This is a genomic window from Caballeronia sp. LZ065 (assembly GCF_031450975.1).
Taxonomy (GTDB): Bacteria; Pseudomonadota; Gammaproteobacteria; order Burkholderiales; family Burkholderiaceae; genus Caballeronia.
On sequence record NZ_JARUXV010000003.1, the window covers coordinates 484,565 to 542,235 of the forward strand.

At 63.9% G+C, this 57,671-nt stretch carries 52 protein-coding genes (2 of these 52 running past the window's edge); 25 read left to right on the forward strand and 27 right to left on the reverse strand.

Annotated features, from left to right (window positions below):
* The 3 genes from QCE63_RS22420 to QCE63_RS22430 all read left to right on the forward strand — a co-directional run.
* On the forward strand, positions 1-2,162 hold the 3' portion of the coding sequence (locus QCE63_RS22420) for an FAD-linked oxidase C-terminal domain-containing protein (RefSeq protein ID WP_309836089.1). It extends 892 nt beyond the left edge of the window; only the last 2,162 of its 3,054 coding nucleotides appear in the window; its start codon lies off the left edge, out of view; it ends in the stop codon at positions 2,160-2,162.
* A gap of 254 nt (positions 2,163-2,416) precedes the next feature.
* A complete protein-coding gene (locus QCE63_RS22425; RefSeq protein WP_309836090.1) occupies positions 2,417-3,706 on the forward strand; it encodes an MFS transporter in 1,290 nt (429 codons plus the stop codon).
* A gap of 198 nt (positions 3,707-3,904) precedes the next feature.
* Positions 3,905-5,053, forward strand: a complete 1,149-nt coding sequence (locus QCE63_RS22430) for a DSD1 family PLP-dependent enzyme (RefSeq protein WP_309837300.1) — start codon at positions 3,905-3,907, stop codon at positions 5,051-5,053.
* Between the two features lie 7 nt (positions 5,054-5,060).
* Here the strand turns inward: QCE63_RS22430 and QCE63_RS22435 are convergent, their stop codons facing one another.
* From QCE63_RS22435 to QCE63_RS22470, 8 genes are all read right to left on the reverse strand, one after another.
* Positions 5,061-6,098 (reverse strand): FUSC family protein, encoded by a 1,038-nt coding sequence (locus QCE63_RS22435; protein WP_309836092.1) that lies wholly within the window; start codon positions 6,096-6,098, stop codon positions 5,061-5,063.
* Between the two features lie 133 nt (positions 6,099-6,231).
* The gene (locus tag QCE63_RS22440; RefSeq protein ID WP_309836094.1) at positions 6,232-7,413 is read right to left on the reverse strand and encodes a c-type cytochrome; all 1,182 of its coding nucleotides are present in this window, start codon (positions 7,411-7,413) and stop codon (positions 6,232-6,234) included.
* 66 nt (positions 7,414-7,479) lie between these two features.
* Positions 7,480-9,201, reverse strand: coding sequence for a methanol/ethanol family PQQ-dependent dehydrogenase (locus tag QCE63_RS22445; protein ID WP_309836096.1), 1,722 nt, complete (start codon positions 9,199-9,201; stop codon positions 7,480-7,482).
* Between the two features lie 238 nt (positions 9,202-9,439).
* Positions 9,440-9,709, reverse strand: a complete 270-nt coding sequence (gene pqqD, locus QCE63_RS22450) for a pyrroloquinoline quinone biosynthesis peptide chaperone PqqD (RefSeq protein ID WP_309836097.1) — start codon at positions 9,707-9,709, stop codon at positions 9,440-9,442.
* A gap of 68 nt (positions 9,710-9,777) precedes the next feature.
* Positions 9,778-9,852 (reverse strand): pyrroloquinoline quinone precursor peptide PqqA, encoded by a 75-nt coding sequence (pqqA, locus tag QCE63_RS22455; protein ID WP_008347847.1) that lies wholly within the window; start codon positions 9,850-9,852, stop codon positions 9,778-9,780.
* 184 nt (positions 9,853-10,036) lie between these two features.
* Entirely contained in the window at positions 10,037-11,980 is a 1,944-nt protein-coding gene (locus QCE63_RS22460) for a sigma-54-dependent Fis family transcriptional regulator (RefSeq protein ID WP_309836098.1), read from the reverse strand.
* Between the two features lie 176 nt (positions 11,981-12,156).
* Positions 12,157-12,801: a LysE family transporter gene (locus QCE63_RS22465; protein WP_309836099.1), complete on the reverse strand. Its 645-nt coding sequence runs from the start codon at positions 12,799-12,801 to the stop codon at positions 12,157-12,159.
* Positions 12,802-12,927: 126 nt separating this feature from the next.
* Positions 12,928-13,776 carry a hypothetical protein gene (locus QCE63_RS22470; protein ID WP_309836101.1) on the reverse strand — a complete coding sequence of 283 codons (849 nt, stop codon included), beginning with the start codon at positions 13,774-13,776 and terminating at the stop codon, positions 12,928-12,930.
* Between the two features lie 258 nt (positions 13,777-14,034).
* Between QCE63_RS22470 and QCE63_RS22475 the strand changes: the two genes are divergently transcribed.
* The 11 genes from QCE63_RS22475 (at position 14,035) to QCE63_RS22525 (ending at position 26,036) form a co-directional block, all read left to right on the forward strand.
* Positions 14,035-15,246, forward strand: coding sequence for an efflux RND transporter periplasmic adaptor subunit (locus QCE63_RS22475; RefSeq protein ID WP_309836102.1), 1,212 nt, complete (start codon positions 14,035-14,037; stop codon positions 15,244-15,246).
* A 1-nt stretch (position 15,247) separates the two neighbouring features.
* Complete coding sequence (locus QCE63_RS22480) at positions 15,248-15,940, forward strand: ABC transporter ATP-binding protein (protein ID WP_309836103.1); 693 nt, start codon at positions 15,248-15,250, stop codon at positions 15,938-15,940.
* Between the two features lie 6 nt (positions 15,941-15,946).
* Positions 15,947-17,101, forward strand: coding sequence for an ABC transporter permease (locus QCE63_RS22485; RefSeq protein ID WP_309836104.1), 1,155 nt, complete (start codon positions 15,947-15,949; stop codon positions 17,099-17,101).
* Between the two features lie 9 nt (positions 17,102-17,110).
* Positions 17,111-18,277: an ABC transporter permease gene (locus QCE63_RS22490; RefSeq protein ID WP_309836105.1), complete on the forward strand. Its 1,167-nt coding sequence runs from the start codon at positions 17,111-17,113 to the stop codon at positions 18,275-18,277.
* A 141-nt stretch (positions 18,278-18,418) separates the two neighbouring features.
* Positions 18,419-18,811: a tautomerase family protein gene (locus QCE63_RS22495; RefSeq protein WP_309836106.1), complete on the forward strand. Its 393-nt coding sequence runs from the start codon at positions 18,419-18,421 to the stop codon at positions 18,809-18,811.
* Positions 18,812-18,964: 153 nt separating this feature from the next.
* Entirely contained in the window at positions 18,965-20,434 is a 1,470-nt protein-coding gene (locus QCE63_RS22500) for an alkaline phosphatase family protein (protein ID WP_309836107.1), read from the forward strand.
* Positions 20,435-20,583: 149 nt separating this feature from the next.
* A complete protein-coding gene (locus QCE63_RS22505) occupies positions 20,584-21,669 on the forward strand; it encodes a linear amide C-N hydrolase (RefSeq protein ID WP_309836108.1) in 1,086 nt (361 codons plus the stop codon).
* An 88-nt stretch (positions 21,670-21,757) separates the two neighbouring features.
* Positions 21,758-22,477, forward strand: coding sequence for a DUF3348 domain-containing protein (locus QCE63_RS22510; RefSeq protein WP_309836109.1), 720 nt, complete (start codon positions 21,758-21,760; stop codon positions 22,475-22,477).
* Between the two features lie 10 nt (positions 22,478-22,487).
* A complete protein-coding gene (locus QCE63_RS22515; RefSeq protein WP_309836110.1) occupies positions 22,488-24,824 on the forward strand; it encodes a DUF802 domain-containing protein in 2,337 nt (778 codons plus the stop codon).
* Positions 24,821-25,468 carry an OmpA family protein gene (locus tag QCE63_RS22520; protein WP_309836112.1) on the forward strand — a complete coding sequence of 216 codons (648 nt, stop codon included), beginning with the start codon at positions 24,821-24,823 and terminating at the stop codon, positions 25,466-25,468. Before QCE63_RS22515 ends, QCE63_RS22520 begins: the two co-directional genes overlap by 4 nt.
* The gene (locus tag QCE63_RS22525) at positions 25,461-26,036 is read left to right on the forward strand and encodes a DUF2894 domain-containing protein (RefSeq protein ID WP_309836113.1); all 576 of its coding nucleotides are present in this window, start codon (positions 25,461-25,463) and stop codon (positions 26,034-26,036) included. The genes QCE63_RS22520 and QCE63_RS22525 overlap by 8 nt, the downstream gene beginning before the upstream one ends.
* Before the next feature lie 15 nt (positions 26,037-26,051).
* On the opposite strand, the gene QCE63_RS22530 is transcribed toward QCE63_RS22525, so the two are convergent.
* From QCE63_RS22530 to QCE63_RS22570, 9 genes are all read right to left on the reverse strand, one after another.
* Positions 26,052-27,035 carry a transketolase family protein gene (locus QCE63_RS22530; protein ID WP_309836114.1) on the reverse strand — a complete coding sequence of 328 codons (984 nt, stop codon included), beginning with the start codon at positions 27,033-27,035 and terminating at the stop codon, positions 26,052-26,054.
* Positions 27,032-27,892 (reverse strand): transketolase, encoded by an 861-nt coding sequence (locus QCE63_RS22535; RefSeq protein ID WP_309836115.1) that lies wholly within the window; start codon positions 27,890-27,892, stop codon positions 27,032-27,034. The genes QCE63_RS22530 and QCE63_RS22535 overlap by 4 nt, the downstream gene beginning before the upstream one ends.
* Before the next feature lie 26 nt (positions 27,893-27,918).
* A complete protein-coding gene (locus QCE63_RS22540; RefSeq protein ID WP_309836117.1) occupies positions 27,919-29,247 on the reverse strand; it encodes an MFS transporter in 1,329 nt (442 codons plus the stop codon).
* Positions 29,248-29,317: 70 nt separating this feature from the next.
* Entirely contained in the window at positions 29,318-30,067 is a 750-nt protein-coding gene (locus tag QCE63_RS22545; RefSeq protein ID WP_309836119.1) for an SDR family NAD(P)-dependent oxidoreductase, read from the reverse strand.
* A 93-nt stretch (positions 30,068-30,160) separates the two neighbouring features.
* Positions 30,161-31,054 (reverse strand): LysR substrate-binding domain-containing protein, encoded by an 894-nt coding sequence (locus tag QCE63_RS22550; RefSeq protein WP_309815934.1) that lies wholly within the window; start codon positions 31,052-31,054, stop codon positions 30,161-30,163.
* Between the two features lie 4 nt (positions 31,055-31,058).
* Positions 31,059-31,649, reverse strand: a complete 591-nt coding sequence (locus QCE63_RS22555) for a peroxidase-related enzyme (protein ID WP_309836120.1) — start codon at positions 31,647-31,649, stop codon at positions 31,059-31,061.
* A 39-nt stretch (positions 31,650-31,688) separates the two neighbouring features.
* Positions 31,689-34,313, reverse strand: a complete 2,625-nt coding sequence (locus QCE63_RS22560) for a PAS domain-containing protein (protein WP_309836121.1) — start codon at positions 34,311-34,313, stop codon at positions 31,689-31,691.
* A gap of 240 nt (positions 34,314-34,553) precedes the next feature.
* Positions 34,554-34,730 (reverse strand): hypothetical protein, encoded by a 177-nt coding sequence (locus tag QCE63_RS22565; protein WP_309836122.1) that lies wholly within the window; start codon positions 34,728-34,730, stop codon positions 34,554-34,556.
* A gap of 74 nt (positions 34,731-34,804) precedes the next feature.
* Positions 34,805-36,181: a gluconate:H+ symporter gene (locus QCE63_RS22570; protein ID WP_309836123.1), complete on the reverse strand. Its 1,377-nt coding sequence runs from the start codon at positions 36,179-36,181 to the stop codon at positions 34,805-34,807.
* A 413-nt stretch (positions 36,182-36,594) separates the two neighbouring features.
* Here QCE63_RS22570 and QCE63_RS22575 point away from each other — a divergent pair, with 413 nt between their 5' ends.
* From QCE63_RS22575 to treA, 6 genes are all read left to right on the forward strand, one after another.
* Entirely contained in the window at positions 36,595-37,476 is an 882-nt protein-coding gene (locus tag QCE63_RS22575; protein ID WP_309836124.1) for an RNA polymerase sigma-70 factor, read from the forward strand.
* 142 nt (positions 37,477-37,618) lie between these two features.
* Positions 37,619-38,098 (forward strand): carboxymuconolactone decarboxylase family protein, encoded by a 480-nt coding sequence (locus QCE63_RS22580; RefSeq protein ID WP_309836125.1) that lies wholly within the window; start codon positions 37,619-37,621, stop codon positions 38,096-38,098.
* 56 nt (positions 38,099-38,154) lie between these two features.
* Positions 38,155-38,544 (forward strand): cupin domain-containing protein, encoded by a 390-nt coding sequence (locus QCE63_RS22585; protein WP_404990186.1) that lies wholly within the window; start codon positions 38,155-38,157, stop codon positions 38,542-38,544.
* Positions 38,545-38,642: 98 nt separating this feature from the next.
* Entirely contained in the window at positions 38,643-39,647 is a 1,005-nt protein-coding gene (locus QCE63_RS22590; RefSeq protein WP_309836127.1) for a LysR substrate-binding domain-containing protein, read from the forward strand.
* A 109-nt stretch (positions 39,648-39,756) separates the two neighbouring features.
* Positions 39,757-40,266 (forward strand): Ohr family peroxiredoxin, encoded by a 510-nt coding sequence (locus QCE63_RS22595; protein WP_309836128.1) that lies wholly within the window; start codon positions 39,757-39,759, stop codon positions 40,264-40,266.
* A 204-nt stretch (positions 40,267-40,470) separates the two neighbouring features.
* A complete protein-coding gene (treA, locus tag QCE63_RS22600; RefSeq protein WP_404990166.1) occupies positions 40,471-42,051 on the forward strand; it encodes an alpha,alpha-trehalase TreA in 1,581 nt (526 codons plus the stop codon).
* 17 nt (positions 42,052-42,068) lie between these two features.
* Here treA and QCE63_RS22605 read toward each other — a convergent pair whose 3' ends face one another.
* On the reverse strand, positions 42,069-42,305 hold the full coding sequence (locus tag QCE63_RS22605) for a 4-oxalocrotonate tautomerase family protein (protein WP_309836132.1): 237 nt from the start codon (positions 42,303-42,305) through the stop codon (positions 42,069-42,071).
* A gap of 38 nt (positions 42,306-42,343) precedes the next feature.
* Entirely contained in the window at positions 42,344-43,054 is a 711-nt protein-coding gene (locus QCE63_RS22610) for an SDR family oxidoreductase (protein ID WP_309836133.1), read from the reverse strand.
* Positions 43,055-43,246: 192 nt separating this feature from the next.
* Between QCE63_RS22610 and QCE63_RS22615 the strand changes: the two genes are divergently transcribed.
* Complete coding sequence (locus QCE63_RS22615) at positions 43,247-43,969, forward strand: haloacid dehalogenase type II (RefSeq protein ID WP_309837301.1); 723 nt, start codon at positions 43,247-43,249, stop codon at positions 43,967-43,969.
* Positions 43,970-44,010: 41 nt separating this feature from the next.
* On the opposite strand, the gene QCE63_RS22620 is transcribed toward QCE63_RS22615, so the two are convergent.
* The 4 genes from QCE63_RS22620 to QCE63_RS22635 form a co-directional block, all read right to left on the reverse strand.
* Complete coding sequence (locus QCE63_RS22620) at positions 44,011-44,304, reverse strand: DUF1330 domain-containing protein (protein WP_309815970.1); 294 nt, start codon at positions 44,302-44,304, stop codon at positions 44,011-44,013.
* A gap of 107 nt (positions 44,305-44,411) precedes the next feature.
* Positions 44,412-45,293, reverse strand: a complete 882-nt coding sequence (locus QCE63_RS22625) for an oxaloacetate decarboxylase (RefSeq protein WP_309836134.1) — start codon at positions 45,291-45,293, stop codon at positions 44,412-44,414.
* A 108-nt stretch (positions 45,294-45,401) separates the two neighbouring features.
* Complete coding sequence (locus QCE63_RS22630) at positions 45,402-46,265, reverse strand: amidohydrolase family protein (protein WP_309836135.1); 864 nt, start codon at positions 46,263-46,265, stop codon at positions 45,402-45,404.
* Positions 46,266-46,271: 6 nt separating this feature from the next.
* Positions 46,272-47,555, reverse strand: coding sequence for an MFS transporter (locus QCE63_RS22635; protein WP_309836136.1), 1,284 nt, complete (start codon positions 47,553-47,555; stop codon positions 46,272-46,274).
* Positions 47,556-47,691: 136 nt separating this feature from the next.
* Here QCE63_RS22635 and QCE63_RS22640 point away from each other — a divergent pair, with 136 nt between their 5' ends.
* Both QCE63_RS22640 and QCE63_RS22645 read left to right on the forward strand, forming a co-directional pair.
* Positions 47,692-48,573, forward strand: a complete 882-nt coding sequence (locus QCE63_RS22640) for a LysR family transcriptional regulator (protein WP_309836137.1) — start codon at positions 47,692-47,694, stop codon at positions 48,571-48,573.
* A gap of 23 nt (positions 48,574-48,596) precedes the next feature.
* The gene (locus QCE63_RS22645) at positions 48,597-49,775 is read left to right on the forward strand and encodes an alpha/beta fold hydrolase (RefSeq protein ID WP_309836138.1); all 1,179 of its coding nucleotides are present in this window, start codon (positions 48,597-48,599) and stop codon (positions 49,773-49,775) included.
* A 19-nt stretch (positions 49,776-49,794) separates the two neighbouring features.
* Here QCE63_RS22645 and QCE63_RS22650 read toward each other — a convergent pair whose 3' ends face one another.
* Positions 49,795-50,700, reverse strand: coding sequence for a phytanoyl-CoA dioxygenase family protein (locus QCE63_RS22650; RefSeq protein ID WP_309836139.1), 906 nt, complete (start codon positions 50,698-50,700; stop codon positions 49,795-49,797).
* 686 nt (positions 50,701-51,386) lie between these two features.
* On the opposite strand from QCE63_RS22650, the gene QCE63_RS22655 reads away from it, so the two are divergent.
* Positions 51,387-52,607: an acyltransferase gene (locus tag QCE63_RS22655; protein WP_309836140.1), complete on the forward strand. Its 1,221-nt coding sequence runs from the start codon at positions 51,387-51,389 to the stop codon at positions 52,605-52,607.
* Here QCE63_RS22655 and QCE63_RS22660 read toward each other — a convergent pair.
* Together QCE63_RS22660 and QCE63_RS22665 are read right to left on the reverse strand one after the other, a co-directional pair.
* A complete protein-coding gene (locus QCE63_RS22660) occupies positions 52,568-53,932 on the reverse strand; it encodes an MATE family efflux transporter (protein ID WP_309836142.1) in 1,365 nt (454 codons plus the stop codon). The two genes, QCE63_RS22655 and QCE63_RS22660, sit on opposite strands and share 40 nt — an antisense overlap.
* 347 nt (positions 53,933-54,279) lie before the next feature.
* Positions 54,280-55,653: a sigma 54-interacting transcriptional regulator gene (locus QCE63_RS22665; RefSeq protein ID WP_309836143.1), complete on the reverse strand. Its 1,374-nt coding sequence runs from the start codon at positions 55,651-55,653 to the stop codon at positions 54,280-54,282.
* A 443-nt stretch (positions 55,654-56,096) separates the two neighbouring features.
* On the opposite strand from QCE63_RS22665, the gene QCE63_RS22670 reads away from it, so the two are divergent.
* Entirely contained in the window at positions 56,097-56,963 is an 867-nt protein-coding gene (locus QCE63_RS22670) for a response regulator (protein WP_404990167.1), read from the forward strand.
* Here QCE63_RS22670 and QCE63_RS22675 read toward each other — a convergent pair.
* Positions 56,921-57,671, reverse strand: partial view of a diguanylate cyclase domain-containing protein gene (locus QCE63_RS22675; protein ID WP_309836145.1) — the 3' portion only. It continues 287 nt past the right edge of the window; the window shows 751 of its 1,038 coding nt (coding positions 288-1,038); its start codon lies off the right edge, out of view — the gene reads right to left on this strand; its stop codon occupies positions 56,921-56,923. The genes QCE63_RS22670 and QCE63_RS22675 overlap by 43 nt on opposite strands.

Here is a 57,671-nt window from a genome sequence, read left to right on the forward strand (position 1 = left end):
TGGTGAACTTCCCGACCTTCTGGGCGGCGATGGACATGACGCAGCACATCGTCAAGCTCGGCCCGGTTGCAGTGGAACTGGTGGACCGCACGATGATCGACCTTGCGATGTCCAATCCCGCGTTCCGGCCGGTGATCGGCAAGGCACTGACAGGCAATCCCGAGGCGATATTGCTCGTCGAATTCGCGGGTGCCGACCACGCTGAACAAGTGACGAAGCTGGCCCGGCTGGTCGAACTGATGAACGATCTCGGCCTGCCGGGTTCCGTCGTCGAGATGCCCGATGCGGGTCCGCAAAAGGCGCTGTGGGAAGTGCGCAAGGCCGGGCTGAACATCATGATGAGCATGAAGGGCGACGGCAAGCCAGTGTCCTTCATCGAGGACTGCGCGGTTCCGCTCGACCATCTCGCGGACTATACGGCGCGTCTGACGGAAGTGTTCCGCAAGCACGGCACGGAGGGTACGTGGTATGCGCATGCGAGCGTCGGCACGCTGCATGTAAGGCCGATCCTCGACATGCGCCGTGACGGGGCTGGCAAGATGCGCGCGATCGCGGAAGAAGCCGCAGCGATGGTGCGCGAATACAAAGGTGCGTATTCGGGCGAGCACGGTGACGGGCTGTGTCGCGGCGAATGGGTGGCCTGGCAATACGGTCCGCGTATCAACGAGGCGTTTCGCGATATCAAGCAATGGTTCGATCCGGAGAACCGGCTGAGCCCGGACCGGATCGTGGCGCCGCCGAAGATGGACGATGTCGCGAACTTCCGCTTTCCGCCTTCGTATCGCGAGCGCGCGGTCGAACCGCTGCTTGACTGGTCGGCGTGGAATGTCACGCGCGATCCGTTGACGGGCCACGAAGGGGCACCGGGCTCCGGCGGCGATCGTTCCGGCGGTCTCGCGAAAGCGCTTGAAATGTGCAACAACAACGGCCATTGCCGCAAGTTCGACGCAGGCACGATGTGTCCGAGCTATCGCATCACGAAGGACGAGCAGCATGTCACGCGCGGTCGCGCCAATACGCTGCGTCTGGCGCTATCGGGGCAACTTGGCGAGGACGGCCTGGCCAGCCAGGATGTCAAGGATGTGCTCGACCTGTGCGTGTCGTGCAAGGGCTGCAAGCGCGACTGTCCGACGGGCGTCGACATGGCGCGTATCAAGATCGAGGCACGCGCAGCGTGGACGAAGCGTCATGGCTTGCGATTGCGTGAAAGACTGATCGCGTTCCTGCCGCGTTATGCGCCGCTTGCGAGCCGCATGCCGGCGCTCGCCAACGGGCTTGAAACCAGCATGCCGGGCGCGGCGCGCTGGCTCAAGGCGAAGCTCGGTCTTGCGCCGCAACGCGGCCTGCCGCGCTTCAAGAAGCCGTTTCTCACCACCGCAGCCGGACAACAAGTTGCACCCGCAACCAAAGAGGTTATGCTGTTCGTCGATACGTTCAACAACTATATCGAGCCTGAAAACGCCCGCGCTGCGCAGCAGGTGCTCGAAGCGGCGGGCTACGCCGTGCATCTCAACGTGAAGGCGGGTGAGCGGCCGCTGTGTTGCGGGCGCACGTTTCTGTCGGCGGGACTCGTCGACGAGGCGAAGGCCGAGGCGCGCCGCACGCTCGACACCCTGCTGCCGTTCGTCGAGCGCGGCGTGGCCATCGTCGGACTCGAGCCGTCGTGCCTGCTTTCGTTACGCGATGAATTCCTCGGCTATGGCTATGGCGAAGCGGCGCGCAAGCTCTCGGAGGCCTCGTTCCTGTTCGAGGAGTTCCTGGTGCGCGAAAAGGCGCAGGGCCGATTGCATCTTGAATTCAATACGCTGAATGCAAAGAAGGCGCTGCTGCACGGACATTGCCATCAGAAGGCTTTCGACGCCGTGCGTCCGGTCGAGCAAGTGCTGGGCTGGATTCCGGGCCTCAGTGTGAAGACGATCGAATCGTCGTGCTGCGGCATGGCCGGAAGCTTTGGCTATGAGGCGGAACATCATGCGGCGTCGCAAGCCATGGCTGAGTTGTCGCTCTTGCCGGCGGTGCGCGAAGCAGGCGATGCACTGATCGTGGCGGACGGGACCAGCTGCCGGCATCAGATCGCGGAGGGTGCACAACGAGACGCGCTGCACGTGGCGCGCGTCCTTGCCATGGCACTGGGTACACCAGCACTCGATTCACAAGACTGACGACGGCTTCATCCATCGACGCACACAAGCGGGCCGTAACGAGCCGCGAAGGAGACGAGACATGACATCACCGCGCAAGCCCCGCATTCGCAAGCTGCGTCGCCGCATGCAATAGCGCTGTACGCAAAAGCCGTCTTCAGCCGGCTGCCAGCAATCTCATCCGACGTACCCAAAGGAAGTCCCGCTTGACGTGATGACCGGAGCCCGGCCTGCACAGGGCGCCGTGTTCACGCACGCGGCTACACAAGGAGACGATGATGTTCCGTCGAGCCACGACGCGCGTTCTGCTGCTGCTATGCGCGATGTATTTCATCACCTATATCGACCGCGTGAATGTCAGCACGGCGGCGAGCCAGTTCGGGGCTGAACTGGGTCTTTCGCATACCCAGGTCGGCTTTGTGTTCTCGGCCTTCGCGTACCCGTATCTGGTGTTCCAGATCATCGGCGGGTGGGTGGGGGACCGCTTTGGGCCACGCCGTACCCTGACGCTGTGCGCGATTATCTGGGCCGGCGCGACCGTCCTGACCGGCCTCGCGGGCGGCTTCGTGTCGCTCATCGTGGCGCGGGTGCTGCTGGGCCTGGGCGAAGGCGCGACCTTCCCGACGGCGACGCGCGCGATGTCCAACTGGATGCCGGCCGATCAGCGCGGCTTCGCGCAAGGCACTACGCATGCCGCATCACGCATCGGCAATGCGGTTGCGCCGCCGCTCATCGTGTGGCTGATGGTCGCGACGAGCTGGCGCGGTGCGTTCCTGATCACCGGTGTCATCAGTTTCGCGTGGGCCATCGCCTGGGTGTTCTATTTCCGCGACAACCCGCGCGACCATCCACGCATCACGGAAACCGAATGCGCCACGCTCGCCGCGTATTCCGGCGTGAAGGAGCGCGCGCCCGTGCCATGGCGTACGCTGCTGGGCCGCATGGCGCCGGTGACGGCCGTGTACTTCTGTTACGGCTGGGTGCTCTGGCTTTTCCTTGGCTGGATTCCGCAGTACTTCCTGCACAGCTATCACATGCAGCTCGGCAAGTCCGCGCTCTTCGCGTCGGGTGTGTTCTTCGCGGGCGTCCTCGGCGACTGGCTCGGCGGTTCGGTCACCGACCGCATCCTGCGCAAGAGCGGCAACGTGCGCCTCGCCCGCAACGTGATGGTCGGCGTGTGCATGTTCCTCACGTTGCTGTCGCTTGCGCCGATCATGTTCGTGTCCAACATATCGATCACGCTCGCCGCCGTCTGTTTGTCCGCGGGGTTTTTCTTCAACGAGATGACGATTGGTCCGATGTGGTCCGTGCCGATGGATATTGCCCCCAAGCATGCCGGCACCGCGGCCGGCATCATGAATTCAGGATCGGCGCTGGCGGCGATCATCAGTCCAGTGGTGGGCGGCTGGCTGATCGACCGTACCGGCAACTGGAACCTGCCGTTCACGGTTTCGATGATCCTGATGGCGGCGGGCATCATCCTGTCGTTCATGATGCGGCCCGACCGGGTACTGGATGTGGAAGCGGAAGCACAAGACCCGGCGCACGCGCGCAAGTTCGTCTAGCTCGGTGAATGCCGCGGTTCAATGCGTTTTGCATGCATACAACCGCGGCGACTTGAGCGTTCTTGCCGCGTTCAGACCGAGGCCGCGCAACCCATAAGCACCTGCAACCACAATCCCGGAATTTTGCGTAATGCATTCATCATGCCGCATGCAGCGATATGATCGGAACCTGACTTGACAGAGACTCGTGCCATCGCCATGACGCTTTCGCCCCCACCCGCCGCACGCACTGGCGATCCGCTCACCGCGGTTGCCACGCCGTCGCTCTTGCTCGACCTCGAAGCCTTCGAAGCCAACCTCGCCGCGATGGCGGCATTCGCGGCTCACCATGACGTCGCGCTACGGCCGCATGCGAAGGCGCACAAGTCGAGCGAGATCGCGAAACGGCAGATCGAAGCCGGCGCCGTGGGCGTGTGTTGTCAGAAGCTCTCGGAGGCGTACCCGTTCGCGGCAGCGGGTATTCGCAGTATCCATGTCAGCAACGAGTTCGCCGGCGCCGACAAGCTGGCGATGGCCGTCGAACTCGCGTCGCACGTCCAGCTCTCCGTGTGCGTGGATGCCTTGCCGCAGGTGCAGGCCCTGGGGCATGCGGCAGCCGAGGCCGGCGTCACGATCGACGTGCTGCCCGAAGTCGATGCAGGACAGCAGCGCTGCGGCGTCACCGGCGAGGACGCCTTGCTCGAACTCGTCGACGCCATCGCGGCGCAGCGTGCCTTGCGCTTCGCCGGCATTCAGGCCTATCACGGCGGCATACAGCATGTGGCCGACTGGAATGCCCGGAGGACCGCCGCCGGCCGCGCGGCCGATAGCGCCGCAGGCTACGTTCGTGCGCTGGACGCGCGCGGCGTGCGCTGCGGGGTCGTGACGGGCGGAGGCACCGGTACGGTCGAATTCGATGCCGCGAGCGGCGTGTTCACCGAATTGCAGCCCGGCTCATACCTTTTCATGGATGGCGATTACGGCGGCATTGGCTGGGAAGGGGCACTGCAATGGCGACATAGTCTGTTCGTGCTTTCGACCGTAATGAGCGCGACGCGTCCAGGTATGGCCGTCTGCGATGTCGGATTGAAAGGGCTTGCGGTGGACTCGGGCCTGCCGCGCAGCGTGCACTGGCTCGACGGCCGCAGTGCGCCCGTGTTGAGCTACATCGCCGCGAACGATGAACACGGCATGCTGCATGCAAAAGACCATCCCAACGACGATTTCGGACCGCTCGTCGGCGAACGTCTGCTTTTGCCACCGGGTCATTGCGATCCGAGCGTCAATCTCTACGACGAGTACGTTTGCTATCGCGGCGGGCGCGTCGTCGACCTCTGGCCCATCGACGCTCGCGGCCTCTCACGCTAGGCGCGCGTCACTTCGGCGGATAGAGCGTGGTGATCAGCGCATCGAGATCGGAGACGATAAGGCCGATGACGAATTGCGCCGCTTCCTGGGCTCCATGCGTCGGCGCCTGCGCGGCGAGCGCCGTCTTCAGCGTGCTGACCGACGCCCGCGCCTGTTCCAGCTTGCCGCCATCCTGCTGCGGCGAAGCCAGCACGCTCGCCAGCAACTCAAACAAGGTTTGCAACGTGCGGCCCATCTCTCCAAGACGCGCCGCGCAGGATTGCCGGTCCAGACCCGCCACCGCTTTCGCGAGAAACGTCGCGTCGCTGTGCAGACGCTGCAGAAAGGGCGCGGCCTTGTCGATGCCATCGGAGCGGCTGTTGTGTACGAGCACGATGATGTGCTCGCGTTCGGCCTCTTTCAACGCGTCGTCGAGCGTCTTCTGTGCGGCCACGCTTTGCGCTTCAAGGTGCGTCTCGCGTGCTGCGTCCTGCTCGCCGGTCAGGTAGAGGCCGATGAGCTGGCCGAGACTTCTCAGCGTGTCGGCGACGCTGTGATGCGCGGCCCGCAACGCGCGATTCGGCCAGAGCGCGGTCACTACAAACGCGGAGAAGGCGCCAATCAGGATTTCCAGCACGCGATGCAGCGGGCGTTCGAACGGTGAACCCGGCCCTGCCGGAATCAGCACGACGATCACCAGCGTCACGCAGGCCAGCCGGAAGGCGGGACGCTTCGCGCTGACGGCGGCAAGCGGAATCAGGGCTACGCTGAAGACCGCGAGCGGCGGTGCGCCATACTGCATCGCGACGATGCCGAGCACGCCTGCCAGCGCTCCGATGCACGCGCCGATGATCTGATCCCGCGCGGTGTCCACGGCTTGCGTGAGGCTCGGCTGCGTGACGACGACGAGTGTCGTGATGAGCGCCCAGTAGCCTTCGGGAAGCGCGGCGAGACGCGCTGCGATGTAGCTGATGGCGCAGCTCATCAGGGTGCGCAGCAAACGGCGCGCTTCGGGTGCGCCGAAGAACGCATGCAGGCGGCGTCGGGTGCGGGTGATCGCGATCATGCGTGGCAGGGTGTCGACGAACAGGTCGGTGCTGCATTATGCCAAGGCGCCACGCATGATGCGCTTATGCTTTTGCTTTATGTCACGGCATGCCCTATTACGAAACGCCCGCCGTCGCCGTTGCGCCGACCGCTCAATGCGCCGGCCCCGCATTCAACGGCAGCTTCGAGGAACGCGCGCTGTCGGCCGTCATCTTCGCCCCGCTGGCTTTGTAGCCGTTCGATTGCAGCAAGTAGGCCATGATGTCCGCATAATCCTGGTCCTTCAGTTTGCCCGGACGATCGGCGGGCATGTTGGTCGCCATGTACGTGAAGATGCCGCCCACCGTCAAATGCGAGTTCGCTGCAGGAGCGAATGCCGGCCCCTGCAATGCAGGCGCCGTGATGCCCTGCAATTGCGCGCCATGGCACTTCGCGCAGGAACTCGCATAGAGTGTCTTGCCGTGCGCGGTCTGCGCCGGCTCGAAGGAAGGCAGCTCGATGCCGCCTTCGTTCGCCACCTTGATGAAGCGGCCGGCCCGCGATGCGTTGGCGTCGGCGAGCATGATTCCCGGGCGCAGGGTCGTCGCGACTTCGGCAGGCATCGCCCAGTGCCGCGTGAGCGCCTGCAATGCGCCGTCGTTGCTCATCGCGGTGAGCGCTGCATCGATCCGCGTGCGCAGTGCTTCGCTTCTCGGACCGAACGCGAAGGTCAGTTTCCAGTCCGAATACGGCGACTGCGTGAGCGCGACCTTGAAGCTGCGTTCCGGATGCGCAAGCCGATAAGCCACGACTGCGGGATACCAGACGATCGCCCGTCGCGCACGGCCCGCCGCGACGGCTTCGACAGTCGATGCCGAAGTGTTCTCGAGATCGAGCGTCACGCCGGCCTGCTGGACCGCGATCAATTGCGCGGGACTCGCATAGGTCGCGGCAGTTGTGCGCATGGCCGTGTCGCCGAGTTCAGCGCCGGGCGCCTCGATGCTCACATAGCCGGCTCGCAGATAGCCGCGCGAGAAGCGCATCTTGCCGCCGGAGTCGTCGGCAACGGCCGAGCGTGGAAAGCCCGCGATCACATCGCAGCCGCGCGCGAGGGTCCTGTCGAGTTCCTTGAGCGATACGCCGTCATCATCGCCGTCGCCGATGCCTTTCTCAAGGACCGTCGCTGCGATGCCCGCGCGCGTGAATACCGCTTGTGCGATGGTGCGGTCGAGTGCCGCTGAAGGGCTGCCGGGGAACGTGCAGATCTTGACGGCCGCATCCGAGGGCGACGGCGCGAGTGCAACGCATGCCGTCAGCATGCTCACGGCGCGAAGGCGGTTGAGTGAGGGATTCATATCTATGCGTCCGGTGGTTCGGTGGGGCCCGCGAGCGCGGGATCGGATGCGCTCGCGCGGGGTCGATCAGGTGCGATTGAGTGCGAACACGTAGAGCGTGCCGCCGCGCGGCACCTTGTCCGCGGCCTTGGCCATCGGGCCGCCCCAGATCGGGTTGGCGCCGCCATATCCGGCGAGCACCGCGATGTATTCCTTGCCGTCGATCTCATACACCGAAGGCTGCGCGATGATGCCGCTTGCAAGCTTCGGGCTTTGCCACAAGACCTTGCCGGTCTTCTCGTCGAAGGCATAGAGGTGGCCGTCGAGCGAGCCGCTGAAGGCGAGGCCGCCTGCGGTCGTCGCGACGCCGCCGTTCCATGGCAGCTTGGTCCAGTGACTCCAGACCTTCTTGCCGGTGTCCACGTCGATGGCCTGCAATTCGCCATAACCACGGCTATTGGGTTCAGGTTTGATCTCGAAGCCCTCGCCGAGATAGGGAAGGCCCTCCATGTAGTTCACGGACTTGCCCGACAAGGACATGCACGCATGCAGCGCGGGGACGATCGCGAGATGCGTCTGCGGATCGTAGGACACTGACCACCAGTTTTTGCCGCCCAGGAAGCTCGGACAGGTTTCGATGGTCGTGCCCGCCTTCGGATACTTCGACGCATCCTGCACCGGCTTGCCTTCGCTTGAATAGCCCGTCACGGACGTGGCCGTGACGAAGGGACGCGCGTAGATCAGCTTGCCGCTGGAGCGGTCGATGGCATGGAAAAAGCCGTTGCGGTCCGCGTGAATGATCGCGTCGTATTCCTTGCCTTCGTACTTGATGCTGGCGAGCACGGGCGTGTTCACGCCGTCATAGTCCCAGGTGTCGTGCGTCGTGTATTGATAGTGCCATTTGAGATCGCCGGACTTCGGATCGAGTGCAAGCAGCGAGTCGGAGTAGAGGTTATCGCCAGGGCGAAGATCCGCGAGCCACGGACCGGGATTGCCCACGCCCCAGTAGAGCGTCTTGCTTGCGGGGTCGTAGGTGCCCGTGAGCCATGCGGGCGCGCCGCCGTGTTCCTGCGTGCCGTCCGGCCATGTATTGCCGCCCGGTTCCTTCGCACCGGGAACAGTGAAACGCTTCCACAGGACCTTGCCATCGCCGGGATCGAGGGCGGCGATGAAGCCCCGCGCGCCGTACTCGCCGCCCGAGCTGCCGACGATGAGCGCACCGTCGAGCGCCAGCGGCGCAAGCGAGAATGCATAACCGGTGCCCGGATCGAACATCGATTTCTTCCACACGAGTGCGCCGCTCTGCGCGTCGAGCGCGGCGACCTCGCCGTTCAGCATCGCGACGTAGACGTTCTTGCCATAGAGCGCAACGCCTCGGTTCACCACGTCGCAACAGGCCGTCTTGAACGATTCGGCACCGAGCCCCGGCTCGTACTTCCACAGCTGCTTGCCGGTCGCGGCATCGAAGGCATAGACGTTATCCTTCGGCGTGGTCACGAACAGATAGCGGCCATTGACGATGGGTGTCGCTTCGAAGCCTTGCTGAAGATCCGCGGGAAACTTGTAGCTCCATGCCTGCTTCAGTCCCTTCACATTGCCGGTGTCGATCTGCTTGAGCGGCGAATGGCCGTGACCGTTATAGGTGCGGTAATAAGTGAGCCAGCCGGGATCGTCCTGCGCATTCGTCAAGCGGTCATACGTGACGTCCGGATACTGCGCGGCGGACGTGGCAGCAACTGCGATTGCAGCGCTCGCGGTCAAGCTTGCGAGCGCTGCAATGCGCATGGCGGGGACGGGTCGTGTCTTCATCGTTGTCTCCTGGGGATCTGGGTGCGATGTGTCGTTGGAATCTGTATAGGCATGCCAACCGGTTGCAGGATCATCAAGGCAAGTCATATGCCATTCGTGATCGATGCGTATGTCTGCCTTGCTGCGTATGCATGTCGCGCGTCGCCGAGGCGCGCTGTGCACATTCCGATGTGTTGCAAGCTGAAGCAGTACAACGGTGGCTTGTTGACCGATGTGACACCGCGGCGTCGAAGCTGGATCAATCGAGCCAGCCGAGCCTGCGTGCTTCATCGATGAAGCGATAGATGTCCGGCGCGAGACCATACACGCTGAAATGCGCTTCGAGTTCGGTGATGATGTCGTCGAGTTCGCGCGTGCCGTCGCAGCGCGCGAGGATCTCGCCCGCGCTGCGATTCAGCTCCATGCCGCCAGGAAGATGCATCAGTTCGCATGTGCGCCGGTCAGCGCGCCAACGCAACTCGAGCGGCGCGCGCAGGCGTGGACGCTTGCTTGCGTTCTTGTCGTTCATGGGAAAGTGCGGGAGGGAGCACAACCCGGATCTGACTGAGTCAAACCCGGGCCGGGTTCAGCGATGCTTCAGCGCGTCGCGATGTACATCGTGATCTCGAAGCCGAAGCGCAAGTCAGTGAAAGCAGGCGTGGTCCATTGCATGGTCATCTCCTTGAATGTTTCGATTGACGATCGCGAGCGGGTTCGCAATCAGGCGTCGAAAATGCAAACTCCATGCCTTCAGTGAATCGAGCGCTTGAGAAGGCGCTCTTTCTTTCAATTGAATTTCAGTGCAAAGAGCCGGTGCTTCATGGATGTTCCGAAGTGAAACACCGGGCGCAACAGTTCACTGCTCCATCGTTGAACACTGCGGCATTTTTCGGTAGATCGTGTTGCGCGACACGCCGAGCGTGCGGGCCGTCGCGGACACGTTGCCGCGATGCCGCCTGAGCGTCGCCGCGATCACCGATGCCGTGACCTCCTGCAATCCGCCTGCACCGAGCGGAAGTGAAGTGCATGCTTCGGACGTGTCGGCTGGCCCTCCGTGCGGCTCGTCGAAGAAGTCCTCCGGCAGGTGTTCCAGCCGGATACAACCGTCTTCATCCACCATGGCCGCCGCGGTGCGCAACAGATTGCCGAGCTGTCGGCAGTTGCCCGGCCAGGCGTATCGCTCGAAGAGAGTCATGACTTCGCGATCGATGGACAAATGCGGGCCATGAGGATCTTCGGCACTCAGTGCGTCGAGCAGCGTGGCGATCACGGCAGCGAGATCAGTGCGTTCGCGCAAGGGCGGCAGTTTGACGACGAGGCCATTGAGTCGATAGTAAAGGTCCTCGCGGAAGCGGTTTTGCGCGATCATGTCGCGCAAGTTTCGATGGGTCGCGCAGATGATCGCGACATCGACAGGGATCGGCTTGCTCGATCCCAGCGGATCCACGACGCGTTCCTGCAGCACGCGCAGCAGCCGCACTTGCAGCGGGTAGGGCATGTCGCCGATTTCGTCGAGGAACAGCGTGCCGCCGTTCGCCTGCATCAGCTTGCCGGCCGCGCCCTTGCGCCTGGCGCCGGTGAAGGCGCCTTCCTCATAGCCGAAGAGCTCGGATTCGATCAGGTTCTCCGGGATCGATGCGCAGTTGACCGCGATGAACGGTCCGTCATGACGAGGCGAATCGCCGTGAATGGCCTGTGCCAGTAGTTCCTTGCCCGTGCCGGTTTCGCCGGTGATGAGAATCGGTATGCCCTTGCCGATGACCTTGCGCACCTTTGCAATCACCGCGGACATTTTCGCGTCGCCGGTATCGAGCGCGGCGAGGTTTGCTGGAGATTCACGCCGCGAGGGCAGGCGCGTCGCCGGCTTCGCCGATGCGAAGGCCCGTGACGCGTCAGCGAGCGGCGCGCGATTCAGCCGCACGCGCGCACACACGACCGTGCCGTTGTTGAGGTCGAGCGTGAGGTGCGGGGCACGGCTCGCATGCGAGCGGTCGATCAGCTGCGCGCTGGTCAAGCCGAATAGCGATGAGAGCGTGTGCGCCCGCAAGGCCGCGAGCGACAAGCCGAACTGGAATTGGGCGCTGCGGTTCGCGGAGAGGAAGCGGCCGTCGCCGGTGAAGGCCATGATGCCTTCCATCAGGGTGCCGAGGAACTCGTGGCGACCGTGGAAAGAGATCTGCAGCATGCCTTGGAACGTGCTGGAAAACAGATGGTTCTCGATCATCTGGACCGACATGCGGGCGAGCGCCATCGTGTGACGATGATAGCTGCGATGGTCGCCGGTAACGTCGAGAACGCCGATCAGGTCGCCATAGGGATCGAGAATCGGCACACTGGAACACGTCAGGAAACGGTTGGCGACGAGATAGTGCTGATCGCCGTGAACGACCGTTGGCATCCGATCGGCGATGGCTGTGCCGATGGCGTTCGTGCCCTGCCGCTCTTCGGCCCAGTTCGCGCCCGCCCGGAGCGCGACCTTCTCGGCGCGGGCAAGGAAGTCGTCGTCGCCGGTGGAGTGAAGGATGAGTCCTTGAGCGTCGGTCAGCACGATCATGCTTTGCGTGTTGACGATCTGTTCGCGCAAGGTTTCCATGACCGGGGTCGCATGCGCGCACAGCACGCGGTTCTGTTCCAGTTTGAGCAGAAGCTCGCCTTCGGTGAGGACATCGTAGTCCGGACGCGTCGAAGCGTTGAGGCCGAAGATCTCCGACCGTTCGTGCGCCTTGCGGATCGACGGAATCAGCCAGCCGCTCTCTCGTTCGATCTGGGAAGCCGCACTCTCGCAGATGGGGTTCTGCATTGTCTCCTCCTTGTACACATGCCGGTCGAAGCGCCGGATGGAGCGCGGATACGAGCAAGGTCCGCGCCATACTCAAAGGAGCAAGGAGAGTCAGCAAAACGAAAGGAAAGCTGGCGCCTGCCTCTGGTCTTTCGCATTCAAGATGCCGGATGGCATTTTGTGTTCCGCATGCGATATCACAAGCCGGCTTTGCCCGCAGTGAATATGAGGCGCAGGCCGAGCGCCGCGATGACGCCGGCCGCCGCGCGATCGATCCACTTCTTCGCCCGCAGATAGAGGTCGCGCGGCCGCTTGCTGGAGAAGCCCAGGGCGACGATGGTGTACCAGCCGGTCTCGATGGCGAACACCATCGGCGGCAGGACGAAGTAGCACCACAGCGGCGGGTGTTGCGGCAGCAGCGCCGCGAAAATGCTGCCGTACCAGATCGCGGTCTTCGGGTTGCTCAGCTGCGTTGAGAGCCCGAGCCAGAACGATCTTCTGGCGCTCTGCTTGCGGGGTGGGGCATCGGTTGGAAGCGGCACCTGCATGGGGCGGGCGGCGCCGCGCCAGATGTTCCAGGCGATGTAGACGAGGTACAGGCCGCCGGCCGCCTTCAGCGCCACGTACAACCATTCGACGGCGACCAGCAGCGTGTACAGCCCGGCGAGCGCGATGCCGCCGAAAAAGAGGCCGCCGACACCCATGCCGAGCGCCGTCGCCAGTCCGTCGGCGCGCGAAACACCGATCGAGTTGCGCGCCACGACCACGAAGCTCGGCCCGGGAATCATCGCGCCCAGCAGCAGCGAGAACAGAATGGCGAATACGGCGTTCGAAGCTGACATCGTATCGACTCCTTGTATGAGGCATGCAAAACGCACGATGCAAAACGCACGATTGCATGCGGCATGCATGATACGCCCGGGCAACCTGCCCACCTCAGGCACGAAGCGTCGCGTACGGCGTCCAGACTATTTGACGAGCCGCAGGCGCCGCGTCACGATCGACCCGTCCTTCCGGTCCACGAGCCATGCCGCCGCGACGCTGCCGTTCAACGTCGAGGTTCTGCGCGTGACATCGGTGGGTTCTTCCTCGGAGGGGGCGCTGTGCTCGACGTCGTCGGTCAGGTAGGGCGGCTCCAGCGCGCATACCAGGACGATCGCGAAATCGCCCTCGCTGTGTTCATGCGCGAAATTCGGCAGCAGCGCCCGGCCGGTCACCGTGGTGCGGGCGCCGCCGTCCGGTTGCAACTGAATGACGTCGAAGGTCTGCACGAAGCCTTTCGCCCTGGCTTCGGCCGCGACGACGAGCTTGCGGCCACTTTGCCCCTTCACTGTCTGCTTCAACAAAATGGCATTCGGATTGCCGGGCGCCGCGAGCGAGACGTTGACCGTCAGAATTTTCTTCTTCGACTGGTAGCGGACGCCGTATGACACAGGAATGACGAACACGAACGTGCGGTCTGCCTGCGTGGCGCTGGCGCTCTGCGCCTGACTGGCGCCGTGCGCGCCCGATGCGCCGCGCTCCCATCTGCGGAACGGTTGGGCCAGGAACGTCCGCACCCGGCTCGTGATCGAAGGCGCCTGTCCCGGCGCGGGACGGCCGGCGAGCGCGTCCCGTACGTGCTCGGGATCGTCGCCGGCGAAACCGGGCGGCAACGATTCCACCGCAAGAATGTTCTCGCCCGTGACGCCGCTCGCGGCGCCGATCGTCCGTTCCGCATGGGTGCCTTGCGTTTCCGCGGCGCGTGTGGAGGCACAGCAGCACAACAATGCCCAGACGGCACAGGCGGCAACGCTTCGTTGTTTCGACAAAAGCACGTACTTCTCCTGGCGCAGAACGCCGAATCCACGATATAGGCCGTATCTTAAATGGAAGCATCTGCTTCGGCAGCCTGGCTCGCCGCGTACTCAGGCACCGGAATACGCGAACGACCCGCCGGCATTTTGCACGCGGAATGATGCATTCAAAATTCCATTCCCTGCGCCGCCCTGGAGGCACTGGACCGCGGCGCTATACTGAGGATCCATTCACCGCACACCGGTCCGCGATCCCAAGCAGCGGCGCACGTTCGAAAATTGGCTGAACACGACCTCGAAAAATTAAAGATCGACCGGGGACCCTCCGCTGCCGCCGTGCCGCGGCGCCGGCGCCACTGGCTCCGCTGGGCAATCGCCGCGCTCATCGTGCTTGCGTTGATCGCCGTCGCATTGAAGCTCACCGGGCCGCAGGCCGTGGAGACGGCGACCGTCACGTCCGCCTATCCATCGCAAAGCTATACGCTGCTGAACGCAACCGGCTATGTCGTGCCGCAGCGCAAGGCTGCGGTGGCGTCGAAGGGACAGGGCCGCGTCGAATGGCTCGGTGTCCTCGAAGGCTCGGTGGTCAAGCAAGGCGAGGTGATCGCCCGTCTGGAAAGCGACGACGTCGCTGCATCGCTCGCACAGGCCCAGGCGCAGGTGAAGGTTGCACAGGCGAACCTGCAACTCCAGCGCGCCGAGCTCAAGAACGCCGAAGTCGATCTCAAGCGCTACCGCATTCTCGTGCCGCAAGGCGCCATTCCCGCGACGCAGTTCGATGCCGCGCTCGCCCGTTTCGACAAGGCGCAGGCGTCCATCAACAGCGACGAAGCCGCGATCCTCTCCGCGCGCGCCAATGCGCAGGCGGCGCAAGTGGCCGTCGATCAGACCGTGATCCGTGCGCCGTTCGATGGCGTCGTGCTCGAAAAGCACGCGAACGTGGGCGACAACATCACGCCGTTCTCGTCGGCGTCAGACAGCAAGGGCGCGGTCGTCACCATCGCCGACATGAAAACGCTCGAGGTCGAGGCCGACGTCGCCGAGTCGAACATCGCCCGTATCGCCGTCGACCAGCCGTGCGAGATCCAGCTCGACGCGCTGCCGGACGTGCGCTTTGCGGGCCGCGTGTCGCGCATGGTGCCCACGGTCGACCGCTCCAAGGCCACCGTGCTCGTCAAGGTGCGCTTCGTCGATCGCGACGCGCGCGTGCTGCCGGATATGTCCGCGAAGGTCGCGTTCCTGTCGAAACCGGTGCCGCCCGATCAGAAGCAGGCGGTCATCGCGGTGCAGCCGTCGGCGGTCGTGACGCGCGGCGGCAGGCAGGTCGTGTACGTCATCCGCCAGGACACCGCGCACGAAGTCCCGGTGACGGCTGGCGCGCGCATCGGCGACCTGCTCGCCGTGCAGGGCGTCAAGCCTGGCGATGTGGTCGCGCTGTCGCCTGGCGAGACGCTCAAGGACGGCGCCCGGGTCACCGTGGCGAAGAAGTAGCGTGAGCACGCCGCCGCTCGTCCAGATCAGCCATGTCGCGAAGTCGTACCGGCGCGGCGTCCAGACCGTGCCGGTGCTGACCGACATCACGCTGTCGATTGGAGAAGGCGATTTTGTCGCGCTGATGGGGCCGTCCGGGTCCGGCAAGAGCACGCTGCTGAACCTGATAGCGGGCATCGACCGGCCCGACAGCGGCGAGTTGCTCGTCGGCGGACTCGATATCACGCGCCTGCCCGAAGCCGCGCTCGCGGACTGGCGCGCGGCGAACGTCGGTTTCATCTTCCAGTTCTACAACCTGATGCCGGTGCTGTCCGCCTTCGAGAACGTCGAGCTGCCGCTGATGCTGACGCGCCTCACGCGTCATGAACGGCGTGAGCGCGTCGCGATGGTGCTCGACATGGTCAACATGGCCGACCGCATGAGCCACTATCCGTCCGAGCTGTCGGGCGGGCAGCAGCAACGCGTGGCGATTGCGCGGGCGCTGATCACGGACCCGAAGCTGATCGTCGCCGACGAACCCACCGGCGACCTCGACCGCAACTCCGCCAGCGATGTCCTCGCGATGCTGCAACGCCTGAACAGCCAGCTCGGCAAGACCATCATCATGGTCACGCACGACGCGCACGCCGCCGGCGCGGCCAAGGCACTCGTGCATCTGGAGAAGGGAGAGCTGACCGATGGCGCACGGCCCTGAATCGCCATGTATCTCGCCAAGCTGATCCTGCGCAACGCGCTGCGCCACCGCTTGCGCACCGCGCTGACGGTGCTCGGGCTCACCATCGCCGTGCTCGCGTACGGCCTGCTGCATACGGTCGTCGATGCATGGTATGCGGGCGCATCGGCGGCGTCGAATGCACGGCTCGTCACGCGCAATGCCATCTCCCTCGTGTTCCCGTTGCCGCTCGCCTACGAGAACCGCATCCGCGGCGTGGACGGCGTCACGCTGGTCGCGCGCTCGAACTGGTTCGGCGGCGTTTATCGCGACCCGAAGAACTTCTTCGCGCAGTTCGCCGTGTCGGACAACTATCTCGATCTCTATCCGGAGTTCATCGTCGGCGAAGAGGCGCGCGCCGCGTTCCAGCGCGATCGCAAGGGCGTGCTGATCGGCAGGCAGCTTGCCGATCAATTCGGCTTCAAGGTCGGCGACGTGATTCCGCTCAAGGGTACGATCTATCCGGGTACCTGGGACTTTTTCGTGCGCGGCATCATGGAAGGACGCGATGAAGCCACCATCACGCGTCAGCTGCTGATGCACTGGGACTATCTCAACGAGACCATCCGCAAGACGACGAAACGCAATGTCGATCAGGTCGGCGTGTATGTGGTCGGTGTCAAGGATCCGGACCAGGCCGCGGCCGTTTCGCGCAATATCGACAGCGTCTTCAAGAACTCCCTCGCCGAGACGCTCACCGAAACCGAACAGGCCTTCCAGTTGGGCTTCGTCGCGATGTCGAACCAGATCATCGCGGCCATTCGCGTGGTGTCGTACGTGGTCATCCTCATCATCATGGCCGTCATGGCCAATGCCATGGCGATGAGCGCGCGCGAGCGCATCACCGAGTACGCGACGTTGAAGGCGCTCGGCTTCGGCGCGGGCTTTCTTTCGGTGCTGGTATTCGGCGAATCGATTGCGATCTGCGCGATCGGCGGCGGCATCGGCATTCTCGCCACGCCGCCGCTCGCGGAAGTCTTCAAGCACGCGACCGGCGGCGTGTTCCCGGTCTTCCGCGTCTCGCACGAGACCATGTTGTTGCAGGCCGCGTGCGCGTTCGTGGTCGCACTGGCTGCGGCGATCGTGCCGGCGGTGCAGGCAAGCCGCGTGCGTATCGTCGAAGGCCTGCGGGCCATCGGCTGAGGGCGGGCGATGGCCATTCCCGTCTCCTATGTCGCGCGCAATCTGTGGGCGCGCCGCCTCACGACGGCGCTCACCGCAGGCGGCCTCGCGCTCGTCGTATTCGTGTTCTCGACGGTGCTGATGCTGGATGCCGGCCTCAAGCAAACCCTCGTCTCGACAGGCGAGGCCGACAACGTCGTCGTGATCCGCAAGGGCGCGGAGACCGAGATCCAGAGCGCGATCGACCGCGGGCAGGCGAACGTGATGGAGATGCATCCGTCCGTCGCGATAAACGGTGATGGCCAGCCGCTTTCATCGAAGGAAACGGTGGTGCTGATCTCGCTCACCAAGCTCGGCAGCAGCACGCCCGCCAATGTCGTGATTCGCGGCGTCTCGCCGAGGGGCCTGCAACTGCGGCCGCAAGTAAAACTCACGGCTGGCCGCATGTTTCGCAATGGCTCGTCGGAGATCATCGTGGGCAGCAGCATCGCGAAGGGCTTCGACGGCACGCGCATCGGCGATCATCTGCGTTTCGCGCAACGCGACTGGACCGTGGTCGGCCATTTCGATGCAGGCGGCAGCGGCTTCGATTCGGAGATCTGGGGCGACGTCGATCAACTGATGCAGTCGTTCCGCCGCACGAGCTTTTCGTCGATGGTCGTGCGGATCGCGCGCAGCGACGCGTTCGAGCGCTTCAAGGCGGATATCGACGTCGATCCGCGCCTTGCGCACGAAGCCAAGCGCGAACGAGTGTTCTACGGCGACCAGTCGAAAGCGCTCTCGACCTTCATCAATATCCTGGGCTTCACGCTGTCCATCATCTTCTCGATCGCGGCGATGATCGGCGCCATGATCACGATGTACGCGTCGGTGGCGAATCGCGTCGCTGAGATTGGCACGTTGCGCGCGCTCGGTTTCAAGCGTCTCGACGTGCTGGGCGCGTTCATGCTGGAGGCTTTGCTGCTCGGCCTGACCGGCGGCATCGCGGGGCTGTGCTGCGCGGCGCTGATGCAGTTCGCCTCGTTCTCCACGACCAACTTTCAAACCTTCGCGGACCTGTCGTTCCGCTTCATCCTGACGCCTTCAGTAATCGTGCGGACGCTCCTGTTCTCGCTTGCGATGGGCTTCGTCGGCGGCTTTCTTCCGGCGCTGCGCGCGTCGCGCATGAATATCGTCGATGCGCTGCGCACGCGTTGACCGCGCTTTCTCGACCATTCGATTTTTCTGCATCGTCGCTTCCAAACTTTGCCATGTTCGGGGACGACATGGCGGCGTAGAGTGGGCTCATCGGGCGATGCCCGCATCGCTCTCCCTACTCACCGCGAAGGAGAAATCATCATGCCGCTCGTACAGATTTCGCTTCTGAAAGGCAAGCCGCGCGAGCACATTCGCGCCATCGCCGACGGCGTTCATAAGGCGCTCGTCGAAACGTTCAAAGTGCCCCCCGATGATCGCTTCCAGTTGATCCAGCAATTCAACCGCGACGACTTCATCTACGACGATGGTTATCTCGGCGTGGACCGCAGCGACGATGTCGTCTTCATCCATATCACCGCGAGCGACTGGCGCGATACGCCGACCAAGCAGGCGTTCTACCGGGCGCTGGTCGCGAAGCTGGTCGCGTCTCCCGGCCTGCGTCCCGAGGACGTGATGATCGTGCTCGGGCCGAATCGCCGCGACGACTGGTCGTTCGGTCGCGGCATTGCGCAGTATGTCGAAAACGCCGCATGAAGCTTGGGCACTCCATGTGAATGTGGAAGCCGGGAATGCGCCTTGCTACTTTCCGGCACCCACAAGCTGTTCGCCTTCGATGTGACGAAGCGCAACCGCGCCCCGGCACGAACATGAAGGCGTGCGAGAAAAGCACTCACACGGAGCGCCATCATGACCGACAAGCCGTCCAAGCCCGTCCCAAGCGAACCCGATGCAGTACGCCGCCGCCTGCTCGCGGCGCTCGCGAGTTCGGCCATGCTGTCCGCCTGCGGTGGCAGCGGCAGCGACGACAACTCCGGCACGGTCACGCCGACGAGTCCCATCGGCACGATTCCGGCGGATCGCGCCAATCTTCCGCGTCCCGCCTTGCCGTCTCCCGCGACCTCGGGCATCGATCACATCGTGCTGGTCACGATGGAAAACCGCTCCTTCGATCACATGATGGGCTGGGTTCCCGGCGTCGAAGGCACGCAGGCCGGCAGGCAGTTCACCGATGCCTTCGGCACCGCGCAAACGAGCTTCTCGCTTGCGGCCAATGCGGCGTTCGGCTTCCAGGGCTGCCAGTATGCGGACCCTGATCATCAATACGACGCGGGCCGCACGCATCTCGCGAATGGCGCGATGAACGGCTTCCTGCTGACGCCCGACACGAACAAGACGCGCGGCGACCTGCTGCCGATCGGATACTTCACCGGCGCCGATCTCGACTTCTATCGCCAGGCCGTGGCGCAATACACGGTCTGCGACTATTACATGAGCGGGATTCTCGCGGACACCTTTCCGAACCGCGTCTATCTGCACAGCGGCGAGACCGACCGGCTCAGCGATACGCTCGATACGTCATCGCTCTCGACCATCTGGGACCGGCTCGATGCAAAGAACGTCTCGTCGAAGTATTACTTCCACGACGTGCCCTTTACCGCGCTCTACGGCACGCGCTATGTGGGACGTTCGAAGCTGTTCTCCGACTTTCTCTCGGATACGGCTGGAGGCAACCTGCCGTCGTTCTGCATGGTCGATCCGAGCTTCGCCGGCGAGGCGAATGGCACCTCGAACGACGATCATCCTCACGCCGACGTCCGCAACGGCCAGGCCTTGCTCGGCCAGATCTACGAGGCCTTGCGCGCGGGCCCCAACTGGAGTTCGACGCTGATGATCGTCGTGTACGACGAGTGGGGCGGCTTCCTCGAGCACGTGGCGCCGCCGGTCAAGTCGCTTTCAGCAGCAGAGCAGAAGCTCGGCAACGATGGCCGACTCGGCTTTCGCGTGCCTTGCATGCTGCTCGGTCCACGCGTGCGCGCGGGCAGCGTGTCGCGTTATCCGTTCGACCCGAGTTCGATCCATCAGCTGCTCGCATGGCGCTTCGGGCTCGATCCGCTGGGCGTGCGGGCAAGCGATCCGACCACTTTCAACATGGCCTGCGCGCTCGACCTGAGCGATGCGCCGCGCACCGATGCCCCGGCGTTCGTCGTGCCGCCGGGTCCGTTCGGCCTCGAATGCTCGAATACGCCGTCGAGCGGATCGGGACTCGGCACGGTGGACAAGCGCGCGGGCGAGGGCGCTTCGCAAACGCTCACGCCCGGCGGCCGCTTTGCCGATCTGCGTACCAAGGCCACGACTTTGGGATTCCCTTCGCGTTGATGCAACAGCCAGTCTGAAGCCCGGGTTCGACGCGCGGCGCATATGCGTGCATCATGTGCGTTCGCGTCGCGGGCGCCGTTTCGCAGGGTCCGCGGCCTGATGAAGCATGAGACAGCTGTTCCTATCATCGACACAAGGACTCCATGGCCATGACTGGTCTGTTGCAGAAGCTCACGTGGTTCATCGCGCTTGCCTGCCTCTCCACCTCGCTCGCGCTGTCATGCACACGCGTGCTCTATACCGGCGACAAGGGGCTCGTGGTCACGGGACGCTCGATGGACTGGTCCGAGGACATGCGCTCGAACCTGTGGGTGATGCCGGCGGGCATCGAGCGCGACGGCAACGCGGGGCCGCGCTCCATCAAATGGAAGTCCAAGTACGGCAGCGTGGTGGTATCGGGCTATGAGATCGGCAGCGTGGACGGCATGAACGAGCGTGGGCTCGTCGCCAATGCGCTGTACCTGGCCGAGACCGACTACGGCAAGCCCGACCCGAAGCGCGACCCGATGTCGATCAGCCTGTGGGCGCAATACGCGCTCGACAACTTCGCGACGGTGGCGCAGGCGGTCTACGTGCTGAGCCGCGATCCCTTCCAGATCATCGCGCCGCCCTTGCCCAACGGCAAGCCGCTGACGATTCATCTGTCGCTCTCGGATGCGCGCGGCGACTCGGCCATCCTCGAATACATCAACGGCAAGCTCGTGATCCATCAGGGCAAGAAGTACAAGGTGATGACCAATTCGCCCATCTACGACGAGCAGCTTGCCATCGATACCTACTGGAAGAGCGTTGGCGGACTCGGCTTTCTGCCGGGCACGAATCGCGCGGCGGACCGCTATGTGCGCGCCTCCTTCCTGCTCGACGCCATTCCGAAGCAGGCCGATCCGAACTACCTCGCGGGCGTCCCGCAGCAGTCGTATGCGTATCAGGCAGTGGCGAGCGTGATGAGCGTGGTGCGCTCGGTCAGCGTGCCGCTCGGCATCAGCACGCCGGATCAACCGAACCTGTCATCGACCATCTGGCGCACGGTGGCGGATCAGCAGAACCTGGTCTATTACTTTGATTCGGCGACGCGCCCCGACACCTTCTGGGTGTCGCTCAAGAAGCTCAACCTGAGTCCCGGCGCGCCGGTGATGAAGCTGACCATCGACGGCGGGCAGGTGTTCTCCGGCGAAACGGCGGGCAGTTTCGTGGCGACGCCGGCCTTTGCCTTCATGCCGGCGAAAGCGCCCTGACAGGCGCGCGATGGCCGCATGACGGGCAAACGGGACGAGCCGGCCGCGCGGGCAGGTAAAATACCGTCCTTTTGCCTCTGGTGATCTCGTGCAAGGCCTTAAGCGCACGGCATTCAGCGGCCCGGCGCTCGTGCGCCTGCTGGCGCAATGTGCCGATCTCGATGTCCACGAACCCGCGCAATCGCTGTCGGACCGCCTGAGCCAATGGCTCGGCTGGACCGACGCAATCGCGCTGTCCACCGCGCTCGGCGCCGATCCGCAGCCTGTCGCCAGTCCGCGATCCGCTTCCGGCGAAGATGCAGCGGCGAGCGCGCAGACCCGCGCGCGGCTCGTGAGCGCCATCACGCGCGATGAAAGCGGCGAGCCGGGCCTGCATGGCCGGCGGCGTGCGGCGGTGCAGACCGCGCCCGACGCGATGCAGATCGACTTCGCGATCTTCCGCCAGCACACCTTGTCGTTGCAGCAGACGATGGAGTCCGACATCGGCGAGTTGCGCAGCCGTCTGCGTGCATCCGTGGCGGCGCGTGCGGGCGACATGACGCGTCTCGCGGTCGTCGATGCTGTCATGGAACAGACCTTCGCCGCGCGCGAACGCACGCTCCTGGCGCAGGTGCCCGTGATTCTCGGCCGCCATTTCGAGCGGCTCAAGCGCGGCCAGATGCAGGCCGATGCCGACGCCGGTGCAGCGCCCGGCGCATGGCTCGCGACGTTCCGCACGGACATGCGCAACGTCCTGCTCGCCGAACTCGAAGTTCGTTTTCAACCGGTCGAAGGCCTGCTTGCAGCGCTTCGCACTCAGTCTCAGTAACTGGCACGCTATGCCCCGAAATATCGTCAAAGTCGCAGTCTTCCTGGTGGGTCTTGCCGCGGTGTGCGGCATCGGCATCGGCTATATCGTGTCGAATCCGCTCGCGTTCGCCGTGACGGTGCTGATCGGCGCCTGCTATGTCGTCGGCGCGCTGGAGCTGCGCCGCTTCCAGGAAGCTACCGAGGCCTTCGTGCAGGCGCTGGACGCGCTGCTCAACGCGCCGAAGAGTCTTGCCGTCTGGATCGATACCGTGCCGCCAGGCCTGCGCAATGCCGTGCGCGCGCGCGTGGAGGGCGAACGCGCCGGGCTGCCCGGGCCCGCGCTCACGCCGTATCTCGTCGGCCTGCTGGTGCTGCTGGGCATGCTTGGCACACTGCTCGGCATGGTGGTGACCCTGCATGGCACCGGCGCCGCACTGGAAAGCGCGACGGACCTGTCCGCGATCCGCGCCTCGCTTGCCGCGCCGGTCACGGGTCTCGGCTTCGCGTTCGGTACGTCCATTGCCGGTGTCGCGACCTCGGCGATGCTGGGTCTGTTGTCGGCGCTGTGCCGGCGCGAACGGCTGCACGCCGCGCACGCGCTCGACACGAAAATCGCCGCGACGCTGCGTGCGTTCACGCAGACCCATCAGCGCGAGGAAGCATTCAAGCTGATGCAGAAGCAGGCCGGCCTGATGCCCGCGCTCGCCGACCATCTGCACGCGATGATGCGCTCCATCGAGCAGCACAGCCTCGCCACGCACGAACGCCAGATCGCGAGCCAGGGCGAGTTTCATGCAAAGACGGAAACGGCGTACCGCAGGCTGGCGACATCGGTGGAACTGTCGTTGAAGCAAAGCGTCGCCGATAGCGCCCGCGCTGCCAGCGCCGCACTCCAGCCGGTCATGCAGGCGACGATGGACGGCATCGCGCGCGAAACGGCCGCGCTGCATGGCACGGTCGAACAGGCGGTGACGCGTCAGCTCGACAGCCTGAACACCGGCTTCGAGGCATCGGCGACGAAGGTCGCGGAGATCTGGAATCAATCGCTCGATGCGCAGCGTCATGCGAACGAAGCGCTCACGGAGAAGTTCGAAGCACGTTCGACCCTGCTGATGGACGGCATCGCCGTGCAGATGAGCGGCGTCAAGGAAGGGCTGGACAGCCTCGTGATCAGGCAGCGTGAAGCCAGCGACGCACAGACCGAGCGCATGGCCGCTTCGCTGGACCATTTCGCCGATGCGTTCGAGCAGCGCTCGACGCGTCTGGTCGCGGATGTATCGGCGGAAATGGCCGGCGTGAAGCAGGGTCTCGATACGCATGTCGGGCACATGTCGGCTTCGATGGAACGCTTTGCAACGGCATTCGAACAACGCTCGACGAGTCTCGTCGAAGGCATCGCGGCGCGCATGGAACACGCTAACTCTGGCATGTCGGACGCGTGGCAGAAGGCGCTCGCGCAGCAGACGAGCAGCGGCGAACAGCTCGCCGCGCAGCACGAACAGGCGCTTGCCAGCGCCGCTGCGACCTTCGAAGGACACGCGGCGTCGTTGCTGGGATCGATGAACCAGGCGCATGCGGCGTTGCGTACCGAGATCGGCACGCATCACGATGCGCGTCTCAGCGCATGGACCGACGCGCTCGGCGCGCTCGCCACGACCTTGCGCGAGGAATGGCAGAGCACCAGCGCGTTCGCCGCCGGCCGTCAGCAGGACATCTGCGACACGCTCGCGCGCACCGCAAGCGAGATCTCGGAACAGAGCAAGCTGCACGCGAACGAAACCATCGCGCAGATCGGGCAACTGGTGCAAGCGGCTTCCGAAGCGCCGAAGGCCGCAGCCGAGGTCATTGCCGAACTGCGCCAGAAGCTCTCCGACTCCATGGTCCGCGACACCGCGATGCTCGACGAGCGCGCGCGTCTGCTGGCCACGCTCGAAACGCTGCTCGATGCGGTGAATCATGCATCGACCGAACAACGCACGGCGGTCGATGCCCTCGTGACCGGCTCGGCCGATCTGCTCGAACGCGTGGGCGCGCAGTTCACCGGCAAGGTGGATGCGGAGGCCGCGAAGCTGAGCGATGCGGCCGCGCATGTGACGAGCGGCGTCGTCGAAGTGGCGAGTCTTGCCGATGCATTCGGCGCGGCCGTGCAGGCCTTTGGTGAATCGAACGAGACGCTGGTCGCGCAGCTGCAACGCATCGAGGGGGCGCTGGACAAGTCGCTCACACGTAGCGACGAGCAACTCGCGTACTACGTTGCGCAGGCGCGCGAGGTCATCGATCTGTCGATGATGTCGCAGAAGCAGATCGTCGAGAACCTGCAACATCTGGCGGGCGAACGCGGCGCACATGGAGCGAAGGCCGCATGAACGAGGAGATCGACGGCGGCGTCGAGACCGCGGCGCCCGTCTGGGCGGCATTCGCCGATCTGATGTCGGTGCTGCTGGGCGCGTTCGTGCTGATACTCGTCGCCGTGCTCGGCGTGCAGTTGCAGCTGTCGACGCGGCTCGAACAGGCCATCAAGCAGCAGCAGAAAGAGACCGAGCGCCGCAAGACGCTCGAACAGGCGCTCGCGGGGCCGCTCGCTTCGGGACGCGTGACGCTGGTGAACGGCAAGATCGGCATCAGCGGCAACGTGCTGTTCGCGCTGAATTCGGATCAGTTGCAGCCGCAGGGACGCGACGTGCTGAAGAGTCTGGCCGGTCCGTTGACCGCCTATCTCGGTTCGCACGAACAGATCCTGATGGTCAGCGGTTTCGCCGACGACCAGCAGGTCCACGAGGGCAACCGTCGCTTTGCGGACAACTGGGAGCTGTCGGCCAAGCGCGCGCTGACCGTGATGCGCGCGCTGATCGATGCAGGCGTGCCGTCTTCATCGGTGTTCGCGGCGGCCTTCGGCTCGCAGCAGCCGGTGAGTTCGAATGCCGACGACGCGGGCCGCGCGAAGAACCGGCGCGTGGAGATTTCGGCGGTGCCGCGTCCTGTCAATGCAGCGGTGCCCGCGCATGACTGACAGCGTGATGCGTGCGCGCGAGATGCTCGACGCATGGCGCGAGCGCGGCGACGCACGCGTGGACGGCATGTCAGGTCGCATCATCGAAGCGTTGACGCAGCGCGCCGCGTGTCATGAAGGCGCGGCGCGGCGTGTGCTCGATGAGCGTCTCGCCGCGCTGCTCGATGCGCAAGAGGCTGCGGACGAACCCGCCGCCGTCACGCAGGACACGGCAAACACGCCATTCGCCGCATTGCTCGACGAGTTGAAGCAGCGCTCGCAAGCCCGTCGCGCGCCCGCCGAGTATCTCGATGCATTGCGCGCCGTGTGGACGTCGGTGAGCGCGGAGAAGCGCCTGCGGGAATCGCTTGCACAGGTGCCGAAGAATGCGGGGCCGCTCAATTCGAGCAGCCTCGTGCATCGTTCACTGGCGCTGATGGGTGAAGTGTCGCCGGATTATTTGCAGCACTTTCTCGGCTATGTCGATGCGCTCTCGTGGATGGACGCATTGACGCTCGTGAGTGCCCCGGTAAAGGAAACGCCGCGCGCGGCCTCGCAAAAGAAGACCGCGCGCGGCAAGGCGCGCTGAAGCGCCCGGGCTGCTTTATGCGAGCCAGCCCTTGATCGAACGTGCTATTGCGTTGGTCGAGATGCCGTAGCGTTCGTGCAGCGTCGGCAATGCGCCGGCATCGAGAAAGGCATCGGGCAAGCCGATCTGCCGATACGCACACGACACGCCCTCGGTCAGCAGCGTGGTGGCCACTGCTTCGCCCAGGCCGCCGATCACCGTATGATTCTCCGCCACCACCACGAGCCGTCCGGAACGCCGCGCCTCGCGGATGATCGTCGCCGTGTCGAGCGGCTTGATGGTCGGCACGTGCAGCACCGCGACATCCACGCTGTCCTTCTGTAGCGCCTGCGCCGTTTCGAGCGCGCGCATCGTCATGATGCCCGACGAGATGATGAGCACGTCACGGCCATCGCGCAGCAGCTTCGCGCGGCCCAGTTCGAAGCTGTAGTCATATTCGTCGAGCACGGCCGGCACGTTGCCGCGCAGCAGGCGCGCATACACCGGCCCCTTGTGCGCGGCGATGGCCGGGACCATCTGTTCGATGTCGAGCGCATCGCACGGGTCGATCACGGTCATGTTGGGCATCGCGCGCATCAAGGCCAGGTCCTCGGCGGCCTGATGGCTCGGGCCATAACCCGTGGTGAGTCCGGGCAGCGCGCAGACGATCTTCACATCGAGATTGTCTTCCGCAATGGTTTGATGAATGAAGTCATAGGCGCGCCGCGTGCCGAACACGGCGTAGGTTGTCACGAAAGGCTGCGCGCCCTCGTGCGCAAAACCTGCGGCCGCGCCCATCAGCAACTGCTCGGCCATGCCCATCTGGTAATAACGCTCCGGAAACTCCTTGGCGAAGATATGCAGGTCCGTGTACTTGCCGAGATCGGCCGTCATGCCGATGACGTTCGCCTTCGTGCGAGCCAGCTCGCACAGCGCATGACCGAAGGGCGCGGAACGCGTGACCTGGCCTTCGCTTGCAATCGAGGCGATCATCGCGGATGTCTTCAAACGGGTGCTCATGCCTGTCTCCCTGCTTCAGGTGCTTCAGGTGCTTCAAGTGTTTCCAGTGCCAGCTTCCATTCGTGCGCATCGACGCGGATGAAATGATTCTTCTCGCGTTGTTCGAGGAAGGGCACGCCGCAGCCCATCTTCGTATCGCAGACGATGATGCGCGGCTTCGCTTCCTTCAGGTTGCGGGCGTTGTCGAAGGCCTGCTTGACGGCGTCGATGTCGTTGCCGTTCACGCGCTGCACATACCAGCCGAAGGCGTCGAGCTTCTCGACCAGCGGCTCGAAGGACATGATCTGCGTCGAGGGGCCATCGGCTTGCTGATTGTTGACATCCACCATGGCGATCAGGTTGTCGAGCTTCCAGTGCGCCGCGGACATCAGGCCTTCCCAGATCGCGCCTTCGTCGAGCTCGCCGTCCGAGAACAGCGTGTAGACGAAGGACGTCGAGCCCTTGCGCTTGAGGCCAAGACAACGGCCCACCGCGATCGTCAGCCCCTGGCCGAGCGAGCCGCCCGACATCTCCATGCCGGGCGTGTAGCTCGCCATGCCGGACATCGGCAGGCGGCTGTCGTCGCTGCCATAGGTTTCGAGTTCCTCGGGCGGCAGGATGCCCGCTTCGAACAGCGCGGCATACAGCGCGATCGCATAGTGACCGTTCGAAAGCAGGAAGCGGTCGCGGCCTTCCCACTCGGGATCATCGGCACGGTAATGCATCGCGCCGAAATACGCGACCGCCAGCACGTCGGCGATATCCAGCGCCTGGCCGATGTAGCCCTGGCCCTGCACCTCGCCCATCAGGAGCGCATTGCGGCGAATGCGCCACGCGCGTTCGGCGAGGGTCGTCTCCTCGATGACGGGACTGCTCATGGTTGTGTCTCCTTTGAAGAATGCGTTCAGCGATTGACGGTACGGGCCGGCACGAAGAACACCAGCACCGCGCCCACCACGACGGCCGCCGAGATGAAAATCAGGCCGGCGGTGGACTTGCCTGTGAAGTCATTGAGCCAGCCGACGATGGCGGGCGAAAAGAAGCCGGCGAGATTGGCGAAGCAGTTCACCGCCGCGATGCCCGCCGCCGCCGACATGCCACCCAGCACGGCAGTGGGCAGCGACCAGAATTGCGATGACGACGCGAGAATGCCGGCCGCCGCGACGCTCACGCAGACGATCGAGGCGCCCACGCTGCCGAGCATTGGCAGCGTCGCGAAGCCGGCGGCGGAGATGAGCATCGGGATCGCGAGATGCAGGCGGCGTTCGCGGCGGCGGTCCGCACTCGCGCCGATCAACGGCAGCGCGATGATGGCGCAGAGATACGGAATGGCGGTGAGGATCCCGACCCACAGCGGGTCCGCGACCCCGGTCCTGCGCACGATGGTCGGCAGCCAGAAGGTGAGCCCGTACTGGCCGAGCACGACGCAGAAGTAGATGGACGCCATGAGCCACAGCCGGCGGTCCGCGACGAATGCGCGGATCGACACGTGCTTCACTGTCTGTGCGTTGTCCTTGTCGACATTGCGCTTGAGCAAGGCCTTCTCGTCGTCCGTGAGCCACTTCGCGCCGGCGATGCCGTCATCGAGATAGAACAGGATCGCGACGCCGAGGCACAGCGAGGGCAGCGCTTCGAGCATGAAGAGCCACTTCCATCCAGCAAGCCCATGCGCGCCCTGGAATGCATGCATGATGTAACCGGACAGCGGACCGCCGACGACGCCCGCGAGCGGAATCGCCATGAAGAAGAGCGAGAGCGCCTTGGCGCGTCGTGCGGCCGGGAACCAGTACGTGAGATAGAGGATCACGCCGGGTGCGAAGCCCGCCTCGGCCACGCCGAGCAGGAAGCGCAGCGCGTAGAACTGGGTGGGCGTCTGAACGAACACGAAGCTTGCCGAGATCACTGCCCAGGTGAGCATGATGCGCGCAAGCCACTTGCGCGCGCCTACCCGGTGCAGGATCAGGTTGCTGGGTACTTCGAAGAGGAAGTAGCCGAGGAAAAAGATGCCCGCGCCGACGCCGTAGATGGTCTCCGAGAAGCGCAGGTCGTTCAGCATCTGCAGCTTCGCGAAGCCGACGTTGACGCGGTCGAGATATGCGCCGAGATAGCACAGCATCAGGAACGGAATGAGGCGGCGTCCGACCTTCGCGTAGGTCTTCGTTTCGACGCTGGCGGCATCGTCGGCGGAGGCGAAGTCTGCCGCGGCCGCCGATGTGGCGAGTCTGGATTTCATGAATGTCTCCTGCCATGGTGCGCCCCGGTTGTTCCGGGTGCGCCGGTGGTGCGTCTGTAGTCGCGATCGGTCAGTGAATCAGCATGCCGCCGTTCACGTCGAGCGTGACGCCGGTGAGATACGACGAGAGATCGCTCGCGAGGAACAGGCAGGCGTTGGCGATGTCGGCAGCGTCGCCGAGACGGCCAAGCGGAATGCCCTTGATGATGTCGGTGCGCATCTCGGGCGTAAGCTTGTCGCCGGTGATGTCGGTCTGGATGAGGCCGGGCGTGATCGAGTTCACGCGGATGCGGTCGGCCCCGAACTCGCGCGCCATGGCTTTCGCGAGGCCCAGCACGCCGGCTTTCGCCGCGCTGTAGTGCGGTCCGCCGAAGATGCCGCCGCCGCGCTGCGCCGATACCGACGACATGCACACGATGCTGCCGCGCTGCTGCTTCTTCATCTGCGGAATGACCGCTTGCGACATGTACAGCGTGCCGCGCAGGTTCACGCCGATGACGGCGTCGAAGTTGTCCGCGCCGATCTCCAGCGTCTTGATTGGCTGCGTGATGCCCGCATTGTTGATGAGCGCGTCGATGCGGCCATAGCGCTCCGTCGTGGCGGTCGCGGCGGCGACGCAGGCGGCCTTGTCGGTGACGTCGCAAGCAAGACCGAGATGGCCTTCGCCGAGATCCGCTGCGGCGGCTTGCGCGTCGGCTTCCTTCAGATCGAGCACGACGATGCGTGCGCCCTGCGCGGCCAGCGCGCGCGCCGTAGCCTTGCCGATGCCGCGCGCGGAGGCCGCGCCCGTGACGATCACTACCTGGTTCTCAAGCAACATCGTTGTCTCCGTTGATGGTCTGGTGTAGGCGCAGTGTCTTCGCCTTCCGCCTGACGATCAACGCAGTTTGGCTCAACTATCGCTGAGAAATTTTCAGGTATCGGCGTGCAGCGCCATTTGTTGATCCATCCACGCGAGGAACTTGGCGACGCGCGGCAGGCCCGCGTTCTGGCTCGGGTAAACCAGATGATGCGCGCCCACTTCGACCGCATATTCACGGCCGAACACCGGCGCCAGCGTGCCGCGTGCGAGATGGCGCGAGGCCAGCATCGTGCTCTCCAGTGCGATGCCGTGGCCCAGCGCCGCCGCCTCGAGCGACATGTACGAGCGGTCGAACGAGAAGTCGAATGCCTTGCGCCTGACCGCCACGCCGAACTTGCCGAACCACTGCTGCCATTGCACCAGCGGCGACTCGGAGAGGATCAGGCGGCGTTCCAGCAGATCGTCGGGCGAGGCGACGGGGAAGCGTTCGAGGTACTCGGGCGACGCCAGCGGCGCGATGGTCTCGTGCCGCAGGGTTCGGATCTCGACATCGCTCCAGTGCGCATAGCCGTGACGCACGGCGACGTCGTAGTAACCCGAGGTGAACGACACGTCCTCATACGAGCACGCGAGGTTCATCTGGATGTCGCCGTTCGCCTCCTGGAAGGCGGCGAGACGCGGCAGCAGCCACATCAGACCGAAGCTCGGGCTCGAATGGATCCGCAGGATTTCGACGGAGGTTTCACTCGATGCGCGTTCGGTGGCGCGGTTCAGTTCGGCGAGCGCGCCGGTCACGTCCGACAGATACTGCGTGCCGGTCGGCGTCAGCACGAGTCCGCGTCCGAGGCGCGTGAACAACGGCCGCCCGACGATGCTCTCCAGGTTCGCCAGTTGATGACTCACGGCGGAGGGCGTGAGGCCGAGTTCGTCGGCGGCGCGGTTGACGCTCTTGGTCCGCGCAACGCTTTCGAAGGCGATGATGGCTTTCAGCGGAGGCAGGCGCATCGGCTTACTGCTTCGGCTCGCGCGGCACGCGTCCCATGAGGAAGAACTCGTCGTTGGGCCGCATCGAGATCACGTTCGCCATGCGGTTCGACAGGCCGAAGAACGCGGTAATGGCCGCGATGTCCCAGACGTCTTCATCGTTGAAACCGTGCGCGCGCAGCGTGACGAAGTCGCTGTCGTCCACGCTGCCCGACGCACGGCAGACCTTCAGCGCGAAATCGAGCATGGCGTGCTGGCGCGGCGTGATATCCGCCTTGCGATGATTCACGGCCACTTGATCCGCCACCAGCACGTTCTTTTCGTAGATGCGCAGGATCGCGCCATGCGCGACGACGCAATACAGGCAGTCGTTCACGGCGCTCGTGGCGACGACGATCATCTCGCGCTCGCCCTTGCTCAGGCCGCCTTCCTTGAGCATCAGCGCATCGTGATAGGCGAAGAATGCACGGAATTCGGCGGGGCGATGCGCCAGCGTGAGAAACACGTTCGGCACGAAGCCGGCCTTCTCCTGGACTTCGAGAATGCGGGCGCGGATGTCGTCGGGCCAGTCTTGCGGTTGGGGAACGGGATAGCGGCTGATTGGCAGGGTCGTCATGGCGTCGTCGTGAATGAAGGCGTTGATCGAACGCCCATTCTAGTTCGACGGCGCGCCTCGTGTGGCAGTCAAAGAGCCCAGCAGCTTGAGCAGGCTCTCCACGTTCACGGGCTTGACGAAGTGATAGTCGAAGCCCGCCGACTGCGCGCGCAACCGGTCTTCCGCTTGACCGTAGCCGGTGATCGCGATCAGCAGCGGCATGGTCTCGCCCTTGCGGCGCAAGCGGCGCGCGAGTTCATAGCCGTCGATATCGGGCAGGCCGATATCGAGCAGCGCGACGTCCGGTTCCAGCAGCGGCGCCGCTTCGAGCGCTTCCGCCGATGAATATGCCACCTGCGCGACATGGCCTTCGGACTCGCACAGCATGGCGAGTGAATCGGCGGCGTCGCGGTTGTCATCCACCACGAGGATGCGCAAGGTCTTGCGCGCAGCGCGCGCGCCCTGGTCGGCGAGCGCGAGCGCCGAGTGCCGTTCATGATGATGCAGGCGCGGCAGACGGATCGTCACCGTCGTGCCACGTCCCGGCCCCGGACTCTGCACGCTGATGGTTCCCTTGTGCATCTCGACCAGCTTCTTCACCAGCGAGAGCCCGATGCCGAGTCCGCCGTTCGAACGGTCGAGCGTGCGCTCGCCTTGCGAGAACAACTCGAAGACCTTCGGCAAGAGATCCGCCGAGATGCCCGTGCCGGTGTCGGCGATGACGATCGCCACGGACTCGTCGTCGGCCCGCACGCTCACCGTGATGCGGCCGTTCTCGGGCGTGTACTTGCTGGCATTGTTCAGCACATTAACGAGGATCTGCGACAGACGCGTGACGTCGCCGCACACCCAGGTGGTGGCATCGGAGACGTCGACGTGAATGGATTGCGCGCGGGCCTCGACCATGCCCGCGATCGCCTCGACCGAGTGATACACCGCCGTGCCGACGAGGATCGGTTCGAGTTGCAGCGCAATGCGTCCCTGCGTGATGCGGGACACTTCGAGCAGATCGTCCACGATGCGCGTCATGTGCTCGACCTGCCTGCGCATCAGATCGATCAGGTCGCGCAGAGGCGGCTCGCTGTCCTTGTCCTTCTGCAGCAGCGCGATGGCGGTGCGCAACGGCGCGAGCGGATTGCGCAGTTCGTGGGCGAGCATGGCGAGGAATTCGTCCTTGCGCCGGCCCGACTCGCGCAGCATCAATTCCATGTGCTTGCGCTCGGTAATGTCGATCACGCTGCCGATGATGCGCAACGGCTTGCCGTCCTTGCTGCGCTGGAGCAGCGCGCTGCCTTGCATCCATTGTTCGCCATGCAGGTTTCGCACGCGGAATTCAAAATGCCCGCCGGGGTTCTCGCCGGCGGCGAGACTGCGCATATAGCGGTCGAGCGACGCGCTGTCCTCGGGATGCACGCGCGCGAGCGCCGCGTCATAGGTGAGCGTCTCGTGGATCTGGCGCTCGCCGCCGGTTTCGAGGAAGAGCGTCCAAGTGGCGAGTTCGAGCGAGGCGATATGGATGTTCGCGGCCTGCATCGCCACCGTGAGGCGCAGGCTGCGCGCTTCGATGGCGGCCTGCGCCTCGTAGCGCGGCGTGACGTCGGTGGTCGTGCCGAACCATTCCTGCAGCTTGCCTTGATCGTCGTGGAGCGGCGCGGCGTGTGCCTGCACCATGCGATACACGCCATCGCGCCGGTACATGCGGAAGGTGAAGGTGCGCGCGGCGCCTTGCTCCAGCGCGTCGAGCCAGTCGCGCTGGGTGCGTTCGCGGTCGTCGGGATGAATGAATTCCAGCCAGCCCCAGCCCGACAGCGCTTCGGGCGACACGCCGGTGAAGCGCTCCCATTCGCCGCCTGACGGACGGATCTCGCCGTGTGCATCGGCGGACCAGACGAGCGCCCCCGTCGACTCCACCAGCGCCCGATAGCGCCGCTCAGAGAGGCTCAGGCGGTCTTCGTCGGCGCGCTGCGTGCTGATGTCGAAGCTCACCCCATAGACGCGCGTGAGCACGCCTTCGCGGTCGAACTCGGGGTGTCCGCGCATGCGCAGCCAGCGGCGTGTGCCAGGATCGGGTTCGAGCACGAAGTCGAATTCGAACGGACCGCCGTCGCGCAATGCGTCGGTGAGATTACGCTGGAAGGGTTCGCGATATTCCGGGGCAACCCGGTCCCATACTTCCGAGAGCAACACGGCCTCGGTGCCGGGCGGGAACGAATAGAGCGCCGCGAGCTGCGCGGTCATGCGCACCACGCGCGTCTTCATGTCCCATTCCCACGCGCCCATGCGCGCGCCCGCAAAGGCCGCCTGCAGGCGTCGCTCGCTGGCTTCGTACATGGCCCATGCATGGCGGCACTCGTGAATGTCGATGGCCACGCCCACCGTCTCGCCAATCAGCCCGGCCTCGTCGCGCCGCGCCTGCAGATGCAGCGTATGCCAGCGGAATGCGCCGTCCGCGCGCAGCAGGCGCACATCGACGTTGCGCAGCAGCGTGCCGTCGCGCATGAGCCGCAGCGCATCGAGCACCGGAGGGATATCGTCGGGATGGATGAAGGCGTTCCAGTGACGGCCCGTCAGCTCCGCAAGCGCCACGCCGAGATAACGGCACGCCCAGGGATTTGCGTATTGGATCGTGCCGTCGCGGGCTGCGCGCCAGACGAACGACGGCAAGAAATGAGCAGGATCGTGCATGGGCGTCCTTGCTTCTGCTGACTCGTTGTCGGCGATACGCGTCGCCGTACGCGGCATCGAACGCGGCGATAACCTGGGGCTTACCATACAACAAAAGCGTCGTCCAGACCCTCACGGCAGGCGCTCTTGCCGCATATCGGGCAAGCCGGAAAAAATCAGAAGTAATTTCTACGCGACATGCGGCAAGCGCAGTTGCCGAAATCCGTTCCCGCCCATTGCGAAAGAGCGGCGTTTGGCGTATCAGCCCGCTTCGCCCACTTCCTTCGGATCGGGCAGCTTGCCGGACTGGTTTCCGCTCGGCTTGTCGGGCTCGTTCTTCAAGTCACGCTTTTGTTCGTCGGAAAGCCGCCGGTCTGCGACATTCGGGTCATCGGGCGTCTGCTTCGGCGGGGTCGGACGGTCGTTCTCGTCGGTCATGATGTGCGCTCCCTGTTCCTCATGTGGTCGAATTCATGTTCACGGGGGCGCATGTCGCGTGCCAGCAGCGGGTCTTAGGTCAGGACATTCCACAACACGAGCGTGAGCACCAGCCCGACCACCGAGACGATGGTCTGCAACACCGACCACACTGCCACCGTGCGCTTGAGCGTGAGGCCGAAGTATTCGCGCACCATCCAGAAACCCGCGTCATTGACGTGGCAGAAGAACACCGAGCCCGCGCCGATGGCGAGCGCCATCAGCGAGTTGTGGGTCGCCGTGAGTCCGCTGACGACCGGCGCGACGATCCCCGCAGTGGTCGTCGTGGCGACGGTTGCCGAGCCGGTCGCCTGACGCAGCGCAACGGCGATCAGCCACGCGAGCAGGATCAGCGGCAGATGGGTGCCGACGGCAATCTTGCCGATGGTCACGCTGATGCCCGCATTGACCAGCATCTGCTTGAGCCCGCCGCCCGCGCCGATGGTCAGCAGCAGCGCGGCGATGGGCGGCAGGCTCTTGCGCAGGATGCCGCCGACGCGTTCCCGCGCCATGCCGCGCGACCAGCCCAGCATCACGATGGCGAACAGCACGGTCAGCGCGAGCGCGACGAGCGGCTCGCCGACGAAGTCGAGCATGTCGTACAGCAGCGTGTCCTTTGTGAGCGCGAGCTTGGCGACGGTGCGGCCGAGCATCATCACGACGGGCAGCAGAATGGTCACCAGCGAGATCGCGAAGCCCGGCGTCGCCGCGCCTTCCTCGCGGGCGGTGAAGAGCTGGCCAATTTCCTCGGGCGCCTCGATGTGCAGCCGCTTCGACAGCCAGATGCCGTAGACCGGTCCGGCGAGGACGACGGCGGGCAGCGCGACGATCAGGCCCAGGCCGAGCGTCAGTCCGAGGTCGGCATGCAGCGCGCTCACGGCGATCAGCGGACCGGGGTGCGGCGGCAGCAGCGCGTGCAGGGTGGTCATGCCGGCGAGCGCGGGAATCGCGATCCGCAGGATGGGTTGCCCGGAGCGGCGCGCCATGACGAAGATGATCGGCACCATCATCACGAGGCCGACTTCGAAGAACAGCGGCAGCCCGACGATGATCGCGACGAGTGCCATCATCCACGGCAGGCGGCGCGGCGTGGAATGGTCGAGCAGGGTGGTGACGAGCCTGTCGGCAGCGCCGGATTCCGCCATCAGCGCGCCGAGCATGGCGCCGAGCGCGATGATGATGCCGACATCGCCGAGCAGCGCGCCCGCGCCCTTGCTGAACGCCTGCGCGATGGCCTCGAGCGGTTGATGCGCGGCGAAGCCCGCCGCGAACGTGCCCACCAGGATGGAGAGGAACGGCGCGAGCTTCAGGACGCTGATGGAAACGATGATGATCGCGAGGCCGAGCGCGCAGGCAATCAGGAGCTGGGTGTCGTGGGCGGACCAGGGGGCGAGAGTTGTCGTTGGGTTCACTGTGGTCTTGAGGTGGTTCTGGAGAAGACGCTTGAGGTGACGCAGGCAGAGAGTACGTCGACGCCATTACGGTTTGCTTTCGCGGCCCAGGCGCTGCCGGCTTGATGCGGGGCCGTGTCGTAATAGCGTTTTTCGCGGCGTCGGTCAAAAAAACGGACCAATGCGGCCGGCTTGCTGATCCGTTGATGCAAAAGCCCATGCGTGGCCGTCCGGCATTTTGCACTTTGCGTTTTGCATGCGGGATGGCATTTTGCACTTTGTATTCGAGATGCCGTCCGTCGACGAGACGAACCCTGCCTCGAGATTGGGCGAACGGGTCGTGTCGTCGCGCGTCCCGGCAGACAGGCTTGCGCTACGATCCCTTATGGATATTTTTCAGAGGTTTGAACCTGCACGAACCCGGAGCCGACACCATGGATGACGCCACGCGCGAGTTCGATCGCCTGCGCCCTCGTTTGCAGGCCATCGCCTATCGCATGATGGGTTCGGTGGCGGAAGCCGAGGACATTGTCCAGGATGTCTGGCTGCGCTGGCATGCGGCTGCGCGCGAGGCCATCGGGAATGCGGAGGCGTGGCTGGTATCGGTCACGACGCGTCATTCGATCGACCGCCTGCGCGCCGCGAAGATCCAGCGCGAGCACTACACCGGTATCTGGCTTCCCGAGCCGCACATCACCGAGCAGCCTGCCACACCTGAAGAGATGACGGAGCGGGCCGATGATGTCTCCGTCGCTTTCCTGATGCTGCTCGAACGCTTGACGCCGGAGGGACGCGCCGCTTTCCTGCTGCGCGAGGTGTTCGACGCCGACTATCCGGAGGTGGCGCGCGTCATCGGCAAGACGGAGGCCGCCTGCCGTCAGCTCGTGAGCCGCGCCAAGGTGCAATTGCGCGAGGAGCGTCCGCGCCGGCCGGTGTCGCGCGAGCTGCATCGGCGTGTGCTGCTGGCCTTCGTGAGCGCGCTCGAACACGGCGACTTCGCGTCGATTCATGCGATGCTCGCCGACGAAGCCACGCTCATCGGTGACGGCGGCGGTCGCGTACCGAGCTTCCCGGAGCCCATGCGGGGCGGTCGCCGCATCGCGCAGCTCTTCTATGCCACGGTTTTGCGCCATGGAAGCGACGTGCGCGTGGAACCCGTGATATTGAATGGGCAATGGGCGTTGCTGCGGTTCATCGAAGGCAAGCTCGAGTCCGCGCAGTCGTTTGAAGTCGACCAGGACCGTATCGTCGGCATTCTGGTGCAGCGCAACCCGGACAAGCTCGAACGGATCGCGGCCTGGCTGGACCGCCGTTAAGCAGCATCAAGGACGATTGATGCGTAGCGGGCAACAGCGTGGGGCCTGACGCGGGTCTACCGTCGCAAGCCGCTCAAACCTACGATGACATCCATGCCGGGTCGCGCCCGCGGCCGGGTGAACCCACCTGCATGGAGCCGTCATGTCGCAGCGCATCAACTACGTTCACCAGTCTCCCGAACTCTTCAAGAAGTTTTATGAATTCAGCAACGCCGTCGCGGAGTGCGCGATCGAGCAGACCGTCCGCGATCTGGTCTCGCTGCGCGCATCGCAGATGAACGGTTGTGGCTTTTGCGTCGACATGCATGTGAAGGAAGCCAAGATCCATGGCGAGCGGGAGCTGCGCACCCATCATGTGGCAATCTGGCGCGAGTCCGCCTTGTTTTCGCCGCGTGAACGCGCCGCGCTCGCCTGGACCGAAGTCCTGACACGTCTCCCGGAACATGGCGTGCCCGACGAGCTGTTTCAGCGCGTGCGTGAGCAATTCAACGAAAAAGAATTGTCCGACCTGACCTATGCCATCATGGCGATCAATGGCTGGAACCGCGCCAACGTCGCGTTCCAGACCGTGCCGGGCTCGTCGGACAAGGTGTTCGGCCTCGAGAAGGCAAACCTGTCCTGACCCCTCGGGCGCCGTCCTTCTACCCACGGAGAATCATCATGCAGAATATCAGACGCATGGGACTGGCGCTCGCCCTCGGAAGCGCGGCGCTCATTGCGCACGAAGCGCGGGCCGCGCCCGAAGCCGTCGTCACCGAGCTCATGACGAAACCGCTGCCGGACTACCCCGGCAAGGAAGCATTGATGATCAACGTGAACTATCCGCCGGGCGCGGTGGATCCGGTGCATCGCCACGATGCGCACGCGTTCGTCTATGTCGTCGAAGGGACGATCGTGATGCAGCTCAAAGGCGGCAAGCAAGTGACGCTGAAGCCGGGCGATACCTTCTATGAAGGTCCGGACGATATCCACACGGTCGGCCGCAACGCGAGCAAGACGAAGCCCGCGAAGTTCATCGTGCTGTTGCTCAAGGACAAGGGCAAGCCTGTACTGACGCCGGTGGAGTGACGTCAGAATCAGGCGCGAAAATTTTTTTCAGCCGGCGATGTCACAAACCAGGCGGCGCAAACGTCTTGTGAGTCAGAGCCACTCCGTTTAGCGCCGCCATGCCACTGGACCTCGTTTCCCATTCCGACGATTCGCTCGCCTATAGCTTCAGCACCAGTTATGCGGGCGTCGTTTCGTTTCTGGCCGTCGCCAATGAAGGCAGCTTCGCGAAAGCGAGCGATCGCCTGGGCATCGGCCGTTCCGCCGTCAGCCGCAACGTGCAGAAACTCGAAGCGCAACTCGACGCGCGCCTGTTCCTGCGCACCACGCGCAGCACGTCGCTGACGCGCGAGGGCGAACTCTTCTACAAGAACTGCCAGCCGGGCGTCGAGCGCATCGTGCAGGCGCTCGAAGACATGCGCGAACTACGCAACGGACCGCCGCGCGGACATCTGCGCATTGCCTCGACATCGGGCTTCGGCCGCAAGGTCGTCGCGCCCTTGCTGCCCGGTTTCAATGCGCGCTATCCGGACATCGCGCTGGAACTGTTGCTGAACGATGCGGCATGCGACTTCACCGCGGATCGCGTCGATGTCGCCTTCCGCGACGGTCATATGGACGATTGCGAGGTCGTCGCAAAGCAGCTCATACCGATGCAGATGATCGTCTGCCTGTCGCCCGGCTATGCGCGCGAGTATGGGGTGCCGCGCGGCGTCGAGCAACTGGAGCGGCATCGCTGCATCAGCTTGCGCACGTCGTCCGGGCGCATCGCCGAATGGGAATTCAAGGTCAACGGCGTGGTGCACAAGGTATTGCCTCATGCACGGCAGATCTTCAATGATATCGATCTGACGCTTCAGGCCGTGATGGACGGACAAGGCATCGCGCAACTGCCGGCCTATCTCGTGTGCGAGGCATTGAAGGCCGGCCGGCTGGTCATGTGTCTTGCGCAGTACGCGCCGGAAGATGGCGGTCACTACCTGTGCTATCTCAGCCGCAAGCATCTTCCCACGCGTGTCCGCGTGTTCGTCGATTACATGACGGAGCACACGCGCGCGCTCGACCTGCATTGCCTGACGACCACGATCAGTAACGCATTGCAACCATTGAGCCGCGTGGATTGATGCATCGAGGGCAACACCGTGCTTCTCCATACGCGACTACCGGACGCACGCCGGCATGCATACGATGCATGCTGGACCGACGTCGTGCATGCGCATCGAAGAGACCATCATGGCATCCCTCACTCCGCCTCCCACGACTTTGCTCGACAAGTACCAGGGCCAGGACACGCACGCCCTCTACTCGACAACCGTGACGGTCACCGGGGGCGACGCGGGCCACGGCCGCGCGTCGGGCAAGGCCCGCTCCGACGACGGCAATCTCGATCTCGATCTGCGGCTCCCCGAACCGCTGGGCGGCGCCGGCGGCGGTACGAACCCGGAGCAGTTGTTCGCAGCCGCTTATGGCGCCTGCTTCCATGGCGCGCTCACGCTGCTCGCGACCCGTGCGGGCATCGAGGTCGCGCCGGCCGCCGTGTCCGTCACGGTGAACTTCGCGCGCGATCCGGTGGATGGCCTCTTCGTGCTCACCGCGCATACCGAGGTGCAGCTTCCAGGCGTCGAGCGCACCGTCGCCGAGGAACTCGTGCGCAATACGGAACGCTTCTGCCCGTACACGAAGATGGCCCGCAAGGGCATCGTGAATGTCGTTACGCTCGCGGGAGATACAGGCAAGGCGTAACGAGGGTTGCCTCCCGCGATCAGGCGTTCTATGCTTCGCCGTGCTGCGGAACGAACCCATAATCAAAAAGCGCTGCTCGAGCGAGACCAGTCCGGTTCAACATCCTTCGAAGGAGGGAGCATGATCGCACTGTCTCCGCATAGCGCAGGGTCTGACGTGTCATTGCGTAAATCCACAGCGACATTACGAGCAAGCACATGCCGGATGCTCGGCGTCTGGCTGTTCCTGAGCATCGCCGCGAGTGCGGCTCATGCCGACGCTACCAGCGGCTATGTGTTGCCCCCGCCGCCGAGCGAGCTTTATGGCGATCTGTTCGTCGCGGTGCAGACGCAGGGCGTCTATCCCGACCAGAAGACCTTCGTCGATGCCATTCCGAAGATGGATCCCGCGCAGATCCTGCAGGCCTATCACACGCAGATGTCCACGCCGGGATTCGACCTCAAGGCGTTCGTCGCGCAATACTTCACGCCGCCCACGGACCAGAGCATTACGCCGCCACCGGGGCAGTCGTTGCGCGATCACATCGACTGGCTCTGGCCGCAACTCACGCGCCTGACGACGACAGCGAACGTGCCGCCGAACAGTTCGCTGATCCCGTTGCCCAAGTCATATGTCGTGCCGGGCGGGCGTTTCCGTGAAGGTTACTATTGGGACACCTATTTCACGATGCTGGGCCTGCAGGAAGCGGGCCGCGAGGATCTGGTCGACGACATGCTGGATAACTTCGCGTATCTGATCGATACGATCGGCCATATTCCCAACGGCAATCGCACCTACTATGTGAGCCGTTCGCAGCCGCCGTTTTTCTCGTACATGGTGGAACTCGCCGCGCAGAAGGAAGGCGGGCGCGTGTATCAGAAGTATTTGCCGCAGCTGCGCCGCGAGCATGAGTACTGGATGAAAGGCGCGCGTTCACTGCAACCAGGCGAAGCGAAACGCAATGTCGTGATGCTGCCCGACCGGACGGTGCTCAACCGCTACTGGGACGAACGCGACACGCCGCGCGACGAGTCCTATCTGGAAGACGTGACCACGGCGAAGCAGGCGAGCAGTCGTCCGCCCAATGAAGTCTATCGGGACCTGCGGGCGGCAGCCGAGAGCGGCTGGGACTTCAGCTCGCGCTGGTTCGGCGACAACATGACGCTCGCCACCATCCGCACCACCTCCATCCTTCCCGTCGATCTCAACAGCCTGATGTTCCACCTCGAAACGACGATTGCCATCGGCTGCGGCGAGGTGCGTGACTTCGGCTGCGTCGGCGAATACATCGGGCGCGCGGCGAAGCGGGCAATAGCCATCAACACATATTTGTGGAACGACAACGGCTATTACAGCGATTATGACTGGAGGCTCGGACAGCCACGCAACAATCCGTCGGCAGCCATGCTGTATCCCTTGTTCGCGGGCGCGGCATGGCCGGATCGTGCGCAGAAGACAGCGCATACCGTCGCCACGACCTTGCTCAAGCCGGGCGGCCTCACCACCACCACCTTCAATACGTCACAGCAATGGGACGCGCCGAACGGCTGGGCGCCCTTGCACTGGATCGCAGTGCAAGGGCTCCGGCGCTATGGGCGCGGCGATCTCGCGCGGCCTATCGGCACGCGCTTCCTCGCGGACGTGAACAACGTCTACTCGATGCAGCAGAAGCTCGTCGAGAAGTATGTCGTCGAAGGCGAGGGCACGGGCGGCGGTGGCGGCGGCGAATATCCGTTGCAGGACGGCTTCGGCTGGACCAACGGCGTGACGCTCAAGTTCCTCGACCTCTACGCGCCAGGGCAATAGCGCGATCGACGGGGGCGTCAGCCCGGCCCGGCCTGCTTCTGCCGGCGATACGCCTGCACTGGCAAGCCGCCCACGCCCCAGTTGTCCATGTCCACTTCCTCGATCACGACAAAGGTGGCGTCCAGCGGCTTGTTCAATACGTCGAGCAGCAACTGGCTCACGCCTTGAATGAGCCGCGCTTTTTCATCGGCGGTGACGGCGTTCGTGCCCGGCGTATTGCCTTCACGCGTCACTTGAATGGTTACGATCGGCATGGGTGGCTCCTTTTGAACAACGGTGGCCCGCGTGGTCGTCAATGTCCCGCGCTCTGGCCGCCATCGACGTGGAGAATCTCTCCGGTCACGAACGGCGCATTGTCGAGATACAGGACCGCCCCGGCGATGTCGCTCATTTCGCCCATGCGTCCCACCGGATGCAGTTTGCCGAGCGCTTCGTGCGTGTCGGGTGCGTGCATGGGCGACTTGATGATGCCGGGCGAGACCGCGTTGGCGCGAATGCCGGACTTCGCGTACTCGATGGCAAGCGACTTGGTCGCGGCATTCAAGCCGCCCTTGGTCAGCGAGGCGAGCACCGAGGGCACGCCGTTCACCGCGTGATCGACGAGGCTGGTCGTGATGTTGAGCACATGCCCGATATGATTCTTCTCCATCTGTTCGATGGCAAGCTGCGTGACATGGAAGAACCCGTTCAGGTTCACATTCAGCATCGTTGCATAATCTTCCAGCGTGTATTGCGTGAACGGCTTGGCGATGAAGATGCCGGCGTTGTTGATCAGCGTATCGATGCGGCCGAAGTTCTCGATCGCCGCGTCCACCACGCGCTGAGCGGTAGCGCGTTCGCCGATGTCGCCCGGGACGGCAATGATGTTGGGATCGTCGGCCTGCTGGATGGAACGTGCTGTGGCGACCACGGCATGACCTTGCGCGCGGAATGCCTTGACGATTTCTGCGCCGATGCCTTGCGACGCACCCGTCACGATAACGATTTTTTGCGCATTGCTCATAATGAACCTCGATAAGAGAACTGGGGCCTGTTGCGGATCGGACCGTTGGCTCCGATGGCTTGTAATTTAGGCGCTTCGAAGTTCGTTGCGTACACACGCGGTGGACTTTCAGTCTTGCGTTGCAGGAACAAATGGTTCGGCATGACCGTTCATACAAAATTCAAAATTCAACATTCAAAAGGGAGCATTCCGGTGAGCTTGTCCCAGGTGAAAGCTTTCGTTTTCGATGTATTCGGTACGGTGGTGGACTGGCGCGGCGGCGTGACGCGCGAGGCCGATGCCTTCCTGAAGCGCCACGGGCCTCCAGGCGCGCGGCCTGAAGTCTTCGCCGATGCCTGGCGCAGCCGCTATGTGCCCGCCATGCGCCGGGTGATCGGCGGGGAGCGGCCGTTCGTCCGTCTGGACGTGCTGCATCGCGAGAATCTGGTGGATTTGCTGCCTGAGTTCGGCATCGATGCGAACGCGGTTCCGTCTGACGCCCTGGATGATCTCAACCTTGCATGGCATCGTCTCGATCCGTGGCCGGATTCAGTGCCGGGCTTGCTGCGATTGAAGGCGCGCCATATCATCGCGCCGCTTTCGAACGGCAATATCAGGTTAATGGTGGATATGGCGAAGCGCGCGGGCTTGCCGTGGGATGCGATCCTCGGTGCTGAAATCGCGCAGATCTACAAACCGGCGGCCGAGGCTTATTGGCGCACGGCTGAAGTGCTGATGCTTGCGCCCGCCGAGATCTGTCTTGTCGCGGCGCACAACAACGATCTTGCGGCGGCGAGGCAATGTGGGCTGAAGACGGCGTTCATCGCCCGGCCGCTGGAGCACGGTCCCGGTCAGACAAGCGACCTGAAAGCCGAAAGCGACTGGGATGTCGTGGTGAACGACATGAACGAACTGGCCGATGCCGTCGGCGCATGAGCGCGGCGGACATCGGCCGGATAATGAGGCTTAACGATGAATCAGGCCGCGCCTTCGACGATGCGGAAATCACGCACCACGGCGTCGCCGAGCACGCGCAGCGCTTCCTTGTAGGTATCGCTGTTGTAGGCGGCCATGGCGGCTTCAAGCGAATCGTACTCGACCACGACCGTGCGTTCGAGCGCGCCTTCGCCTTGCGCCAGAGCCGCGACGCCGCGAACCAGCGGACGGCCGCCGCCTTCCTTGATGGCCTGGGTGGCGAGCTTCGCGTATTCCGCAGCCTGCTCGGGCTTCATGATCGTCTTGTACACGCTGACCCAATAACCTTTTGCCATCTGTATCTCCGTGGTTTGAACGGCGCGCTGGCGCCGCGAGGCGGACGCCATGCGTCAAGCGCGCGAGCATCCGGTTGCGGCGGCCAGCATAGCAAATAATCGGGCGATCAATCGGCGGCGTACTTGCGGTCGAGTTCGTCGAAGAGCGGTTTGTTCACGAGTCTTTGACGCTCCGCAAACGGCGCGACGACCGCGGGGTCTTCATCGAGCCGGCCTTGCGACTTCAACGCGCCCAGCGCGTTCTGCATGCCGTGTACCGCGCCTTGCAATGCCGCATTCGCATACAGCACGAGGCTGAAGCCGAGCTGCTGAAGATCGGCGCGGTCCGTCACCGGCGTCTTGCCGCCGATCACGATGTTGATCAACTGCGGTGCATCGAGCAGCTTGGGCAGCGATGCGATCTGCTCCGGCGTTTCGATCGCCTCGACGAAGAGGATATCGGCCCCTGCTTCCACGAAGGCGCGCGCACGCTCGATTGCCGCATCGAAGCCTTCGACAGCGCAGGCATCGGTGCGGGCAATGATCTGGAAGTTATCGTCCTCGCGCGCATCCACCGCAGCGTGGATCTTGCCGACCATTTCGCTCGTCGACACCACGGCCTTGCCGGCGAAATGCCCGCATTTCTTCGGCATCACCTGATCTTCGAGCTGGATGGCATCGGCGCCCGCGCGTTCGAGCGTGCGCACCGTATGGCGCACGTTGAGGGCATTGCCGAAACCGGTGTCGGCATCGACGAGGAGCGGCAGATCGACGGCATCGCGAATGCGCGCCGTATGTTCAGCAATTTCCGCGAGGCCGACGAAGCCGAGATCCGGCATGCCGAGCGACATGTTCGTCACGCCGGCGCCCGTGATGTAGATCGCTTCAAATCCCAGGTCCGCCACGACGCGTGCGCTCATTGCGTTGAAGGCGCCGGGCAGCAGCAGTCCGCGCCGTGCCTCGACCAGTTCACGGAAGGCGGCGCGGCGGCGGGAAGAAGATGTCGACATGGCAGGGTTCCGAAAAAAAGTGGAATGGGGCGTTTCGATGCGCCCGGCGTTTGCCATGCTAACGCGGGCGTCGCCTCAATGCTCGCCTTCGCTCGTTCCTCGTTCGTATTAATCGAAACGAAACAGTGTGCGCGCCGAGTCGCGGATGACTGCCGTGCGCTGTGCGGTGTCTGGAATCCAGCGGTCCAGCGCGGCGCGCGAGTCATCGTATCCGATCAGGCTGCGATGTTGCGTATGCGGCCAGTCGCTGCCCCACACGAGCCGCTCGGGCCCGAAGGCATCGAGCAAGGCGGCGGCAAGTGTCTGGCCAAGCGCCGTGCCGTTGTCACCCATGACATTGCGATAGGCCGCCGATAACTTTACCCATACCTTGCCGCTCGATGCTGTCGTCAGCAGATAGCGGAAGCCCGGATCGGCGGCGCCATGCGCGGGGTCGGGACGGCCGAAATGATCGATCACCACGGTGCAGCGCTGTTCGAGCAGCGGCGCGATGAGCAGCGGCAGATCGATGGCGTTGCGATGGATCTCGACATGCCAGCCCAGCGCGTTGACGCGTTCGAACAGGCTGCGCCAGTGCGCCGCCCGCACATCCGGCAACGCCAGTTCGATCAGATTCAAGCGCATGCCCACGACGCCCTGTTCGGCAAGCCGATGCAACGCGGTGTCGCTGATCGCGGGATCGATGACGGCCACGCCGCGAAAGCGTTGCGGATAGCGTTGCAGCACATCGAGAAAGAAAGCATTGTCCGTGCCGAGAAAACTGGGCTGCACGAGCACGCCGTGCGAGACGCCGTTGGCGCGCAAGTGCGTCGCGTAGGCATCGAGGGTCGCGTCGTAGTCGGGTGCATGACGGCGATGCGGCGCGAGCGGCAGGCCGCGCACGAAGACGTGCGCATGACTGTCGATCGCTTCGATCGGAGCGTGCATTGTGTCGAGCCACTGCTCGTTTCTGGTATCGAGTAATTGCGTCATGGCGTGTCAGACATGGTTGGGCGAACGTTCGCGCGATGCGCCCTGTGCGGCATCCGCAGCGATGCGGCGGCCTCGGGTCTCCGGCAGCAGCAACGCAGCGATGACCACGAGCCCATAGGCGATGCCCGCATCGATGCCGAGTGCCTGTCCAATCGGCATCGAGTTGCCCATGTGTCCAACGAGCACCGGAAACACTGCGGACACCACGCGTCCGAAGTTGTAGCAGAAGCCCACGCCCGTGCCGCGCACGCCTTGCGGGTACAACTCGTTGAACAGCGCGCCGAGCGTGGCCGGAATGCCGGCGGAGAACAGCCCGAGCGGAAAGCTCAGGATCAGCATCGCTAGATCGCCGATGGGCAGGAACACATAGACGTTGACCGTGACGGCGCAGCAGACCGCGAAGAAGATCACGTTCCTGCGGCGGCCGATCTTGTCCTGCAGCCACGCGCTGACGAAGCAGCCGACGATGAACGCCGAGATCACCACCGCGAGATAGCCTCCCGTGCCCAGCACGGACAGATGGCGTTCCGTTTTCAGATAGGTGGGCAGCCATGTGGTGATCGCGTGGTAGCCGCCATGCGCGCCCACCCCGATCAGTCCTCCGACGATCGTCGTGCGCAGCACCGATGGATGAAAGATGCCGGCGAGAATCTCGACGATGCCTTGCGGGCGAACCTCGCCGGCTTCAACCGACAGGGCGGCGCGGGGCGGCTCGACGATGTTGCGCCGCATGTAGATCACGAGCAGCGCGGGAATCAGGCCGATGGCGAACAGGACGCGCCAGGCCCATTCCGGCGAGACCCACGAGAACACGATCATGTAGAGCAGCACCGCCCCCGCCCAACCGAAACCCCAGGCGCTTTGCACGATGCCCATGGCCTTGCCGCGATGTTCCGCGCGAATCGTCTCGCCGAGCAAGACCGCGCCGGCCGTCCATTCGCCGCCGAAGCCAAGTCCTTGCAGCGACTTGAGGACGAGTAGCTGCTCGAAGTTCTGCGCGAAGGCGCTCAGGAAAGTGAATACAGAAAACCAGAGCACGGTGACTTGCAGCGCCTTGACGCGGCCGATGCGGTCAGACAGCACGCCCGCCATCAGGCCGCCGAGCGCGCCCGCCACGAGCGTCGCGCCGCCGATCAGTCCCGCCTGGCCCTTGCCGATTCCCCAGGTCGCGATGAGTGTCGGAATGACGAGGCTGAAGACCTGCGTGTCGACGCCGTCCAGCGCCCAGCCGGCGAAGCATCCCCACAGCGTGCGCTTTTCGGCTGTGGAAACCTCTCGGTACCAGTTCATGTCTTGTCTCCTGCGCGGATTCGCGTCCGCCTTTTGTATCAATGAATGCAGTTTGCCCGTGCATTCTAAAAACCAATGTTCGCTCCGCATACTATGGATATGTTCGTTTTTCATTGCATTTTGATATGCTCGCGGCATGGAGACTCGCAACCTCAAATACTTTCTTGCCGTCGCCGATGCGGGCAGCGTGACGCGCGCCGCCGAAGCGCTCGACATTGCCCAGCCTGCATTGAGTCAGGCTTTGTCGCGCATGGAGCGCGATCTGGGCGTCAAGCTGTTCTCACGCACGCGGCGCGGCGCGCAGTTGACGCCGGCGGGGGAAGCCATCGTCGAAGATGTGCGCCTGAGCGTGGCGCGCATCGAGGCCGCTTCGCATCGCGCCAGGGAGATCGGCGCGCAGCGCGGCGGCCGCCTGACCATCGGCTTTGCTTCCGCCGCGCTGTTCAGTCTTCTGCCGCGCGCCATTGCCGCGCTGCGCGCCGAAGTGCCCAATGTCGAGCTGATGCTCAAGGAGATGAGCAACGCGGAACAGGCCAGCGCGCTGGAAAAAGGGTCGATCGATATTGGTCTTTTGCATACACCGGTTGCGGTCGGCGGTCGGATGCGCGAAAAGCTGATCGTCCGCGAGCGGCTGCTTGCGGTGCTGCCGCAATCTTTTGGTACCGGCGAGGACGGCAAGGTCGGCCTCAAGGACCTTTCTGACGCGGGTCTCGTGTGGTTTCCCGGCGATCAATTGCCTGTGGTGCGCGCCGGCATTTTGAGTGCATTTCGCCAGGCTGGCTGCGAGGCAAATGTCGTGCAGGACGCGAACCGCTCCCTGACCGTGCTCGCTTGCGTCGCGGCGGGATGCGGTGCATCGTTGCTGCCGCAGTCGGTGACGGCGTTGCAATTCGCGGGCGTGCGCTTCTGCGACGTGCGCGACGGAGATAACCTGCCGCCCTTCGAGCTGAGTGCAATCTGGCCGATGCGTTCGCGTCCCACGCTCGCAGACCGCTTCGCCGCGCTGCTCGAAGGATGAATTCAATTCAAAGCGATAGTGAAATGAGCCACCCGTTGAACGATCTACCTCTACCCGAAGGCATTCGCGCACGCTACGTCGACAACGGCAATGGCCTGTCGATGCATGTTCTCGAGGCCGGCTTCGATGCGCCGGACCGGCCGTGTATCGTCCTGCTGCATGGCTTTCCCGAACTGGCGTATAGCTGGCGCAAAGTGATGCTGCCCCTGGCCGCGGCGGGCTATCACGTCATCGCGCCCGACCAGCGAGGTTATGGCAGGACCACAGGCGCCGACACGTCCTTCGATGCCGATCTCACCCGCTACGGCTTTCCGAATCTCGTGAGCGATGTGCTCGGGCTGATCTCGGCGCTCGGTTACCGCCGGGTCGCGGCGGTGGTCGGCCATGATTTCGGCTCGCCCGTGGCGGCATGGTGCGGGGTGATACGGCCGGATGTGTTCGCCTCGGTGGTGATGATGAGCGCGCCGTTTGCCGGACCGCCCGCATTCGCTTTCGATACCGCGCAGGACGATCCGTCGCGAGCGCGCATCGACGTGACGGCCGCATTGATGAAGGACGCCGTCGACGGACTCGCCTTGCTCGATCCGCCGCGCAAGCACTATCAATGGTATTTCTCGGGTCCGCAGGCGGACCACGACATGCGGCATGCGCCGCAAGGACTCGCCGCGTTCCTGCGCTCTTACTTCCATGTCAAGAGCGCGGACTGGGCGGGCAATCGGCCGCATGCGCTCGATGGCGTCACGGCAGACCAGCTTGCCTTGCTGCCGACCTACTACGTGATGAACGCCGACGCCACGATGCCCGCGACGGTCGCCGAACATGGGCCGGGCGAAGAGCAGTCCGCGTCATGCGCGTGGCTCACGAACAGCGATCTGGAGATCTATGCGAACGAATACGCGCGCACTGGCTTTCAAGGCGGATTGAACTGGTATCGCTGCGGTACGGATGCGCAGCAGGCGGCCGCGTTGCGGACGTGGTCGGGCGCGACCATCGATGTCCCTGCGTGTTTCATCGCGGGGAGCAGCGACTGGGGCGTCTATCAGCGTCCCGGCGACTTCGATGCGATGCGCCTGCTGGCCTGCCGAAACTTTCGCGCCGCGCATCTGATTGAAGGGGCAGGACACTGGGTGCAGCAGGAACAGCCGGCCACCGTGGCCAGCCGTATCCTGCGTTTCCTGAGACAGGACGCGCCGGCGTTCTAGCAGGCGTGCCCTGGCTGCATCACTTCGCGGGCGTGCGTCCCTTCTTGATGAGGCGCGCAACGCGATGTGCACCGAGCCGCCACTCATACGGATTGGTGTAGTCGAACTCCTTGACCTTGCGATACAGGTAAGGCCAGAAGGAGCCCTGGGCGCGCCGTGATTCATGTACGCGCTGGTCGCGCGACAGTTTCCGGTTGTCGTTCCAGGGGAACGTGCGTACTTCGCTAGATGCCCGCCTGGGCAAGCCGAATACCATCGAATAGGCGTAGCGCGGCGCATCGGATGGATTGGGACCGGCGAAGTGCAGCGTGCGCCCGCCATGAATCGTGCAATCGCCGAGCTGCAATGGGCAGATCACCGCTTCCTTGCTTTCGAAACCCGCCGTGCATTCGAGTCCGTGCGTGGTGGGGTCTCCGCCAATCGGCCCATGCGGCAAGACTGGACCCAGGTGCGATCCGGGAATGAACTGCATGCAGCCATTCTCGAGCGACACCGGTTGCAGCGGGAACCAGAAGTTCACTTCACGGTGTTCGATGCGCGGATCCGTGAACGCCTCGTCCTGATGCCAGGGCGTGACGGCCTCGGTATGCGACGGCTTGTGGAAAAAGCTGTCGCTGACGAAGCGCGCCTTCGGTCCGAGCAACTGCATTGCCACACGCTGCGCGCGCCGTGCCAGGTCCATTTCGAGCAGGCTGCGCTCGAAATGCGAAGGGTGATGCAACTGGGCGAGCTTCGGCTTTTCCGGCCCTTCACCTTCAGGGTAGAAGTCGAAGAGCAAGCCTTCGTTGAATCCCGCCTTTTCGCGCAGCAGGCGGTCACCCACACTGCGCAAGGTTTTGAGTTCCGCGTGCGTCGCGACGTTTTCCAGACGGAGAAAGCCGTCCTTCCAGAAGTTCCCGCACTGCGATTGGGATAGTGTTGTCATCTCCCTTGTCGCCCCGCTCAAAAGTTTCCTCTGCCGGTTTATAAAATCCGGTCAGTGGAACAGCACACAAATTAACGTACCGTTCGGTATCGCACAGTACGCCGCCCTGGCCCCTGAAACCCGGCATAAAAACTGCCGCTTTATTTTTCAACTTTTTTCGACGCGACAAAGGACGAAAAGCTGTAGTAGACAGCTTTCAGTCGTGTCGGTAGATGTTTCCTGCAACGTAAGAAAGACGAACAACAATTTCCGGCTTGCATTCGTTTAGTCAAGAAATCGGAATGCTTTGCGCGCGATTGCACTAACTTCAGCAACAGTCTAACGAGACAAACCTACGATAAGCTTTCAAAGCAGTGCCTGCTGAAATGTGGTTTGGTTGGCTAATGCACTAAACGAACCTACTTTGTCGGATATTGCCGAACGACACGGCGGCATATAGCTAGAGCGTCGATAACCTCACGTTGTTACTGACTTCCACCCACGCAAATCAACGGCTTTCAATTTATTAACTCAATGCACGCCGGTTCGCAAAGTCGGAAGTTGTATCCATACGTGTATCAAGTTTCTTCGTGTAAGAGTCTCGGGAAATGCGCTGATTTGTAGGAACTACGACGTGGGCGCTAGTGTCCACGAGCCTCGCGGCCTGTCAAGTTTTTGGAGGTCGGAACGAACCGCGAGGAGGATGGATGGAAAAGGGACGTGTTGCCGCGCTCGACGCTGGACGGGCGCTCGCGATCGTCGGGGTGGTCGGCGTACACCTGTCGTTTCAGTTTCCCAATTTGCCTGGAACCGTGACGTCGATCGCACGGATGGGGCAGTACGGCGTGCAACTGTTCTTCGTGATCAGCGCGATCACGATCTTCATGACGCTCGAAGTGGATCACGCGCGCTGCGCCGATGCGCGTCATGTCACGCTGCGCTTCTACATCAAGCGCTTCTTTCGTATCGCGCCGCTGTATTACGCGGCCATCGCCGTCTATGGGCTCATCAGTTACGGTGCGACACAATCAGGCATCGAGCGCGCGTGGATACTCGGCGCGCATGGCCCGATGGATATCCTCCTTAACCTGGTGTTCCTGCATGCGCTCTCGCCGACGGCCATCAATAACGTCGTGCCGGGAGGCTGGTCGATCGGCGTCGAAATGCTGTTCTACCTGATTGCGCCGCTGCTGTTCTTCGTCGCAGTGGACCGCACGCGCTTGATGCTGGCCACGGTCGTCTTGCTGGCCATATCACTCGGCGTGATGTCGATGAGCGAATGTCACGGCACGCTCGAATGCAATGTCGCCAACAATACCTTCGGCTATTTCTGGCCACCGGTGCAGGGGCCGTGCTTCATCGTCGGCATGTGGGCATGGTATGCGTTCCGCTCGCATCTGCTGGGGGCGTCCGCTGTCACCCGGCGCGTGTGCCTGATTTACTTTGCGCTCGCCATTGCCTTCGCGCTCGTGACGGGCGCGCTCGGCGTCTGGTTCGACAAGGCGCATGCGCTTGCACCCATCGCAGCAGCGTGCAGCGCGGTGGCGTTCCTGCTGTTCGTGTGTTCGCAGCAGGCACGCAGGCAGCGGGGCACGCCGCGCACCGCCTCTCGCGAGCGTTTCGCGGGATTACGGCGTTGCGCCGCCGCTCTGGGACGCGAAAGCTATGGCATTTATCTATGGCACTTCATCTGCGTCTACCTGACGTTCCATTTTTTCGATCGCGTCTTCGGGCAGAAGAATGGCGAGACGTCCATTGCGCTGTTCGGCACGACGCTGGTCGGCGTCCTGGCCGTCTCCTATGCGCTGTCGCGCGCGTCGGACCGGCTGATCCAGGGACGCGCCACGCGATTGTGCCGACGCCTGCTGGCAAGCGTCGACCGGCGCTTTCACCTGACGCGTGAAGCCCCGGCATCAGCGTCGAAATAGCTCGTGACAGACACCCGGCGCCCCCTTAGCCGATACAACGCGATACTCGCCACGAGCGTGATGGCTTCAGTGAGTGCGACGGTCATCCAGATGCCGCGCGGACCGAGCCATGCGGTCAATAGCCATAACATCGCGAGCAACAGCAGCCAGCTGCGCATGAGCGCCACGAGCATCGATGCGAGCGGCGCCTCGATGGCAGTCAGGTAGCCGCTGATCGCGACGTTGATCGCGGCGGGCACGAAGGCCAGTGCGCACCATGGCAAGGCCTGATGCAACAGCGCTTGCGCAGCGGAGTCATTGGGTACGAAGAGGGCGCCGAGCGGTTGGGCAAGCGCCAGGCAGGCGAGCGCGGCAAGCACCGCGAAGCCGGCAGTGACGACGAGCCCGGTGCTGAACGCGCGTGATACCGCTTGTGCATTGCCTGCACCGCGCTGGAAGCTCACGATCGGCTGCATGCTTTGCACCAGTGCGACCATCGTGACCGCGGCGATCATCGTCACGTACTCGACGACCGCGAACGCGACCAGCCCGGTATCGCCGAGCGCACGCAATATCGCGTGATTGAAGGCGAAGATCGTGACGCTGGGCGCGATCTCGCCCAGGAACTCCGACGCGCCGTTATACGCCATGCGCCACGCATGTCCTGGCGCTGCGAAAGCCCGCGCGACAGGACGCACGCGGCGCGCGCGGACGACGTGATACGCGAACATCGGCACGCACGCCAGCGCCTGACTGAGCCCTGATGCCCAGGCCGCGCCGCGCATGCCCCATTGCAGATGACCGACCATCCACCAGGTCAGCGCGACATCGGCGATACCGCCCGCGATCAGGCAGGCGAGACCGAACTTCGCCGCGCCCTCGATGCGCAGGAAGAGTTCGAGCGCATAGCAGGCGGTGGGAAACAGTACGAAGGGCGCATAGGCATGCAGGAATTGCGTCGCGAGCACGGCCAGATCGCCGCGCGCGCCGGTCAGGCGCACGAAGGTATCGGCGTGCAGGAGAATCGCCAGCGCGAAACCCGCGCCGCACGCGCCTAGCAGCCATAGCGCCTGGGTGAAGGCTTCGGCTGCTTCGCGTTCGCGCTGTTCGCCGAGCAGTCGTGCGACGAGCGTGGAGCCGCCCACGCCGATCATCACACTGAATGCATAAGGCAAATAGAGCAGGGGAACCAGCAGATTCAGCGCGGCCAGCGCATCGGCGCCGATGTATCGTCCGATGAAAATGCCGCTGATAACCGAATGCATGCAATAAACCCATGCAGCGAGCACCGTCGGAACGGCGAGCTTTGTGAACTGCCGGAACAGGGAATCGTTTGACGAATGCATGACAACATGACCAGACGTGACTCGCGGGGTGCGTCAAGCGGAGCACGCGACCTTTCGGTCATGCGCGGCGAGGCAATGACATGGCACGGCGGGCGCAAGCGGAGGCCTTTCGGGCGACAGGACTGCGCCACGCGTTCTGGCGGCGCGAGATCACGCCAGCGGGCTCGACAGCAACAGGACATGCGCGATTGCATCTTGCATGCCGAATATGAAATTCATTTTGCATCGGTGACGATGCAGGCATTCGAGCGCAGCGCGAAAGAAGAGGTTCCTCAAGACGTCCCTGAAGACAGGCGTAACCGAATCATGATTCGCATGCAGTATTCAACCAGCGAGTAATGTGCAAGTCAGCTTCCCGACGCTTCCATCGGCCGGTCGGGTTTGTCGCGCAAGCCATACGCTGTCAGCATCCGATACAGCGTGACGCGCGAGATGCCCAGTTCGTCGGCGGCTTCCCCCAGACGTCCCCGATGGCGCAGCAAGGCCACTTCAATGGCCTGCCGCTCGGCGCCTTCGCGCGCCTGTGCGAGTGTCATTGGCGCGGCCTCGGCATACTCGCCGAGTTCGAGGTCGCTGGCGAGAATCTGGCGTCCTTCCGACATGACGATGGCACGGCGCACGCGATTGATCAGCTCGCGCACATTGCCGGGCCAGCCGTAGTTATGGAGCGCTGCGATCGCACAGGGGGAGAAGCCGCGCAGGCGACGGCTCGCATCCTTGCGAAACCGTTCGAGCATATGGTTCGCCAGCAGTTCGATATCCTTGCCGCGCACGCGCAACGGCGGCTCGTCGATCTGCAGCACGCACAGACGGTGATACAGGTCCGCGCGAAAACGTCCTTCGATCATCGCGGCCTGCATGTCGACGTGCGTGGCCGAAATGATGCGCACGTCGACGTCCGTCGAGTCCTGCCCGCCGAGCCGTTCGATCTTGCGTTCCTGCAGGAAGCGCAGCAGGCTGGCCTGGCTCTCGAGCGGCAAGTCGCCGATTTCATCGAGGAAGAGCGTGCCGCCGTCAGCCGCTTCTACCCGGCCGATCTTGCGTTGATTCGCACCGGTAAAGGCGCCGCGCTCATAGCCGAAGAGTTCGGATTGCAGCAGGTGCGGCGGAATGGCGCCGCAGTTGATCGCCACGAAAGGCTGTTCGCGCCGCACGGAACGCTCATGAATCGCCACGGCCGTGAGTTCCTTGCCGGTGCCGGATTCGCCGGAGATGAACACGGGCGCGTCGGTCATCGCGACTTTGCGGACCGAGCGATACAACGCCATCATGGCGTCGCACGAGCCCACCATGTCGCCTTCCATGCAGTCGTCCTTGCGGATGTCGCGGGACGCATTGTCGTGCAGCGACACCATGCCGTACGCGTGCCCCACGGCATCGACCAGACGATCCGCCGCCGACGGCACGGTCACATAGTCGAAGCAGAAGTCGCGGATGAGGCGGCAGATCTCAGGGCTTTCGACGTAATCGGCATCGACCGTCGCCACCCAGCCCACCTGGTAGGCGGCGAGCATTTCGCTCAGGAGCGCGGGTTCGTTTGCGAAGCCGCGTCGGGTCAGATCGACGATGCCCGCCGCCGCACGCTTGCCTTGCTTCGAGGCTTTGGACGGCTTGGCCGGATCAATGCGTTCGATGGTCCAGCCACGTGCATGCAACCGCTCGGAGAGTTCTTCCGATACCGTGCGGCCTGCGTAATAGAGCGTTCTAGTTTCCCCGTGCATGGCTGTTGTTCCCGTTCTTATATATGCAGAAGCAAGTATGCATTGGAATGCATCGTGACGACACGCCTCGCAAACGATAAGCAGAATTTGAATGTTTGCATTGGTCGGCGGATTCCGATTAATAAATGCAAGGCATTTATTGCTATACGTACGTTCGTAGCGGGCAAGCCTTGCAGCCAATGGCTGCCGCCATGGCGAAGATGCCGTAGTGATGGCGCAGTTCGCCGACTGCCGCGCGGCTCACCCGTGAATAAAATTTGGCGGCCCACGAAATATCAGATAATTATCAGGTTGCCGCAATTTGCGTTTGCGGGCTGCACAAAGCAGGCGTAAAGTTCATCAATGTTTATCGTCTGACGAATTTCCCGCGAAATATGGACACAGCCGAAAACTCTCCTTCCGTCTTTCAGCCGCGCTTGCTTCTCGTGGACGACGACCCGGCGATGATTCGCATCATCGGCGAGATGCTCGCGGAATGTCCCGATCAACGCTTCGCCACCACCGGCGAGGCCGCGCTGGCCCTGGCGCGCGAATCCACGCCGGACCTGATCCTGCTGGACGCCAATCTGCCGACCATGACCGGCTTCGACGTGTGCGAAATCCTCAAGCACGACGCGAAGCTGTCGCGCGTGCCCGTGATCTTCGTCACGAGTCACGATGCGCCGGCGCTCGAAGTCGATGCCTTCAACATGGGCGCATCCGATTACGTCATCAAGCCGCTGGTCGCCTCGCGTTTGCAGGCACGCGTGCGCGCGCAACTGCGCTTGACGGACCGCGCGCTGCACATGCGGGCCCGCGCGCATGAAGCGAATGCGCAGGCATCGGCTTCGGCGGCGGGGCCAGGTGTGCGCTTGCTGGGCATCCTCGGCAACGATACGGCGCTGGCACAACGTGATGCGCTCGAAGCGCTCGGTGCGCTCGATGTCCTCACGGATCGCGAGGCCGCGCTGAATCTCATCGCGCGCGGCGAACCGGACGCCATCGTGCTCGATTCCCGTTGCAGCAACGCACCCGGCGAAACGGAAGCGCTCGAACAGACCGTCCGCGCCTTGCTTGCGCCGAATCCGCTGGTGCCGCTCATCGTGCTCGCCGATGCCTGCGACGCCGACACCGAACGCCGAACGCTCGATGCAGGCGCGGCCGATGTCATCGCGAAACCCGCGAAGCCCGCGGTGCTGCAAGCGCGCGTGCGTGCGGCGCTCGCTTCTGCCCGTCGTGCGCGTGAAGCGCTGCGTGCGGCGTTGGAGGCGTCGGCGGGTGCGAGCGTTCATCCGTTTCCCGTGTACGTGCGCGACCCGCGCGGCAGCTGAGCCACGATCGTCGCCTGTGTCGCCTGTGTCGCCTGTGTCGCCTGTGTCGCCTGTGCCGCCTGTGCCGCCACGGCGAAGCGCGCGCGTCCCGCGCGTTTCGCGTCATAGAGCGCATCGTCGGCGGCCTTGAGCAGCATGTCGGGCGTGCTGCCGCGCGCTGGCCGCATGCACGCCACGCCGACGGAAATCGTCACGCGCGTCTCCACGTCCGATGAAGCATGGCCGATGTCGAGCGCACGCACGCCATCGACGATGCGTTGCGCTATGCATTGCGCGCCTGCGAGATCGGTGTTCGGCAGCAGACAGGCGAACTCCTCGCCGCCATAACGCGCAAGCTTGTCGTAGGGGCGGCGCAGCGCATCCGCCAGCGCCTTCGCGATGGCCTTGAGACAGGCGTCGCCGGCCAGATGACCGTAGTGGTCGTTGAAGCGCTTGAAGCAGTCCACGTCCACCATCAGCAAAGCAAGCGAAGTCTCTTCGCGCGCGCATTGGCGCCAGTCGGCGTGCAGGTCTTCATCGAACTTGCGGCGGTTGGACACGCCCGTGAGTCCGTCGAGCAGGGCGCTGGCGCGCAGCAGGTCGCCCTGGAACTTGATGGTCAGATGCGTGCGCACGCGCGCCCTCGTGACCACCGGGTTGATCGGCTTGCTGATGAAGTCGACGGCGCCCAGTTCGAGCGCCTTGACTTCATCGTCCGCGCGATCCTGC

What these genes read in the sequence shown, in the direction of transcription:
- pqqD (WP_309836097.1), bottom strand. Translation starts at nt 9,709, where the DNA reads ATGAACGACAAGAACGCAAGCAAGCGTCCACGCCTGCGCGCGCCGCTC.
- QCE63_RS22660 (WP_309836142.1), bottom strand. Translation starts at nt 53,932, where the DNA reads ATGCATTCGTCAAACGATTCCCTGTTCCGGCAGTTCACAAAGCTCGCC.
- QCE63_RS22435 (WP_309836092.1), bottom strand. Translation starts at nt 6,098, where the DNA reads ATGATCGCGATCACCCGCACCCGACGCCGCCTGCATGCGTTCTTCGGC.
- treA (WP_404990166.1), top strand. Translation starts at nt 40,471, where the DNA reads ATGCTCGGCGTCTGGCTGTTCCTGAGCATCGCCGCGAGTGCGGCTCAT.
- QCE63_RS22595 (WP_309836128.1), top strand. Translation starts at nt 39,757, where the DNA reads ATGGCATCCCTCACTCCGCCTCCCACGACTTTGCTCGACAAGTACCAG.
- QCE63_RS22620 (WP_309815970.1), bottom strand. Translation starts at nt 44,304, where the DNA reads ATGGCAAAAGGTTATTGGGTCAGCGTGTACAAGACGATCATGAAGCCC.
- QCE63_RS22555 (WP_309836120.1), bottom strand. Translation starts at nt 31,649, where the DNA reads ATGACGACCCTGCCAATCAGCCGCTATCCCGTTCCCCAACCGCAAGAC.
- QCE63_RS22665 (WP_309836143.1), bottom strand. Translation starts at nt 55,653, where the DNA reads ATGCACGGGGAAACTAGAACGCTCTATTACGCAGGCCGCACGGTATCG.
- QCE63_RS22580 (WP_309836125.1), top strand. Translation starts at nt 37,619, where the DNA reads ATGTCGCAGCGCATCAACTACGTTCACCAGTCTCCCGAACTCTTCAAG.
- QCE63_RS22500 (WP_309836107.1), top strand. Translation starts at nt 18,965, where the DNA reads ATGACCGACAAGCCGTCCAAGCCCGTCCCAAGCGAACCCGATGCAGTA.
- QCE63_RS22550 (WP_309815934.1), bottom strand. Translation starts at nt 31,054, where the DNA reads ATGCGCCTGCCTCCGCTGAAAGCCATCATCGCCTTCGAAAGCGTTGCG.
- QCE63_RS22545 (WP_309836119.1), bottom strand. Translation starts at nt 30,067, where the DNA reads ATGTTGCTTGAGAACCAGGTAGTGATCGTCACGGGCGCGGCCTCCGCG.
- QCE63_RS22520 (WP_309836112.1), top strand. Translation starts at nt 24,821, where the DNA reads ATGAACGAGGAGATCGACGGCGGCGTCGAGACCGCGGCGCCCGTCTGG.
- QCE63_RS22530 (WP_309836114.1), bottom strand. Translation starts at nt 27,035, where the DNA reads ATGAGCACCCGTTTGAAGACATCCGCGATGATCGCCTCGATTGCAAGC.
- QCE63_RS22655 (WP_309836140.1), top strand. Translation starts at nt 51,387, where the DNA reads ATGGAAAAGGGACGTGTTGCCGCGCTCGACGCTGGACGGGCGCTCGCG.
- QCE63_RS22635 (WP_309836136.1), bottom strand. Translation starts at nt 47,555, where the DNA reads ATGAACTGGTACCGAGAGGTTTCCACAGCCGAAAAGCGCACGCTGTGG.
- QCE63_RS22585 (WP_404990186.1), top strand. Translation starts at nt 38,155, where the DNA reads ATGGGACTGGCGCTCGCCCTCGGAAGCGCGGCGCTCATTGCGCACGAA.
- QCE63_RS22495 (WP_309836106.1), top strand. Translation starts at nt 18,419, where the DNA reads ATGCCGCTCGTACAGATTTCGCTTCTGAAAGGCAAGCCGCGCGAGCAC.
- QCE63_RS22565 (WP_309836122.1), bottom strand. Translation starts at nt 34,730, where the DNA reads ATGACCGACGAGAACGACCGTCCGACCCCGCCGAAGCAGACGCCCGAT.
- QCE63_RS22465 (WP_309836099.1), bottom strand. Translation starts at nt 12,801, where the DNA reads ATGTCAGCTTCGAACGCCGTATTCGCCATTCTGTTCTCGCTGCTGCTG.
- QCE63_RS22640 (WP_309836137.1), top strand. Translation starts at nt 47,692, where the DNA reads ATGGAGACTCGCAACCTCAAATACTTTCTTGCCGTCGCCGATGCGGGC.
- QCE63_RS22525 (WP_309836113.1), top strand. Translation starts at nt 25,461, where the DNA reads ATGACTGACAGCGTGATGCGTGCGCGCGAGATGCTCGACGCATGGCGC.
- QCE63_RS22430 (WP_309837300.1), top strand. Translation starts at nt 3,905, where the DNA reads ATGACGCTTTCGCCCCCACCCGCCGCACGCACTGGCGATCCGCTCACC.
- QCE63_RS22670 (WP_404990167.1), top strand. Translation starts at nt 56,097, where the DNA reads ATGATTCGCATCATCGGCGAGATGCTCGCGGAATGTCCCGATCAACGC.
- QCE63_RS22590 (WP_309836127.1), top strand. Translation starts at nt 38,643, where the DNA reads ATGCCACTGGACCTCGTTTCCCATTCCGACGATTCGCTCGCCTATAGC.
- QCE63_RS22440 (WP_309836094.1), bottom strand. Translation starts at nt 7,413, where the DNA reads ATGAATCCCTCACTCAACCGCCTTCGCGCCGTGAGCATGCTGACGGCA.
- QCE63_RS22630 (WP_309836135.1), bottom strand. Translation starts at nt 46,265, where the DNA reads ATGACGCAATTACTCGATACCAGAAACGAGCAGTGGCTCGACACAATG.
- QCE63_RS22445 (WP_309836096.1), bottom strand. Translation starts at nt 9,201, where the DNA reads ATGAAGACACGACCCGTCCCCGCCATGCGCATTGCAGCGCTCGCAAGC.
- QCE63_RS22650 (WP_309836139.1), bottom strand. Translation starts at nt 50,700, where the DNA reads ATGACAACACTATCCCAATCGCAGTGCGGGAACTTCTGGAAGGACGGC.
- QCE63_RS22540 (WP_309836117.1), bottom strand. Translation starts at nt 29,247, where the DNA reads ATGAAATCCAGACTCGCCACATCGGCGGCCGCGGCAGACTTCGCCTCC.
- QCE63_RS22505 (WP_309836108.1), top strand. Translation starts at nt 20,584, where the DNA reads ATGACTGGTCTGTTGCAGAAGCTCACGTGGTTCATCGCGCTTGCCTGC.
- QCE63_RS22535 (WP_309836115.1), bottom strand. Translation starts at nt 27,892, where the DNA reads ATGAGCAGTCCCGTCATCGAGGAGACGACCCTCGCCGAACGCGCGTGG.
- QCE63_RS22610 (WP_309836133.1), bottom strand. Translation starts at nt 43,054, where the DNA reads ATGAGCAATGCGCAAAAAATCGTTATCGTGACGGGTGCGTCGCAAGGC.
- QCE63_RS22485 (WP_309836104.1), top strand. Translation starts at nt 15,947, where the DNA reads ATGTATCTCGCCAAGCTGATCCTGCGCAACGCGCTGCGCCACCGCTTG.
- QCE63_RS22515 (WP_309836110.1), top strand. Translation starts at nt 22,488, where the DNA reads ATGCCCCGAAATATCGTCAAAGTCGCAGTCTTCCTGGTGGGTCTTGCC.
- QCE63_RS22605 (WP_309836132.1), bottom strand. Translation starts at nt 42,305, where the DNA reads ATGCCGATCGTAACCATTCAAGTGACGCGTGAAGGCAATACGCCGGGC.
- QCE63_RS22645 (WP_309836138.1), top strand. Translation starts at nt 48,597, where the DNA reads ATGAGCCACCCGTTGAACGATCTACCTCTACCCGAAGGCATTCGCGCA.
- QCE63_RS22425 (WP_309836090.1), top strand. Translation starts at nt 2,417, where the DNA reads ATGATGTTCCGTCGAGCCACGACGCGCGTTCTGCTGCTGCTATGCGCG.
- QCE63_RS22490 (WP_309836105.1), top strand. Translation starts at nt 17,111, where the DNA reads ATGGCCATTCCCGTCTCCTATGTCGCGCGCAATCTGTGGGCGCGCCGC.
- QCE63_RS22575 (WP_309836124.1), top strand. Translation starts at nt 36,595, where the DNA reads ATGGATGACGCCACGCGCGAGTTCGATCGCCTGCGCCCTCGTTTGCAG.
- QCE63_RS22460 (WP_309836098.1), bottom strand. Translation starts at nt 11,980, where the DNA reads ATGCAGAACCCCATCTGCGAGAGTGCGGCTTCCCAGATCGAACGAGAG.
- QCE63_RS22625 (WP_309836134.1), bottom strand. Translation starts at nt 45,293, where the DNA reads ATGTCGACATCTTCTTCCCGCCGCCGCGCCGCCTTCCGTGAACTGGTC.
- QCE63_RS22560 (WP_309836121.1), bottom strand. Translation starts at nt 34,313, where the DNA reads ATGCACGATCCTGCTCATTTCTTGCCGTCGTTCGTCTGGCGCGCAGCC.